This window comes from Burkholderia sola (genome assembly GCF_905400185.1).
Classification (GTDB): Bacteria; Pseudomonadota; Gammaproteobacteria; order Burkholderiales; family Burkholderiaceae; genus Burkholderia; species Burkholderia sola.
Genome location: NZ_FR989675.1, coordinates 1 through 56,205, shown reverse-complemented (window position 1 = coordinate 56,205; position 56,205 = coordinate 1). Strand labels below are relative to the sequence as shown.

50 protein-coding genes, 1 tRNA gene and 3 rRNA genes (1 of these 54 only partly in view) are annotated in these 56,205 nt (G+C 63.5%); 32 read left to right on the top strand and 22 right to left on the bottom strand.

What is annotated here, in order from left to right; translation table 11 throughout:
- The 5 genes in view from KR541_RS00270 to KR541_RS00250 are tightly spaced (at most 36 nt apart) and all read left to right on the top strand, a layout consistent with a single transcriptional unit that may run on beyond the window.
- Positions 1–109: the end of a PulJ/GspJ family protein gene (locus KR541_RS00270; protein WP_089488015.1), read on the top strand. 590 nt of this gene lie to the left of the window's left edge; only the last 109 of its 699 coding nucleotides appear in the window; the start codon falls outside the window, past its left edge; it ends in the stop codon at positions 107–109.
- Positions 110–111: 2 nt separating this feature from the next.
- Complete coding sequence (gene gspK / locus KR541_RS00265) at positions 112–1,221, top strand: type II secretion system minor pseudopilin GspK (RefSeq protein ID WP_089488071.1); 1,110 nt, start codon at positions 112–114, stop codon at positions 1,219–1,221.
- 26 nt (positions 1,222–1,247) lie between these two features.
- Positions 1,248–2,621, top strand: coding sequence for a type II secretion system protein GspL (gene gspL / locus KR541_RS00260; RefSeq protein WP_060733867.1), 1,374 nt, complete (start codon positions 1,248–1,250; stop codon positions 2,619–2,621).
- Positions 2,618–3,124 (top strand): type II secretion system protein GspM, encoded by a 507-nt coding sequence (gene gspM, locus KR541_RS00255; protein ID WP_050015768.1) that lies wholly within the window; start codon positions 2,618–2,620, stop codon positions 3,122–3,124. The genes gspL and gspM overlap by 4 nt, the downstream gene beginning before the upstream one ends.
- 36 nt (positions 3,125–3,160) lie before the next feature.
- A complete protein-coding gene (locus KR541_RS00250) occupies positions 3,161–3,949 on the top strand; it encodes a type II secretion system protein N (RefSeq protein ID WP_050015762.1) in 789 nt (262 codons plus the stop codon).
- Positions 3,950–3,974: 25 nt separating this feature from the next.
- Here KR541_RS00250 and KR541_RS00245 read toward each other — a convergent pair whose 3' ends face one another.
- Positions 3,975–5,540, bottom strand: coding sequence for an efflux transporter outer membrane subunit (locus tag KR541_RS00245; RefSeq protein ID WP_050015760.1), 1,566 nt, complete (start codon positions 5,538–5,540; stop codon positions 3,975–3,977).
- A 281-nt stretch (positions 5,541–5,821) separates the two neighbouring features.
- Positions 5,822–6,106 (bottom strand): multidrug ABC transporter ATPase, encoded by a 285-nt coding sequence (locus KR541_RS00240; RefSeq protein WP_089488069.1) that lies wholly within the window; start codon positions 6,104–6,106, stop codon positions 5,822–5,824.
- A gap of 175 nt (positions 6,107–6,281) precedes the next feature.
- On the opposite strand from KR541_RS00240, the gene KR541_RS00235 reads away from it, so the two are divergent.
- The 4 genes from KR541_RS00235 to KR541_RS00220 all read left to right on the top strand — a co-directional run bounded on the left by KR541_RS00235 (position 6,282) and on the right by KR541_RS00220 (position 9,246).
- Positions 6,282–6,770, top strand: coding sequence for a MarR family winged helix-turn-helix transcriptional regulator (locus KR541_RS00235; RefSeq protein ID WP_050015756.1), 489 nt, complete (start codon positions 6,282–6,284; stop codon positions 6,768–6,770).
- A 178-nt stretch (positions 6,771–6,948) separates the two neighbouring features.
- Positions 6,949–8,505 (top strand): DHA2 family efflux MFS transporter permease subunit, encoded by a 1,557-nt coding sequence (locus tag KR541_RS00230; RefSeq protein WP_050015755.1) that lies wholly within the window; start codon positions 6,949–6,951, stop codon positions 8,503–8,505.
- A gap of 109 nt (positions 8,506–8,614) precedes the next feature.
- Complete coding sequence (locus KR541_RS00225) at positions 8,615–8,863, top strand: type II toxin-antitoxin system Phd/YefM family antitoxin (RefSeq protein ID WP_089488013.1); 249 nt, start codon at positions 8,615–8,617, stop codon at positions 8,861–8,863.
- Positions 8,860–9,246: a type II toxin-antitoxin system VapC family toxin gene (locus KR541_RS00220; RefSeq protein ID WP_050015753.1), complete on the top strand. Its 387-nt coding sequence runs from the start codon at positions 8,860–8,862 to the stop codon at positions 9,244–9,246. The genes KR541_RS00225 and KR541_RS00220 overlap by 4 nt, the downstream gene beginning before the upstream one ends.
- An 18-nt stretch (positions 9,247–9,264) precedes the next feature.
- Here the strand turns inward: KR541_RS00220 and KR541_RS00215 are convergent, their stop codons facing one another.
- Positions 9,265–10,191, bottom strand: a complete 927-nt coding sequence (locus tag KR541_RS00215) for a LysR family transcriptional regulator (protein WP_089488012.1) — start codon at positions 10,189–10,191, stop codon at positions 9,265–9,267.
- A 142-nt stretch (positions 10,192–10,333) separates the two neighbouring features.
- Between KR541_RS00215 and KR541_RS00210 the strand changes: the two genes are divergently transcribed.
- From KR541_RS00210 to KR541_RS00160, 11 genes are all read left to right on the top strand, one after another.
- Positions 10,334–10,807: a CidA/LrgA family protein gene (locus KR541_RS00210; RefSeq protein ID WP_050015750.1), complete on the top strand. Its 474-nt coding sequence runs from the start codon at positions 10,334–10,336 to the stop codon at positions 10,805–10,807.
- Between the two features lie 13 nt (positions 10,808–10,820).
- A complete protein-coding gene (locus KR541_RS00205; protein WP_050015748.1) occupies positions 10,821–11,543 on the top strand; it encodes an LrgB family protein in 723 nt (240 codons plus the stop codon).
- 246 nt (positions 11,544–11,789) lie between these two features.
- The gene (gene fliL, locus KR541_RS00200) at positions 11,790–12,290 is read left to right on the top strand and encodes a flagellar basal body-associated protein FliL (protein WP_179233119.1); all 501 of its coding nucleotides are present in this window, start codon (positions 11,790–11,792) and stop codon (positions 12,288–12,290) included.
- Between the two features lie 22 nt (positions 12,291–12,312).
- Positions 12,313–13,311 (top strand): flagellar motor switch protein FliM, encoded by a 999-nt coding sequence (fliM, locus tag KR541_RS00195; protein WP_050015744.1) that lies wholly within the window; start codon positions 12,313–12,315, stop codon positions 13,309–13,311.
- The gene (gene fliN, locus KR541_RS00190; RefSeq protein ID WP_175977263.1) at positions 13,304–13,792 is read left to right on the top strand and encodes a flagellar motor switch protein FliN; all 489 of its coding nucleotides are present in this window, start codon (positions 13,304–13,306) and stop codon (positions 13,790–13,792) included. Before fliM ends, fliN begins: the two co-directional genes overlap by 8 nt.
- Positions 13,789–14,364, top strand: coding sequence for a flagellar biosynthetic protein FliO (fliO, locus tag KR541_RS00185; RefSeq protein WP_050015740.1), 576 nt, complete (start codon positions 13,789–13,791; stop codon positions 14,362–14,364). The genes fliN and fliO overlap by 4 nt, the downstream gene beginning before the upstream one ends.
- Positions 14,365–14,400: 36 nt before the next feature.
- On the top strand, positions 14,401–15,162 hold the full coding sequence (fliP, locus tag KR541_RS00180; RefSeq protein WP_124638057.1) for a flagellar type III secretion system pore protein FliP: 762 nt from the start codon (positions 14,401–14,403) through the stop codon (positions 15,160–15,162).
- A gap of 17 nt (positions 15,163–15,179) precedes the next feature.
- A complete protein-coding gene (gene fliQ, locus KR541_RS00175; RefSeq protein WP_006401718.1) occupies positions 15,180–15,452 on the top strand; it encodes a flagellar biosynthesis protein FliQ in 273 nt (90 codons plus the stop codon).
- Positions 15,453–15,480: 28 nt separating this feature from the next.
- Complete coding sequence (fliR, locus tag KR541_RS00170; RefSeq protein WP_050015736.1) at positions 15,481–16,263, top strand: flagellar biosynthetic protein FliR; 783 nt, start codon at positions 15,481–15,483, stop codon at positions 16,261–16,263.
- Between the two features lie 353 nt (positions 16,264–16,616).
- Positions 16,617–18,635, top strand: a complete 2,019-nt coding sequence (locus KR541_RS00165; protein WP_050015735.1) for a site-specific DNA-methyltransferase — start codon at positions 16,617–16,619, stop codon at positions 18,633–18,635.
- Positions 18,635–21,667 (top strand): type III restriction-modification system endonuclease, encoded by a 3,033-nt coding sequence (locus tag KR541_RS00160; protein WP_050015733.1) that lies wholly within the window; start codon positions 18,635–18,637, stop codon positions 21,665–21,667. Before KR541_RS00165 ends, KR541_RS00160 begins: the two co-directional genes overlap by 1 nt.
- Before the next feature lie 250 nt (positions 21,668–21,917).
- Here KR541_RS00160 and KR541_RS00155 read toward each other — a convergent pair whose 3' ends face one another.
- The 5 genes from KR541_RS00155 to egtB form a co-directional block, all read right to left on the bottom strand.
- On the bottom strand, positions 21,918–22,325 hold the full coding sequence (locus KR541_RS00155) for a hypothetical protein (protein WP_050015732.1): 408 nt from the start codon (positions 22,323–22,325) through the stop codon (positions 21,918–21,920).
- A 233-nt stretch (positions 22,326–22,558) separates the two neighbouring features.
- Positions 22,559–22,813, bottom strand: coding sequence for a hypothetical protein (locus tag KR541_RS00150; RefSeq protein WP_050015730.1), 255 nt, complete (start codon positions 22,811–22,813; stop codon positions 22,559–22,561).
- A gap of 37 nt (positions 22,814–22,850) precedes the next feature.
- The gene (locus KR541_RS00145; RefSeq protein ID WP_124631950.1) at positions 22,851–23,156 is read right to left on the bottom strand and encodes a hypothetical protein; all 306 of its coding nucleotides are present in this window, start codon (positions 23,154–23,156) and stop codon (positions 22,851–22,853) included.
- A 292-nt stretch (positions 23,157–23,448) separates the two neighbouring features.
- Positions 23,449–24,462 carry an L-histidine N(alpha)-methyltransferase gene (gene egtD, locus KR541_RS00140; protein WP_204383518.1) on the bottom strand — a complete coding sequence of 338 codons (1,014 nt, stop codon included), beginning with the start codon at positions 24,460–24,462 and terminating at the stop codon, positions 23,449–23,451.
- The gene (gene egtB / locus KR541_RS00135; RefSeq protein ID WP_089488000.1) at positions 24,446–25,672 is read right to left on the bottom strand and encodes an ergothioneine biosynthesis protein EgtB; all 1,227 of its coding nucleotides are present in this window, start codon (positions 25,670–25,672) and stop codon (positions 24,446–24,448) included. Before egtB ends, egtD begins: the two co-directional genes overlap by 17 nt.
- A gap of 579 nt (positions 25,673–26,251) precedes the next feature.
- Between egtB and KR541_RS00130 the strand changes: the two genes are divergently transcribed.
- Both KR541_RS00130 and KR541_RS00125 read left to right on the top strand, forming a co-directional pair.
- Positions 26,252–26,728 (top strand): carboxymuconolactone decarboxylase family protein, encoded by a 477-nt coding sequence (locus KR541_RS00130; RefSeq protein ID WP_011544480.1) that lies wholly within the window; start codon positions 26,252–26,254, stop codon positions 26,726–26,728.
- Entirely contained in the window at positions 26,728–27,609 is an 882-nt protein-coding gene (locus tag KR541_RS00125) for a sigma-70 family RNA polymerase sigma factor (RefSeq protein ID WP_089488067.1), read from the top strand. Before KR541_RS00130 ends, KR541_RS00125 begins: the two co-directional genes overlap by 1 nt.
- 90 nt (positions 27,610–27,699) lie before the next feature.
- On the opposite strand, the gene KR541_RS00120 is transcribed toward KR541_RS00125, so the two are convergent.
- Positions 27,700–28,215, bottom strand: a complete 516-nt coding sequence (locus KR541_RS00120; protein WP_050015720.1) for a DUF2628 domain-containing protein — start codon at positions 28,213–28,215, stop codon at positions 27,700–27,702.
- Positions 28,216–28,535: 320 nt separating this feature from the next.
- Positions 28,536–28,612: transfer RNA gene (locus KR541_RS00115), tRNA-Val, on the bottom strand.
- Positions 28,613–29,202: 590 nt separating this feature from the next.
- On the opposite strand from KR541_RS00115, the gene KR541_RS00110 reads away from it, so the two are divergent.
- From KR541_RS00110 to KR541_RS00100, 3 genes are all read left to right on the top strand, one after another.
- Positions 29,203–29,463 (top strand): hypothetical protein, encoded by a 261-nt coding sequence (locus KR541_RS00110; RefSeq protein ID WP_124631948.1) that lies wholly within the window; start codon positions 29,203–29,205, stop codon positions 29,461–29,463.
- A gap of 31 nt (positions 29,464–29,494) precedes the next feature.
- Complete coding sequence (locus KR541_RS00105) at positions 29,495–29,815, top strand: hypothetical protein (protein ID WP_089488066.1); 321 nt, start codon at positions 29,495–29,497, stop codon at positions 29,813–29,815.
- 133 nt (positions 29,816–29,948) lie between these two features.
- Positions 29,949–30,266 carry a hypothetical protein gene (locus KR541_RS00100; protein WP_124631947.1) on the top strand — a complete coding sequence of 106 codons (318 nt, stop codon included), beginning with the start codon at positions 29,949–29,951 and terminating at the stop codon, positions 30,264–30,266.
- 489 nt (positions 30,267–30,755) lie between these two features.
- Here KR541_RS00100 and KR541_RS00095 read toward each other — a convergent pair whose 3' ends face one another.
- Both KR541_RS00095 and KR541_RS00090 read right to left on the bottom strand, forming a co-directional pair.
- Entirely contained in the window at positions 30,756–31,514 is a 759-nt protein-coding gene (locus tag KR541_RS00095; protein WP_216089302.1) for an anti-sigma factor family protein, read from the bottom strand.
- Positions 31,511–32,032 carry a sigma-70 family RNA polymerase sigma factor gene (locus tag KR541_RS00090; protein WP_204383515.1) on the bottom strand — a complete coding sequence of 174 codons (522 nt, stop codon included), beginning with the start codon at positions 32,030–32,032 and terminating at the stop codon, positions 31,511–31,513. Before KR541_RS00090 ends, KR541_RS00095 begins: the two co-directional genes overlap by 4 nt.
- Positions 32,033–32,190: 158 nt before the next feature.
- On the opposite strand from KR541_RS00090, the gene KR541_RS00085 reads away from it, so the two are divergent.
- The 5 genes from KR541_RS00085 to rrf all read left to right on the top strand — a co-directional run bounded on the left by KR541_RS00085 (position 32,191) and on the right by rrf (position 39,455).
- Positions 32,191–33,276, top strand: coding sequence for a catalase family peroxidase (locus KR541_RS00085; RefSeq protein WP_216089301.1), 1,086 nt, complete (start codon positions 32,191–32,193; stop codon positions 33,274–33,276).
- Entirely contained in the window at positions 33,276–33,806 is a 531-nt protein-coding gene (locus tag KR541_RS00080) for a cytochrome b (RefSeq protein ID WP_172843425.1), read from the top strand. Before KR541_RS00085 ends, KR541_RS00080 begins: the two co-directional genes overlap by 1 nt.
- 572 nt (positions 33,807–34,378) lie before the next feature.
- A 16S ribosomal RNA gene (locus KR541_RS00075) occupies positions 34,379–35,911 on the top strand.
- Positions 35,912–36,308: 397 nt separating this feature from the next.
- A 23S ribosomal RNA gene (locus KR541_RS00070) occupies positions 36,309–39,189 on the top strand.
- 153 nt (positions 39,190–39,342) lie between these two features.
- Positions 39,343–39,455 (top strand): 5S ribosomal RNA (rrf, locus tag KR541_RS00065).
- Together the 16S, 23S and 5S rRNA genes form the textbook arrangement of a ribosomal RNA operon.
- 247 nt (positions 39,456–39,702) lie before the next feature.
- Here the strand turns inward: rrf and KR541_RS00060 are convergent.
- From KR541_RS00060 to KR541_RS00030, 7 genes are all read right to left on the bottom strand, one after another.
- Positions 39,703–39,948 carry a SymE family type I addiction module toxin gene (locus tag KR541_RS00060; protein ID WP_216089300.1) on the bottom strand — a complete coding sequence of 82 codons (246 nt, stop codon included), beginning with the start codon at positions 39,946–39,948 and terminating at the stop codon, positions 39,703–39,705.
- Between the two features lie 373 nt (positions 39,949–40,321).
- A complete protein-coding gene (locus tag KR541_RS00055) occupies positions 40,322–41,050 on the bottom strand; it encodes a M48 family metallopeptidase (RefSeq protein WP_216089299.1) in 729 nt (242 codons plus the stop codon).
- Complete coding sequence (locus KR541_RS00050) at positions 41,047–44,328, bottom strand: type I restriction endonuclease subunit R (RefSeq protein WP_216089298.1); 3,282 nt, start codon at positions 44,326–44,328, stop codon at positions 41,047–41,049. The genes KR541_RS00055 and KR541_RS00050 overlap by 4 nt, the downstream gene beginning before the upstream one ends.
- A complete protein-coding gene (locus KR541_RS00045) occupies positions 44,325–45,557 on the bottom strand; it encodes a restriction endonuclease subunit S (protein ID WP_216089297.1) in 1,233 nt (410 codons plus the stop codon). The genes KR541_RS00050 and KR541_RS00045 overlap by 4 nt, the downstream gene beginning before the upstream one ends.
- Complete coding sequence (locus tag KR541_RS00040) at positions 45,547–46,596, bottom strand: virulence RhuM family protein (protein WP_216089296.1); 1,050 nt, start codon at positions 46,594–46,596, stop codon at positions 45,547–45,549. The genes KR541_RS00045 and KR541_RS00040 overlap by 11 nt, the downstream gene beginning before the upstream one ends.
- Positions 46,589–48,100, bottom strand: coding sequence for a type I restriction-modification system subunit M (locus KR541_RS00035; RefSeq protein WP_216089295.1), 1,512 nt, complete (start codon positions 48,098–48,100; stop codon positions 46,589–46,591). Before KR541_RS00035 ends, KR541_RS00040 begins: the two co-directional genes overlap by 8 nt.
- Before the next feature lie 3 nt (positions 48,101–48,103).
- Entirely contained in the window at positions 48,104–48,691 is a 588-nt protein-coding gene (locus tag KR541_RS00030) for a restriction endonuclease subunit S (RefSeq protein ID WP_216089294.1), read from the bottom strand.
- 116 nt (positions 48,692–48,807) lie between these two features.
- On the opposite strand from KR541_RS00030, the gene KR541_RS00025 reads away from it, so the two are divergent.
- The gene (locus tag KR541_RS00025; RefSeq protein WP_216089293.1) at positions 48,808–49,110 is read left to right on the top strand and encodes a DUF3892 domain-containing protein; all 303 of its coding nucleotides are present in this window, start codon (positions 48,808–48,810) and stop codon (positions 49,108–49,110) included.
- Positions 49,111–49,182: 72 nt separating this feature from the next.
- A complete protein-coding gene (locus tag KR541_RS00020) occupies positions 49,183–50,268 on the top strand; it encodes a Shedu immune nuclease family protein (RefSeq protein WP_216089292.1) in 1,086 nt (361 codons plus the stop codon).
- 416 nt (positions 50,269–50,684) lie between these two features.
- Here KR541_RS00020 and gyrB read toward each other — a convergent pair whose 3' ends face one another.
- The 3 genes from gyrB to dnaA form a co-directional block, all read right to left on the bottom strand.
- On the bottom strand, positions 50,685–53,159 hold the full coding sequence (gene gyrB, locus KR541_RS00015; RefSeq protein WP_021163999.1) for a DNA topoisomerase (ATP-hydrolyzing) subunit B: 2,475 nt from the start codon (positions 53,157–53,159) through the stop codon (positions 50,685–50,687).
- 191 nt (positions 53,160–53,350) lie between these two features.
- The gene (gene dnaN, locus KR541_RS00010; protein WP_089487990.1) at positions 53,351–54,457 is read right to left on the bottom strand and encodes a DNA polymerase III subunit beta; all 1,107 of its coding nucleotides are present in this window, start codon (positions 54,455–54,457) and stop codon (positions 53,351–53,353) included.
- Positions 54,458–54,627: 170 nt separating this feature from the next.
- On the bottom strand, positions 54,628–56,205 hold a 1,578-nt coding region (dnaA, locus tag KR541_RS00005), incomplete at its 5' end, for a chromosomal replication initiator protein DnaA (RefSeq protein ID WP_216089291.1).

The window sequence follows — 56,205 nt, the reverse complement described above, 5'->3', positions numbered from 1 at the left end:
GCAGATCGGCAACGCGCCGCCGGCGCGCGCGGTGACCGGGCTGCAGGTCAGCATCGGCGCGACGTCGCTGCGCGTGCCGGTCACGCGCATCTTCCTCGTCGGGGAATGACGATGCGTGCGCGCCCTTCCCGTCGAATCCGGGCCCGCCGCCAGCGCGGCGCCGCGATCATCACCGCGCTGCTCGTGGTCGCGCTGTCGGCGATCCTCGTGTCGGGGATGCTGTGGCGCCAGCAGGTGCAGATTCGCCGCATCGAGAACCAGCGGGTAATCGCGCAGGCACAGTGGGTCGCGCGCGGCGCGCTCGACTGGACGCGGATGATCCTGCGCTCCGAAGGCGATACGGCGCCCGGCATCACGTATCTCGGCGGGATCTGGGGCGTGCCGATCGCGAAGACGAAGCTGTCGGATTTCCTCGGCCGCATCGGCGCGCCCAACGACACGGACGCCGAAGACACCTATCTGTCCGGCTCGATCGAGGATGCGCAGGCGAAGTTCAACCTGCGCAACCTCGTGTCGTCGCCGGCGCCCGGCGTGCTGCAGCTGAACGTCACGCAGATGCAGGCGTTCCAGCGCCTGCTGACGACGCTCGGCTACGACAGCGCATTCGCGAAGCGCATCGCGCTGCAGGTGCGTGCGGGGCTGCTGCATTCGGCCACGCGGTTCCAGATGCCGAACCTGCCCGGCGGCGGCGGGACCGCCGCGACCGCCGCGACCGCACCGGTGACGAGCGGCGACATGCAGGGCAGCGGCTTCACCGACGATCCGGGGATGGCCGGCGGCGACCGCGGGCCCGCGCCGCTGATGATGACGCGCGTCGAGAGCCTGCTCGACGTCGACGGCGTGACGCCGGAGATGGTCGCGCGGCTGCGCCCGTTCGTCACCGTGCTGCCGACCACGACGCCCGTGAACATGAACACCGCGCCGGCCGAAGTGATCGCCGCGCTGATACCTGGGATGAGCGTGTCGTCCGCGCAGGCGCTCGTGGCGCGCCGCGAGACGGTGTTTTTCCGCAACGTCGGCGACGTGCAGCTCGCGCTGCGCGGCGCCGGCGCGCCGCCGAACGTGACGATCGACTCGAGCCTCGTCGACGTCAATTCGAGCTATTTCATCGTGCATGGCCGGATCCAGCACGAACGCGCGGAGGTCGATCGCACCTCGCTCGTGTATCGTGATCCGACCACGCACTCGACGCGGGTCGTGCGCATCCGCGACCAGCTATAACGACGCCAATCGGGAGAGGAGCTCTTGTGAGCACGTTGATTGTTTCTTTGCCGCCGCGCGAGCCTGCCGTGCCGTTGCAGGAATGGCAGTGGCCCGAGCTGCCGTTCACGCTCGTCGACAAGGCCGGCCACGTGCAGCGCGCGGGCCGCGCCGCGCTCGCGCTGCTGCCGCGCGCGAACGCGACGGTGCTGATCGTCGCCGCGCGCGACGTGCTGCTGCTGGCCGCGACCGTGCCGCCGCTGAAGGGGCCGAAGCTGCGCCAGGCCCTGCCCAACATCGTCGAGGATCAGCTGATCCAGGATCCGCTCGGCTGCCATATCGCGCTCGATCCGGCCCCGCTGCCCGACGGGCGCCGCGTGCTGGCTGTCGTCGATCGCGCGTGGTTCCGCACGATCTGCGACGCGTTTACCGCGGCCGGCCACCGGCACCTGAGCGCGGTGCCCGCGACCCGCTGCCTGCCGGCGCCGCGCGCGTCGGCCGACGCCGCATCCGCCGTGCCGGCCGACGGCGAGCCCGCCGACGCCGCCGCGCTCGTCGCGGACGTCGCCGAGCCGGCTGCCCGCCCGGCGACGGTCGCCGCGGTGCTCGGGCTCGCGACGGCGGTCGAGCCGGTGCTCGTCGAAGCCGGCGCGCTGCCGGCCGCGGCCGGTGCACCGCGCCTCGAGCTGGCGGTCGCGCGCGGTGCGCTCGGCGAAGGCTTCGCGGCGCCCGCGTCGCGCGCCGCCGGCACGCTGGCCGCGCTCGCGGGCGGCGGCGACATCGAGCTGTACGAACTCGGTGAGCCGGGCGCGGAGCCGCGGCTCGCGTCGGTCGGCCGCACGGACGCGCCGCTGCTGCCGGGCGCCGCGCCGCTGTCGTTCGATACGTTCGCGCGCCGGGCGCTGACCGAGAAATTCGATCTGTGCCAATTCGAGTTCGAATCGCAGCCGTGGCGCTTCGACCGCGCGACGCTCAAGCGCCTGCGCGTGCCGATCGCGCTCGCCGCGGCGACGCTCGGCGTCGCGGTGATCGGGATGAACGTGCACTGGTGGAAGCTGTCGCGCGAGCGCGATGCGCTGTCCGCGCAGATCACCGAGACGCTGCTGTCTGCCTTTCCGAAGACGACCACCGTGCTCGACCCGCCCGCGCAGATGCAACGCCAGCTCGACCAGCTTCGGCTGGCTGCCGGCGAGCTGTCGCCGAATGATTTCCTCGCGCTGTCGAGCGGCCTGGCGCGCTCGATGGGTGCGCTGCCGCTGAATGGCATCGCGTCGCTCGACTATCACGACCGGCGGCTCGACGTCGGCTTCAAGCCGGAGGTCAAGGTCGATCCCGATTTCACGCAGCGCCTCGCGCGTAACGGACTGTCCGGCGAAGTCGACAGCAACACGGGCAAATGGACGATCCGGAGCCGCTCATGAAAACCGAACAACTGAACCAGACGCTGGCCCAGTTCTGGGGCGAGCGCTCGCCGCGCGAGAAGATGCTGCTCGGCTGGGGCGGCGCCGTGCTGGCCGTCGCGATCGCGTATTCGGTGCTGTGGTCGCCCGCGCAGGAAGGCCGTGCGCGAATCCAGCGCGCGCTGCCGACGATGCGTCACGAACTCGCGCAGATGACCGCGCAGGCGAACGAGGCGAAATCGCTGTCGGCTGCCGCGCAGGGCGTCGCGCCGACCGGCCTCGCGCTGAAGGATGCGCTGACCGCGTCGCTGTCCGATCACGGGCTGCAGGGCGCGCAGGTGCAGATCGTCGGCAATGGCGTGCAGATCCAGATGAAGAACGTGTCGTTCCCGGCATGGACCCAGTGGCTCGACGATGCGCGCCGGCAGTTCAAGGTGCAGGTCGGCGAAGCGCATGCCACGGCGCTGAAGGAAGACGGCCAGGTGGACCTGACGGCCGTGATGCAGCCTTCCGTCCAGAAATAGATGACCGCAGTGGATGACGCAAACGAAGGCCGGCCGATGCGGCCGTGGGCGAGACGGCTCGTCGCCGTGTTGCCATGGGTGCTGGCGGGCGGCGTGGCGACGGCGGTGACGCTCGTCGCGCTCGCGCCGGCCGCGTGGATCGCGCCGCAGTTCGCGCGGGCGACCGGCGGTCACGTGAATCTCGTCGATCCGGACGGGTCGCTGTGGCACGGCTCGGGCACGCTGATGCTCGCGCCGGGCGCCGACCAGAGCGCGGCGACGCTGCTGCCGGGACGGGTCGAATGGACCACGCGCTTCTGGCCGCTGCTGACCGGGCGCGTGCAGATGCGCCTGCGGCAGACGGAAGCGATGCCCGATGCGGTCACGCTCGATGCGACGTGGCGCGGCGCGGTGCTGTCGGCGGGCACGATGGCGGTGCCCGCGTCGCTGCTCGCGGGGCTCGGCACGCCGTTCAACACGCTCGACCTGCAGGGCGACGTGCGGCTCGGCTGGAGCGACTGGCGGCTCATCGGCAACAACGCGTTCGGCCAGTTGACGGTGACGATCGATTCGATGAGTTCGCGCGTGTCGCGCGTGAAGCCGCTCGGTTCGTACCGCGCGGTATTGCAGGCGAAGGGCGCGGGCGCCGATCTCGACCTGTCGACGACGCAGGGCCCGCTGTTTCTCGACGGGCACGGCAGCTTCGGCCCCGGCCAGGGATCGTTTCGCGGGACCGCGCATGCGGCGCCCGAGCAGCAGGCGAACCTCGCCGGGCTGCTGAATCTGCTCGGCCACCCGATCGGCAACAACCAGGTTTCGCTGATCTTCGGCGACGCGCAGCGCTGATTGCGCGCGTCGCCCGCTTCCCTGCCTACTTCTGCGCGAGCGGCGCAGCGACCGACGGTGCGGTAGCCGCGGGCGCGGCCGCACCGGACGCCGGCACCGGCGCCGCCATGTCGCCGTTCTCGCGGGCCATCGCCGACACGTCCCAGCCGCCGCCGAGCGCCTTCACGAGCCCGACCGACGACACCATCCGCTGCCCGGCGATCGTCGCGAGCTTCTGCTGCGCGGTGAACGCGGTGGTTTGCGCGTTCAGTACGTTCAGATACGCGACCGTGCCCGCCTTGTACTGGTTCGTGACGATCGCGAGCGCGTGCTCGGCGCTGTCGACGGCCTGCCGCTGCACGTCGATTTCCTGCGCGAGGATCCGCTGCGACGCAAGGTTGTCCTCGACGTCCTGAAACGCGGTCAGCACCGCGAGGCGATAGGCGGCGACGTCCTGGTCGTAGGTCGCGCGCGCGGCGTCGGTCTGCGCGGCGCGCAGCCCCGCGTCGAACAGCGTGGCCGCGAGCTGCGGGCCGACCGTCCAGAAGCGCGCCGGCAGCGTGAACAGCTGCGACCACACCGAGCTCTGGAAGCCGCCGGTGGCCGACAGCGTCAGCGTGGGGAAGAACGCGGCGATCGCGACGCCGATCTGCTCGTTCGCGGCCGCCGCGCGGCGCTCGGCCGCCGCGACGTCGGGCCGGCGCTCGAGGATCGTGGACGGCACGTCGACCGGCGTGATCGGCGGCTCGGCCGCGAGCGGGGTCGGCGGCAGCGAGAAGGTCGACGCGGGCTCGCCGATCAGCGTCGCGATCGCATGCTCGTACTGCGCGCGGGCGACGCCGTTGTCGATCTGCGCGGCCTGCGCGCTCTGCAGTTGCGTCTGCGCCTGGATCACGTCCGCGCGCGCGGCGACGCCCTGCGCGTACTGGTTCTGCGTGAGCTGCAGCGAGCGTTCGTACGACTTCACGGTGTCGTCGAGCAGCTGTTGCAGCGCATCGGACGTGCGCAACTGGAAATAGGTCTGCGCGAGCAGCGCCTGCTGCGACAGCCGCGCGTTCGCGAGATCGGCCGCGGCGGCCGCTTCGCCGGCGCGCTGCGCGCTGACGGTGCGGCTCACCTTGCCCCACAGGTCGGGTTCCCAGCTGGCGTCGAGGCCGACGCTGTAGCTGTTGTTGATCGACCCGGTCGACCCGCTGCCGAAATTCGACGACGAACCCGACGACAGCGACGTGCGCGGCGACCGCGCGCGCGAGCCCGATGCAGTCAGCCCGACGGTCGGGAAATACGCGGCGCGCGCCTCGGTGACGAGCGCGCGCGCCTGCCGGTAGGCGGCCGCCGATTGCGCGATGGTCTGGTTCGACGCGTTGAGCTTGCCGATCAGCGCATCGAGCTGCCGATCGTTGTAGACCGTCCACCAGGCGCCGCGGTCGGCACGATCGGCGGGCTGCGCGACTTTCCAGCCGGCCGGCGCTTCCTTGAAGGCGGCGGGGATCGACGTGTCGGGCCGGTGATAGTCGGGCCCGACGGCGCAGCCGGCGAGCAGCACGGCCGTCGCAATGGCGACGGCGGCGCTCAGCGGGCGAACGGCGCGCGGGAGGGGGGCGTACGGCATGGTGGTTTTCCTGTCTGGGCGTGACGGCCGGCGAGCGGCGTCGCGCGATGCGGTCGTCGTGCCGCTGGCGGACAAATGGTAACTGACGGCGGGAAAGCTGCGCAGCCCTAAGGGTACGGTGCACGGCGGCCCGGATGTGTTACCGGCGCGGCCGGCCGGTTTACCGGCCATTACGGCTCGCTTGCGGGAAAACGGACGTGCGACCGGGCATACGACGCCGGTCACGCGTGACGCGGCCGGCGATCAGGCGGGATGGTGTGGAGCGTGAGAGCGCTGCGACGTCAGTGGCAGCGCGCGGGCACCGGGACGGGCTCGGCGGCGGCCCGCCATGTCGACGGCTCGGTTGCGGCCGGCTGGCTCGTGCGGCGGGCGCCGCCCTTCGCGTTGCGCTGCCGGCGATGATCGAACCATGCGAACCCGAGCGCCGCGAGCGAGCCGCCAGGCACGACCAGCATCGTCACGTACAGCGCGATCTTCCAGCCGCGGTGCGGCCCGGAGAACACATGATGAGCGGTATCGGTCAGGTTGCGGCGCAGCGCGCCGGCGGCATTTTTCAGGAACAGCATCGCGAACATCCTCGGGGTGCCCGGCAGCGCGGGCCAATCGGTCAGAACATCGTCTCCGGCAGTGCAACATGCACGTCGTAACTGGTTGACTCAAATAATATTGACTAAGCAATCATTTTTCAAGATACTGGGCGCGTTCAAACCCGAAACGCACTATTGCTGCGCGCGCAATCGTATGACCGGCGGCCTCTACGATCCCGAGAACATCGCGCTGGAAACGAGCCTCGGCTATTACCTGTCGAAGGCGAAGCAGGCGCTCGTCGAGCGGATGGATCGCGCGCTCGAGCCGCTCGACCTCACCGCGCAGCAGATCGGCGTGATCCTGCTGCTGTCGCGCGGCTACGCGCGTACGCCGTTCGAGCTGTCGCGCAAGATGTCGTACGACAGCGGGTCGATGACGCGCATGCTCGATCGGCTCGAACGCAAGGGGCTGATCGCGCGTGCGCGCAGCGAGCAGGACCGCCGGATGATCGAGCTGACGCTGACCGAGCGCGGCATCGAAGCCGCCCGCGCGCTGCCGTCGCTGGTCGCGACCGTGCTGAACGCGCAGCTCGAAGGCTTCTCGGCCGACGAACTCGCGACGCTCATCGGCCTGCTGCAACGCTTCATCGCCAACGGGCCCGGTTCGACCGGCTGCCCGACGCCCGACGAACCTGACTGCTGATGCGTGCGGAGACCCCATGTCCAGGTTTAAACAGTCGCTTATTTCTCTGTCTGGGCAGAAGATGACGAGGCACGCGCTCCGCTTTTCCCCTTTTTCATTCCACCCGGCCGGGCCGCGCTGCGTCGCGCGCCCGTGCGTTGCGCCGGCGCGTTGCGCGCGCCGCGTCTAGGAGATCCCGATGTCCGCCACCACGGCATCCGCCCCCGCCGCCGAACCGGCGCCGCTGACCGGCGGCGCGCTCGCGCTGCTGACCGTCGGGCTCGCGCTCGGCACCTTCATGGAAGTGCTCGACACGTCGATCGCGAACGTCGCGGTGCCGACCATCTCGGGCAGCCTCGGCGTCGCGACGAGCGAAGGCACGTGGGTGATTTCGTCGTACTCGGTCGCATCCGCGATCGCGGTGCCGCTGACCGGCTGGCTCGCGCGGCGGGTCGGCGAGGTGCGGCTGTTCACGCTGTCGGTGCTCGCGTTCACGATTGCGTCCGCGCTGTGCGGCCTCGCGACCAACTTCGAGACGCTGATCGCGTTCCGGCTGCTGCAGGGCCTCGTGTCGGGGCCGATGGTGCCGCTGTCGCAAACGATCCTGATGCGCAGCTACCCGCCCGCGAAACGCGGGCTCGCGCTCGGGCTATGGGCGATGACGGTGATCGTCGCGCCGATCTTCGGCCCGTTGCTGGGCGGCTGGATCAGCGACAACTACACGTGGCCGTGGATCTTCTACATCAACCTGCCGATCGGCGTGTTCTCGGCGACCTGCGCGTACTTCCTGCTGCGCGGCCGCGAGACGAAGACGTCGAAGCAGCGGATCGACGCGATCGGCCTCGCGCTGCTCGTGATCGGCGTGTCGTGCCTGCAGATGATGCTCGACCTCGGCAAGGACCGCGACTGGTTCAACTCGTCGTTCATCGTCGCGCTCGCGCTGATCGCGGTCGTGTCGCTCGCGTTCATGCTCGTGTGGGAGGCGACCGAGAAGGAGCCGGTGGTCGACCTCACGCTCTTCAAGGACCGCAACTTCGCGCTCGGCGCGCTGATCATCTCGTTCGGCTTCATGGCGTTTTTCGGCTCGGTCGTGATCTTCCCGCTGTGGCTGCAGACGGTGATGGGCTACACGGCCGGCAAGGCCGGCCTCGCGACCGCGCCGGTCGGGCTGCTCGCGCTCGTGCTGTCGCCGTTGATCGGGCGCAACATGCACCGGCTCGACCTGCGGATGGTCGCGAGCTTCGCGTTCATCGTGTTCGCGGGCGTGTCGCTGTGGAACGCGACGTTTACGCTCGACGTGCCGTTCAACCACGTGATCCTGCCGCGGCTCGTGCAGGGCATCGGCGTCGCGTGCTTCTTCGTGCCGATGACGACGATCACGCTGTCGAGCATCTCCGACGAGCGGCTCGCGAGCGCGTCGGGGCTGTCGAACTTCCTGCGCACGCTGTCCGGCGCGATCGGCACCGCGGCCAGCTCGACGTTCTGGGAGAACGACGCGATCTACCATCATGCGCGGCTGTCGGAATCGGTGAGCGTCTACGCGCAGAACACGACCGACTACCAGGGCGCGCTCGCACAGCTCGGCATCGTCGGGCAGACGGCCAATGCGCAGCTGAACCAGCTCGTCACGCAGCAGGGCTTCATGATGGCGACCAACGACTTCTTCCACCTGTCGGCGGTGATGTTCATCGCGCTCGCGGCGCTCGTGTGGATCACGAAGCCGAAGAAGGGCGCGGGGCCGGCGATGGGGCATTGAGGGCGCAGGACTGGAGACGGTACTTTCGGGCTACGTGCTCGCCTTGCGTGGATTGTCGGATTGAACTAAGCCAATAATTTCAGTGAACTTAGTTCAATTGGGGGACGTGATGCATACCTATAACATGCATGACGCAAAAACGAATCTGTCGCGTCTGATCGACGAAGCCGTGCATGCCGGCGAACCGTTCGTAATCGCAAAAGCCGGCAAGCCGCTCGTCAAGGTGGTTCCGATCAATGCGCCGGAGCCGGTCCGGCCGAGCCGGATCGGTTTCATGAAGGGGCAGATCCGCGTCCCGGACGATTTCGACACAATGGGCGGCGACGAAATCGGCAAGCTGTTCGAGGGTGACGCATGAAGTTGCTGCTCGACACACACTTGCTTCTGTGGGCGGCAGCCGGTGCAGCCGAGCTGCCCGCCCGCGCCAGCACACTGATCGACGATCCCGCCTATACACCGCTTTTCAGCGTTGCGAGCCTCTGGGAGATCGTCATCAGGCGTGGATTGGATCGCGACGATTTCCAGGTGGACCCAAACGTGCTCCGCCGCAATCTTCTTGATGCCGGCTACGTGGAATTGCCGATCACGAGCGCGCATGCACTCGCGGTCGAACAACTGCCGTCGATCCATCGCGATCCGTTTGACCGTCTTCTGGTCGCCCAGGCGATCTCGGAGGGCGTCACGCTGCTCACGCACGACCAAACCGTCGCGCGCTATCCGGGCCCGATCACACACGTCTGATTGCGTCGGGCATCGGCCTCACTCCCGCGCCCGCAATCCTCCAAACGCCAGATCGTCGGCCGGCGCGAGCGGCAGCGTCGCCCGCGCGACGTCGAGCCACGCGCGCGCCGCGTGCGACAGGTAGCCCTTCTTCAGCCAGCCGAGCGCGATCGCCCACGTGATTTCCGGCTCGACGATCGGCCGGCACGTGAACTGGCTCGCGTCGAGCCGCCGGCAATACGGCTCGGGCAGCAGCGCGATGCCGACGCCCGCATGCACGAGCGCGGCCATGAAATCCCAGTGGCCGCTGCGGCTCACGATCGACGGCGTGAAACCGGCTTGCCGGCACGCATCCAGCACCGCGTCGTGCAGCGCGAGGCTTTCCGCATAGAACACGAACGATTCCCGCGCGAGATCGGCGAGCGGCACGGCCGCGTGGTCCTCCCAGCGCGACTCGCGGGGCGCGACGAGCCACAGCGGCGCGCGCACCATCGGCAGTCGCTCGAACGTGCCGGGATCGACCGGCTCCAGCAGCCCGCCGAGTTCCAGCTCGCCCGACATCAGCGCCGCCTCGATCATCCGCGCGCCCTGCTCGAACAGCTTCAGCTCGATGTTCGGGTAGCGCTGCTTGTACGCGGCGATGATCGGCGTGAACAGCGAACCGCCGAGCGGCGGGATGCCGATCGTCAGCTCGCCGCGTCCGAGCGTGCCGAGATCGTTCAGCTCCGACTGCAGCTGCGCCTGCGCGGCGAGCACGTCCTGGCCGCGCTGGAACACGATCCGCCCGGCGTCGGTCAGCACCATCTGCCGGCCGTCGCGCAGCAGCAGCGGCGAACCGATCTCGTCTTCCAGCGCCTTCACCATCTTGCTGATGGTCGGCTGCGTGACGAACAGCTTGTCGGCCGCCGCGGTGAAGCTCTGCTGGCGAACCACCTCGACGAAGTACCGCAGCGCGCGCAATTCCATCGATCACTCCCCAGATTGGTGCAGCTGAATTCAACGCGAATTCCGAATTGGAATGACAAGGATAGAGACAAGTCATTTTATTTATGGTTAGGGGAAACCCTATACTTGCTCCATTGACAGAAACATCTGTAGGGAGCCCGCCATGAACAAGCCGACCGCCACTGCCGCCGCCCGCCCCGCCGCTTCGGGCAGCCTCGCGCACACGGGCCGGATCGTGCTGCAGGCCACCGCGCTCGGCGTGTTGTGGATGGCGGTCGACTGGGCCGTGCGCAAGGTCGGGCTGCCGATTCCGTCCGGCGTGATCGGCCTCGCGGTGCTGCTCGTGCTGCTGTTCTCGGGCCGCGTCGCACCGGCGTGGGTGAAGGACGGCGCGAACTGGCTGCTGTCCGACATGCTGCTGTTCTTCGTGCCGGCCGCCGTCGCGGCCGTGCAGTACGGCGGGCTGTTCCGCGAGGACGGCTGGCGCATCGCGCTGGTGATGCTCGCCGGCACCGCGTTCGTGATGGTCGCGGTGGCCGTCGCCGTCGATCTCGCCGCGAAGCTCGAACGCCGGCTCGCCGTGCAGCGCGTGTTCGCCGAACGCCGCCGCGCGCGCCTGAGCGCCATCGCGCACTGAGCCGGAGCCTTCCATGCTCGCCGCGCTATCGAACCTGCCCGCCGACCGGGTGAATACCGCCATCTCCGTCGGCTGCTTCGTGCTGACGATCGTGCTGTATTTCGCGTCGAAGCGCCTCTATGCGTACAAGAAGACGCTGCTGTTCTCGCCGCTCGTGTTCGTGCCGGGCGTGCTGGTGCTGCTCGTGCTGCTGACCGGCATCCCGTATTCGGTCTATTTCCGCGACACGCGCTGGCTGATGTGGCTGCTCGGCCCGGCGACGATCGCGTTCGCGGTGCCGATCTACGACTATCGCGACCTGATCCGCCGCCACTGGCTGTCGCTGTCGGTCGGCGTCGCGGTCGGGATCGGCGCGGGCGTGTGCGGATCGCTGCTGCTCGCGAAGCTGCTGCACCTGTCGCCCGAGCTGCAACGCTCGCTGATGACGCGCTCGGTGTCGACGCCGTTCGCGCTCGCCGTGTCGGACAAGATCCACGCGCCGAAGGACCTCACGGCCCTGTTCGTGATCGCGACCGGCATCTGCGGGATGCTGCTCGGCGAACTGGTGCTCGCGCTCGTGCCGATGCGCACGCGGCTCGCGCGCGGCGCGCTGTTCGGCGCGGCCGCTCACGGGGTGGGCACCGCGAAGGCGCGCGAGATCGGCAGCGAGGAAGGCGTCGTGTCGAGCCTGACGATGATGATCGCGGGTGTCGCGATGGTGCTGATCGCGCCGCTGCTGTCGCTGCTGCCGATCTGACGATGGATGCGCGGGCGGGCACCGCTGCCCGCCGGCCGCACTCCTTGCCCGAAAGCCCGGTTCCCGCCGGCCGCACGCCGTCCCGCTCCCGCCCGATCGTTTCCCCCCGCCGTTCCTGCCCCGCATCGCGCCGACGCCCGGCCGACAATCGGCTGAGATAGCCGCAATTCCCCCCTCTTTTCCGCCCATCGGCCTCGGCCCGGATGCCGAACAATGCATGCTACGAGACATCACGCACGCATTCACATGGCCACGACTGCAACCCCGACCGCCGACAAGCCGGCTTCCTCCGGCAAGTTCAAGCGCATCGCGCTCATCGCCGTCATCGCGCTGGGCGCGGCTGCCGCCGCCGCCGGCGGCATGTACGTGTTCCTGGGCAAGGCAGGCGTCGGCCATCCGAGCGCGCCCGCCGAGCCGGCGCCGCTTGCCGCGCCGGTGTTCTTCGCGCTCGACCCGCTGACCGTGAACCTGCAGTCCGACGACGGCGCGCAGCACTACCTGCGCGTCGGCCTGTCGCTGAAGCTCACCGACCCGAAGGCGCAGGAGCAACTGACCGCGCGGATGCCGGAAATCCGCAGCCGGATCCTGCTCGCGCTGTCGAACAAGCATCCCGAGGAGCTCGCGACGCCGGACGGCAAACGTTCGCTCGCGAAGGAGCTGCGGGAGCTGATCGAGCAGCCGACCCAGCCGGGCAACCAGCGCGCGAAGGTCGACGACGTGCTGTTCACCGAGTTCGTCGTCCAGTAACGCGGCCGCAAAAGGAGCGCGTATGGGTCACCAGGAGTTCATGTCCCAGGAGGAGGTCGATGCCCTCCTCAAGGGCGTCACGGGCGAAACCGATTCGGTCGACGAGCAGCGCGACACATCGGGCGTCCGCCCCTACAACATCGCGACGCAGGAGCGGATCGTCCGCGGCCGGATGCCCGGCCTCGAGATCATCAACGACCGCTTCGCGCGCCTGCTGCGGATCGGCATCTTCAACTTCATGCGGCGCACGGCGGAAATCTCCGTCAGCCAGGTGAAGGTGCAGAAGTACAGCGAATTCACCCGCAACCTGCCGATCCCGACGAACCTGAACCTGGTGCACGTGAAGCCGCTGCGCGGCACGTCGCTGTTCGTGTTCGACCCGAACCTCGTGTTCTTCGTCGTCGACAACCTGTTCGGCGGCGACGGGCGCTTCCACACGCGCGTCGAGGGCCGCGATTTCACGGCCACCGAGCAGCGGATCATCGGCAAGCTGCTGAACCTCGTGTTCGAGCACTACACGACCGCGTGGAAGAGCGTGCGGCCGCTGCAGTTCGAATTCGTGCGCTCGGAGATGCACACGCAGTTCGCGAACGTCGCGACGCCGAACGAGATCGTGATCGTCACGCAGTTCTCGATCGAGTTCGGGCCGACGGGCGGCACGCTGCACATCTGCATGCCGTACTCGATGGTCGAGCCGATCCGCGACGTGCTCAGCTCGCCGATCCAGGGCGAGGCGCTCGAAGTCGACCGCCGCTGGGTGCGCGTGCTGTCGCAGCAGGTGCAGGCCGCCGAGGTCGAGCTGACCGCGAATCTCGCCGAGATCTCGGCGACGTTCGAGAAGATCCTGAACCTGCGCGCGGGCGACGTGCTGCCGCTGGAGATCGAGGACACGATCACCGCGAAGGTCGACGGCGTGCCGGTGATGGAATGCGGCTACGGAATTTTCAATGGTCAATATGCGTTGCGCGTGCAGAAGATGATCGGCGCGAGCGATTCGATGAAGGAAGGTGGATATGAGTGAGCTGAACCAGACGCCCGACGACGACATGCAGGCGATGGCCGATGCGGCCCTCGCGGCGTCGGCCGCCGACGCGAAGGCGCCGGCCGCGGCCGACGAAGAGCAGGGCCTCGACGACTGGGCGGCCGCGCTCGCCGAGCAGAACGAGCAGCCGGTGCAGGTGGGCGCCACGGGCGCCGGCGTGTTCCAGCCGCTGTCGAAGGCCGCGGCGAGCTCGACGCACAACGACATCGAGATGATCCTCGACATCCCGGTCAAGATGACGGTGGAGCTCGGCCGCACGAAGATCGCGATCCGCAACCTGCTGCAGCTCGCGCAGGGCTCGGTCGTCGAGCTCGACGGCATGGCCGGCGAGCCGATGGACGTGCTCGTGAACGGCTGCCTGATCGCACAGGGCGAAGTCGTGGTCGTCAACGACAAGTTCGGTATTCGCCTCACCGACATCATCACGCCCGCCGAACGCATCCGGAAGCTGAATCGATGAACGTCGTGAAGCCCGGCTGGCGCGTGTGCCGCGCGATCGCAGCGGCGGCGCTGGCCGCCGCCGCGTCGCTCGCGTGCGCGCCGGCCGGCGCCGCCGACATGAACGCGGTCAACCACGCCGGTTCGATCGCGTCGAGCGTGACGGTCGGCTCGGCCGTGCCGTCGCTCGGCATCGGCGCGGTGCTGCAGACGCTCGTCGGGCTCGCGGTCGTGATCGGCCTCGTATTCGCGTGCGCATGGCTCGCGCGCCGCTTCGGCTTCCAGCCCGCGCGACGCGGCGGCCCGCTGAAGGTCGTGTCGAGCGTCGGGCTCGGCGCGAAGGAAAGCGCGACGATCGTCGAGATCGGCGACACCTGGCTCGTGCTCGGCGTCGCGCCGGGCAACGTGCGGCTGCTGCATACGCTGCCGGCCGGTTCGGTGGCGGCCACCGCGACCGCGGGGTCGACCTCGGCCGACGCGCCCGCCGGCGGCAACCCGTCCGACGGCACCCTGCCCGGCACGTTCGGCGCGCGGTTTCGCGACGCGCTCGCGGGCGAAGCCGCGAAACGCCTCGGGCGCGGCAAGGACCGCTGACATGGCGCCGCGCCCTCTTTCCGTCTCCGCACTCCGATGAAACACGCATTCCTGCATCACGCGGCGCGTGTCGTGCCCGTGCTGATCCTCTGTCTCGCGCCCGCGCTTGCGTGCGCGCAGGCGAACGGCCTGCCCGCGTTCAATGCGAGCCCGGGCCCGCACGGCGGCACCACCTATTCGCTGAGCGTGCAGACGATGCTGCTGCTCACGATGCTGTCGTTCCTGCCGGCGATGCTGCTGATGATGACGAGCTTCACGCGCATCATCATCGTGCTGTCGCTGCTGCGCCAGGCGCTCGGCACCGCGACGACGCCGCCGAACCAGGTGCTCGTCGGCCTCGCGATGTTCCTGACCTTCTTCGTGATGTCGCCGGTGCTCGACCGCGCGTACAACGACGGCTACAAGCCGTTCTCCGACGGCTCGATGCCGATGGAGCAGGCCGTGCAGCGCGGCGTTGCGCCGTTCAAGACCTTCATGCTGAAGCAGACCCGCGAGACCGATCTCGCGCTGTTCGCGAAGATCTCGAAGGCCGCGCCGATGCAGGGCCCCGAGGACGTGCCGCTGTCGCTGCTGGTGCCCGCGTTCGTCACGAGCGAACTGAAAACCGGCTTCCAGATCGGCTTCACGGTGTTCATCCCGTTCCTGATCATCGACATGGTCGTCGCGAGCGTGCTGATGTCGATGGGGATGATGATGGTGTCGCCGTCCACCGTGTCGCTGCCGTTCAAGCTGATGCTGTTCGTGCTCGTCGACGGCTGGCAACTGCTGATCGGCTCGCTCGCGCAGAGCTTCAGTTAAGCGGAGGAACACGCGCGATGACGCCCGAACAAGTGATGACGCTGGCGCACCAGGCGATGATGGTCGGCCTGCTGCTCGCGGCCCCGCTGCTGCTGGTCGCGCTCGCGGTCGGCCTCGTCGTGAGCCTGTTCCAGGCCGCGACGCAGATCAACGAAGCAACGCTGTCGTTCATCCCGAAGCTGCTCGCGGTCGCCGCAACGCTCGTGATAGCCGGCCCGTGGATGCTGACGACGATGCTCGACTACCTGCGGCAGACGCTGCTGCACGTCGCGACGCTCGGTGCCGGCTGAGCCGCGCGCCCGGCCCGCTTTTTCCGCAATGTTCTCGGTCACCTACGCGCAGCTCAATGGCTGGCTCACGGCTTTTCTGTGGCCATTCGTGCGGATGCTCGCGCTCGTCGCGACGGCGCCCATGGTCGGCCACGCGGCGGTGCCGGTGCGCGTGAAGATCGGCGTGGCCGCATTCATGGCGCTGGTCGTCGCGCCGACGCTCGGCGCGATGCCGGACGTCACCGTGTTCTCCGCGCAGGGCATCTGGATCCTCGTCACGCAGTTCCTGATCGGCGTCGCGATGGGTTTCACGATGCAGCTCGTGTTCGCGGCCGTCGAAGCGGCCGGCGACTTCATCGGGCTGTCGATGGGGCTCGGCTTCGCGACCTTCTTCGATCCGCATTCGAACGGCGCGACGCCCGCGATGGGTCGGTTCCTGAACGCGGTCGCGATGCTCGCGTTCCTCGCCGTGGACGGCCACCTGCAGGTATTCGCCGCGCTCGCCGCGTCGTTCCAGTCGCTGCCGGTGTCGGCCGAGCTGCTGCACGCGCCGGGCTGGCGCACGCTCGCCGCGTTCGGCGCGACCGTGTTCGAGATGGGGCTGCTGCTGTCGCTGCCGGTCGTCGTGGCGCTGCTGATCGCGAACCTCGCGCTCGGCATCCTGAACCGCGCGGCGCCGCAGATCGGCATGTACCAGATCGGCTTTCCCGTCACGCTGATCGTCGGGCTGTTGCTCGTGCAACTGATGATCCCGAACCTCGTGCCGTTCGTGTCGCACCTGTTCGACATGGGGGTCGATGCGATGGGGCGGGTGTTGATCGGGTGGCGGTAGGCGCCCTGTCGACGCACATAGATCCTCTTCTGCCTCATTCGGGCCGCACTTTCCTTCCGCGATTCTCCCTGCTGGCACCCCGGCATTTGATTCCGACCGTGCCCCTTTTTTCGTCCTTTCCACCGCGGCGCCGACCGCCCGCGGCGCGCCCACCGCCCGCCCCGTGCGACAACCGGCCCGAACCCGCTTCCAGCCCGTCCGGCGGGCGATCGCGGCCGATACAAGCACGTTCGTCGCACATCGGTGCTTGACCTGCGCCGACCGACTCGCTAGCGTTTCGGGTTTGCCCGGGCGGCCATTGCCGCCGGTGCCGTGAGCGCGCCCGACGTCCTGGCGCGCGCGGCCGGGCTCCGATGGAAAAGACGATGCAGAAACTCGATGCGGCCAGCCCGCAGGCGATGTCGACGGATTTCACCGCCGACAACGTCGCGCGCCTGAAGGCGCTGTTCCCCGAACTCGTGACCGAAGGCCCGGACGGCGCGTCGGTCGACGTCGACGTGCTGAAAGCGCTGGTCGGCGAGCGCACGGTCGGCGACGCCGACGAGCGCTACGGCTTTCACTGGCACGGCAAGCGCGCCGCTCGCCAGGCCGCGCTCACGCCGTCGACGGGCACGCTGCGGCCCTGCCCCGACGACAGCGTCGCGTGGGACGACACGCGCCATCTGGTGATCGAGGGCGACAACCTCGACGTGATGAAGCTGCTGCACAAGAGTTACGCAGGCAAGGTGAAGCTCGTCTACATCGATCCGCCGTACAACACCGGCAGCGATTTCGTCTATCCGGACGACTTCAGCGACAGCATCCGCCACTACCTGGCGATGACGGGCCAGACCGAAGCCGGCGTGAAGCGCAGCACCAACACCGAGGCGAACGGCCGGTTCCACACCGACTGGCTGAACATGATGTATCCGCGCCTGAAGCTCGCGCACGCGCTGCTGTCCGACGAAGGGCTGATCGCGGTGCACATCGACGAGCACGAAGTGCATGCGCTCGTGCTGATGCTGCGCGAGATCTTCGGCGAGGAAAACGAGCTCGGCGTGGCCGTGTGGGACAAGCGCAACCCGAAGGGCGACGCGCGCGGCGTCGCGTACCAGCACGAATCGCTGGTGCTGTTCGCGCGCAACGCCGAGACGCTGCTCGAACAGGCGCCGCTCAAGCGCCCGAAGCGCAATGCGCAGCGCATGCTCGACGCCGCGCACGACGCGGTGTACCGCAGCGGCAACCCGAAGGACGCGCAGAAGGCGTACCGCGCGTGGATGAAGGCGCAGACCAACCTGTCCGGCGGCGAGGTGATGTACGACCGGCTGTCGGCGGAAGGCCGCGTGTACCGCCTCGTGTCGATGGCCTGGCCGAACAAGAAGAAGGCCCCGGACGAATATTTCACGCCGCTGATCCACCCGGTCACCGGCAAGCCGTGCGCGATGCCGGCGCGCGGCTGGCGCAACCCGCCCGCGACGATGCAGGCGCTGCTCGAGCGCGGCCAGATCGAATTCGGCCCGGACGAAACCACGCAGCCGCAGCGGATCTACTACCTCGACGAGAACATGTACGAGAACGTGCCGTCGGTGCTGCCGTTCGCGGGCTCCGACGACGCGCTGTTGAAAACGCTCGGCATCCCGTTCGACCTGCCGAAGCCGGTCGACTTCGCGGCCGCCGTGATCGGCTGGTGCACGCGCGGCGACGACATCGTGCTCGACTGCTTCGCCGGCTCCGGCTCGACCGGCCACGCGGTGATGCAGGTGAACGCGACCGACGGCGGCGCGCGCCGCTATATCCTCGTGCAGCTGCCCGAGGCGCTCGACCGACGCGACAAGACGCAAGCCGCGGCCGCCGATTTCTGCGCGAAGCTGAAGAAGCCGCTGACGCTCGCCGAAATCACGAAGGAGCGCCTGCGCCGCGCCGCGCAGCAGGTCGCGCGCGACTATCCGGAAAGCTATGGCGACCTCGGTTTCCGCGTATACCGGCTCGACACGACCAACGTGATCGAGTGGGACCCGCGCCGCGACGATTTCGACCATGCGCTCTTCGCGTCCGTCGAACACGTGAAGACCGGCCGCACCGAGGACGATCTGCTCGCCGAGCTGACGCTGAAGCTCGGCCTCGACCTCTGCACGCCGGTCGAGCATCACCAGGTGGCCGGCAAGACGGTGCACCTGATCGGCCGCGCGATCGTCGCGTGCTTCGATGCGCGCATTTCGCGCGACGACGCGGGCCCGCTCGCCGACGGCATCGTCGACCTGCTGGATGCGACCGGCGCGTCGCGCGACGTCACGTGCCTGTTCCGCGACAGCGGCTTCGTCGACGACGTCGCAAAGCTCAATCTCGCCGCGCTGCTCGAACAGCACGGCGTGAAGCGCGTGCGGAGCCTGTGATGCGGCTGCATTTCGAAGCGGATCTCGACTACCAGCGCGAGGCGATCGACGCCGTCTGCGACCTGTTTCGCGGGCAGGAATCGTATCGCGGCGACTTCAGCGTGCTCGCGAACGCCGCGCCCGGCACGACGGCCGCCGCGCAAGGCTCGCTCGGCTTCGCGGTGTCCGAGCAAGGCGTCGGTAACCGGCTGTCGCTGACCGACGACGCGCTCGCACGCAATCTCGCCGACGTGCAGTTGCGCGGCGGGCTGCCGCCGTCCGGCCTGCCCGGCTCGCGCGACTTCACCGTCGAGATGGAGACCGGCACCGGCAAGACCTACGTGTACCTGCGCACGATCTTCGAGCTGAACCGCCGCTACGGCTTCACGAAATTCGTGATCGTCGTGCCGTCGATCGCGATCAAGGAAGGCGTGCACAAGACGCTGTCGATCACCGAGGATCACTTCCGTGCGTTGTACGCGGGCGTGCCGTACGACTACTTCCTGTACGACTCCGCGAAGCTCGGCCAGGTGCGCCACTTCGCGGCGAGCGCGGCGATCCAGATCATGGTGATGACGGTCGCCGCGATCAACAAGAAAGAGATCAACAACCTCTACAAGGACAGCGAGAAGACCGGCGGCGAGAAGCCGATCGACCTGATCCGTGCGACGCGGCCGATCGTGATCGTCGACGAACCGCAAAGCGTCGACGGCGGCCTCGAAGGGCGCGGGCGCGAAGCGCTCGCCGCGATGGCGCCGCTCTGCACGCTGCGCTATTCGGCCACGCACGTCGACCGCCACCACATGGTGTACCGGCTCGATGCGGTCGACGCGTACGAGCGCAAGCTCGTCAAGCAGATCGAGATCGCGTCGGCGATCGTCGAGGATGCGCACAACAAGCCGTACGTGCGGCTCGTCGGCGTGTCGAACCGGCGCGGCGCGATCAGCGCGCGCGTCGAGCTCGACGTCGCGACCGCGGCCGGCGTGAAGCGCCAGATCGTGTCGGCCACCGACGGCGACGATCTCGAGCGCCTGACCAAGCGCGCGCTGTACGCGGGGCTGCGGATCGGCGAAGTGCATGCGGTCAAGGGCGCCGAATACGTCGAGCTGCGCCACCCGGAAGGCGAGGCGTTCCTGTCGCTCGGCGAGGCGTTCGGCGACATCGACACGCTCGCCGTGCAGCGCGAGATGATCCGCCGCACGATCCGCGAGCATCTCGACAAGGAGCTGCGCCTCGCCGAGCGCGGCGTGAAGGTGCTGTCGCTGTTCTTCGTCGATTCGGTCGAACGCTATCGCCGCTACGACGAGAACGGCGTGCCCGTGAAGGGCGACTACGCGCTGATCTTCGAAGAGGAATATGCGCGTGCGGCGCGCGTGCCGGCCTACCGTGCGCTGTTCGACGGCGTGGACGTCGCGCTCGAAGTCGAGCGTGCGCACAACGGCTACTTCTCGATCGACCGCAAGGGCGGCTGGACCGACACGAGCGAAAGCAGCGCGGCGGCCCGCGAGAATGCGGAACGCGCGTACGGCCTGATCATGCGCGAGAAGGAAGCGCTGCTGTCGTTCGACACACCGCTGAAGTTCATCTTCTCGCACTCGGCGCTGAAGGAAGGCTGGGACAACCCGAACGTGTTCCAGATCTGCACGCTGCGCGACATCCAGACCGAACGCGAGCGCCGTCAGACGCTCGGCCGCGGGCTGCGCCTCGCGGTCGACCAGGACGGCGAGCGCGTGCGCGACCCGGGCGTCAACACGCTCACAGTGATCGCGACCGAGCGCTACGAGTCGTTCGCGGAGAATCTGCAGAAGGAAATCGAGGCCGATACGGGCATCCGGTTCGGGATCGTCGAGGAACACCAGTTCGCGGCGCTGCCGGTGCAGGAAGACGACGGCCCCGCGCATGCGCTCGGCATCGAGCTGTCGCGCGTGCTGTGGAATCACCTGCACGAGCAGGGCTACGTCGACGCGCAGGGCAAGGTGCTCGACCGGCTGAAGGATGCGCTGCGCCAGAGCGCGCTCGTGCTACCGGACGCGTTCGAGCGGCTGCGTGCACCGATCGTCGCGACGCTGCGCAAGCTGTCGGGCCGCTTCGCGGTGCGCAATGCCGACGAGCGCCGCGCGATCGCGTTGCGGCGCGATGCGTCGGGCAAGGCCGTCGTGTTCGGCGAGGATTTCCGCGCGCTGTGGGACCGCATCCGCCATCGCACCGTGTACCGCGTCGAGTTCGACAACGCGAAGCTCGTGCGCGACTGCACGGCCGCGCTGCGCGACGCACCGGACATCGCGCGTGCGCGGCTGCAGTGGCGCAAGGCCGAAATCGACATCGGCAAGGCCGGCATCGAGGCGATCGAGGTGGCCGGCGCCGGCACGGTGCTGCTCGACGAAGGCGAATTGCCGCTGCCCGACCTGCTCACCGAGTTACAGGACCGCACGCAGCTCACGCGCCGTTCGCTCGCGACGATTCTTGCCGACAGCGGCCGGCTCGACGATTTCCGCGTGAATCCGCAGCAGTTCATCGCGGTCGCGGCCGACGCGATCAACCGCTGCAAGCGGCTCGCGCTCGTCGCCAGCATCGCGTACCGCAAGCTTGGCGAGCGCCACGTGCATGCGCTCGAATCGTTCGAGAGCGAAGCGCTGACCGGCTACCTGCGCAACCTGCGGCCGGACGCGCGCAAGTCGATCCATGAAGCGGTCGTGTGCGAGACGGACGCCGAGCGCGCGTTCGCCGATGCGCTCGAAGCGCACGACGGCGTGAAGCTGTACGCGAAGCTGCCGGCGTGGTTCCGCGTGCAGACGCCGCTCGGCAGCTATCACCCGGACTGGGCCGTGCTCGCGGAACAGGACGGCGGCGAGCGGCTGTACTTCGTCGTCGATACGCCGAATGCGGACGGCCACGTGCCGAGCGAGCACGAGCGCGCGAAGCTCGCGTGCGGCGAAGCGCATTTCCGCGCGCTGGTCGAGGGTGACGGCGCGGCGCGCTTCGTGCGCGTCGGGCAGGCGGATGCGCTGTTCGAACCGGCCGCGATTGCGCCACCGGCGGGCGGCGGGCGGTAACACGAAGGGCGGCGACGAGCCGCCCTTTTTTCATGGGCCGGCGGTGTCCTTCTTCCCCCGTCGAATCCGTCCGTCAAGCGCGTGAAAGCGGTTCGTATGATGGCGGGCCGGGCGGCCCGGTTACGGCTGGTTGCAAATCGGGTCGGTTCGACGTTTCGGCGCGACGGTCGCCTCAGCCGCTTGTGTCGCTTGTGCCGCCGCAATGAAAAAAAGGCGCCGAAGCGCCCTTCTCCGGCCTGCGTGCGCCGGCTTACAGCGTCCGGCCGAACGCGTTGCGGTGCGTGTGAGGCGTGGACGTCTTGCCGTGCGTGGTATGGCTGTGCGTATGCCCGCGGCCCGGCTGCGTGCCCGCGCGATCGGCGATCGTGTCGGAACGGTCGGCCGCGCGCGCGAGGCCCTTGTCGCGGTCGCCCGCACTGAAGCCGTTCGAGTTGCTCAGCGCCTGGCCGCTCATGTGACCGGCCGACATGCCGCCCGCGTTGCCACCCATCCCGCCCATGCCGCCTGCGCCGTGACCGCCGCCATTGCCACCGCCGCCATTGCCACCGCCGCCATTGCCACCGCCGCCACCATTGCCGCCGGCTGCCGCGTTCGCGGAGACGGCACCCAGTGCGAGCAGCGCGGCTGCCAGCACGGACAGATATCGTTGGGTTTTCATTGTTTGCTCCCTGGAGCGTGTTTGAATGATTGCATTCTAGGAACGCGCGGTTTCCGCGCGACTCGACGTTGTAAATGATCGTAACGACACGCATCGCGCGCATTCGTCCGATCAATTTGCCGTATGCCGGCTGCGTGCGCGGAATGCGCGGCCGGCCGTCGCCGAACAAGGAAGTTGCAAGGCGGAAGCGGCGCGTGCCGTTCCGCCGGTCGATGAAGATGCTGCCTCGGCGCTTACTGCGCCGGCAGCATCCGTTGCGCCGCCGCCTTGCGCTGCGCGGCCTGCTCCTGCTCGTGCTGCTTCGCGACGTGATGGCCGACGATACAGCCGCCGACTGCGCCGACCACCGCGTGGTGCCCCGCATAGTGGCCGGCCACCCCGCCGACCACCGCGCCCTTCATGCAGCCCGCCGCGTGCGCGCTGCCGATCGTTGCGAGCGCAACGACAGCGGCGGCGGCACACAGCCTGATGTATCGCACGGGCATCATGTTTTCATCCTCCTCTTGCGACGATCAGATGGGCCGCTTAATCCCAGCGGCCGCCACGCCAGCCGCCGCGCTCGCGCCACTCGTGCTCGCGCCATTCATGGCGGCGCCATTCGCGTTCGCGCCATTCGCGCTGACGCCAGCCGTCGCCGCGCCAACCGTAGTCGCGATAGCCGACCGGCGCGTACATCACCGGCGGCGGCGGCGCCACATAGACGGGCGCCGGCGCCGTGTAGACGCCCGGCACGCCGATGCCGACCGACAGGTCGACGTGGGCCGACGCGACGCCCGAAGCTGCCAGCGCCGCTACACCGAGAACTGCACCGAGAATAAGTTTCTTGCTCATTTCGCGACTCCCTGCACGTGTCGTGCGTCATGTGACTACGGTTCGGAGTCTAGGCACCGGACGCTGACACAGGTGAAACGGGTATGCGAGACAGGTAACGGACGTTTACGGGTGCCCGCAAAGCCTTATGGAGCAAGGGAAAGGCGACGTTCCGGACACCGTTGCAGCGATGCACCGGGTCGGTAAAAAGGGAATTTTCAGCACGAAACCGGCGATCGGATCGAACCCGCCGGTGTGCACGGGAAGCGAACCGCCCTTACCCCGCGGCGCGGGCGGCTCGCAACGGCGCGCGTTACGCGCGGATATCGTCGACGCTGCGCAGCCAGTGCACGCTGAACAGGTTGTCCGCATCGGTCCACACGGTATCGGGTGCGAACCCGGCGCGGCGCGCGATCGCGTGGAAGCCGTCGATCGTGAACTTGTGCGAGTTCTCCGTGTGGATGCGCTCGCCGGCTTCGAAGCGGAACACGTGGCCGCGCACGTGCACGGTCTGCGCGACGTCGCTGACCAGATGCATCTCGATGCGCTGGCGCTCGCGGTCGTAGAACGCGCAATGCGAGAACGCGTCGACGTCGAAATCCGCGCCGAGCTCCGCGTTTGCGCGCACCAGCAGGTTCAGGTTGAACTGCGCGGTCACGCCCTGCGCGTCGTTGTACGCGTGATGCAGCGTGCGCTCGTCCTTCACGAGGTCGGCCCCCACCAGCAGGCCGCCGCCGCGCAGCAGCCGTGCGGCGTCACGCAGGAACGTGTCGGCCTCTTCCGGCGAGAAGTTGCCGATCGTCGAGCCGGGAAAGAAGCCGATGCGTCGCCGCGGCGTTTCGGTCAGCCTGGCCAGTTGCTCGGCCTTCGTGTAGTCGGCAGCGAGCGGCGCGACGTCGAGCCACGGATAGGCCGCACGCAGCCGCGCGGCCGCACCGTGCAGGTAATCGGCGGAGATGTCGACCGGCACGTAGCGCGCCGGCGCGTTCGCGTAGTTGTCCGCGAACGCGTCGAGCAGCACGCGGATCTTCTCGAGCGAACCCGCGCCGAATTCGACGATGTCCGCATGCGGGCCGACGCGCCGCACGATCTCGGCCGCGCGATCGCGCAGGATGCCGAGCTCGGTGCGCGTCGGGTAGTACTCCGGCAGTTCGCAGATGCGGTCGAACAGCGCGGAGCCGGCCGCATCGTAGAAGTATTTCGGCGGGATGCTGCGCGGCGTGCGCGACAGTCCGTCGATCAGGTCGCGCTCGAACGCGCTCGGCCGCGAATCGCGGGCGGGTTGCAGGCCACCGCTCGTGGCCGTCAGGTCAGACGTCTCGCGCAAGTCGCACCCCCGTGAATTGCCAGCGTGCCGCCGGCGGAAAGAAATTGCGGTACGTCGGCCGTTCGTGCCCGGGCGGCGTCGCGATGCTGCTGCCGCGCAGGACCTGCTGGCCGACCATGAACTTGCCGTTGTATTCGGCCGCGACCCCGGCGAGCGGCCGAAAGCCCGGATAGGGCTCGTAGGACGAACGCGTCCACTGCCAGACGTGCCCGAGCATTTGCCGGATCCCGTCGGCCGCGAACGCGGTTTCCCATTCGAATTCGGTCGGCAGCCGCGCGCCGGCCCATTCTGCATACGCGGCGGCCTCGTAGAAGCTCACGTGACACACTGGCGCGTCGGGCGCGAGCGGTTCGACGCCGTGCAGGCCGAAGGTGCGCCGCACGCGCGTGGCGGCTGCATCGTCGTCGTCCGGGATCCAGTACGCGGGCCCTTGCCACCCTTCCCGCTGCACCGTGGCCCAGCCGTCGGACAGCCAGAACTCGGGGCGCGTATAGCCGCCGTCGGCGACGAACGCCGCGAATTCCGCATTCGTCACCAGGCGGTTCGCGATCTCGTACGGCCGCACGAGTGCGGTGTGGCGCGGCCGTTCGTTGTCGAACGAGAACGTATCGCCGTCGTGCCCGATCTCGACGAGCCCGCCCGGCTGAGGCAGCCAGCGCAGCGGGCCGGCATCGCCCGCGGCGAGCGCGTGTTCCGCCTCGGCGCCGGTACGCGGCCGGAACGCCGGCTTCAACGGGTTGCACGAGAACGCATGCAGCATGTCGGTGACGATCAGTTCCTGATGCTGCTGCTCGTGATGCAGGCCGAGCACGAGCTCCGGCGCGATCGCGTCGAGCAGCGCCGCATCGGCGCCGGCCAGCGCGCGCAGCATCGCGTCGTCGACGTATTGCCGGTATGCATGCACGTCGTCGAGCGACGGACGCGTGAGCAGCCCGCGCTGCGGCCGCGGATGGCGCGGGCCGAGCGCTTCGTAATAGGAATTGAAGAGGAACTGGAACGCGTCGTCGAACGGCGCGTAGCCAGGCACGCGGCGCATCAGCACGACGGTTTCGAAGAACCAGGTCGTATGCGCGAGATGCCATTTCGTCGGACTCGCGTCGGGCATCGACTGCACGGCCTGGTCTTCGGGGGACAGCGTCGCGGTTAACGCGACGCTATGGGCGCGCACGTCCTGGTAACGGCGCTGAAGTTGTGATGCAAGAAGGCTCATCGGTTTACCGTTCACGTCGCGATTCGCTGCGTTGCGTTGCCGGAAAAGGGAAAGCCTTGCGCTGGGATGCGCGCGGCTGACGGGCGATTTGCTGCTGCGTCGTCGGGCAGCCGGCGCGCGCGCCGGGCCGCGAATGCGGCTTCACTTCATCTGCCCGTGCAGAACAGTATGGTCCAGAAATGTGAACGTCGCGAATCGGATTTCGGATGAAACGAAGACGAAAGAAAAATGAAAGCATACGTGAGGTGGGCGTCGCGCGTTTCAGGAACGGCCGATGCCTGTCGTGACGGGGTTCGGCCGACGGAGGCAACCCGCGTGCCCGCGGCTGCGCCCTACTGACGTCCGGTGACAACCGCTCGGCATGCGTGAAAGGTCGATGGCGCGCGTGCGCCCGAGGCGCGGCGTCAGGCAGCCGATTCGTCAGTCGATATCGCGACCTTCCGGGTGCCCGGCTCTACGGCTCCACCCTTTGCGTGCCGTCGCTTTCTTCTTCGGCCGCAAAAATTTTTGCATCGATGTCACACGCGCGGGGTGCTCGCTCGTCATATCGGCGGAACCCACACGAAAGGAGAAGGAACCATGACTGCGAAACTCAATCCGTTTGCCGCCGCCCCCGCGTTGATGAAGAGCTGGATGACCGTGTCGGTCGCCGCTGCCGGGAGCCTCGAGCCGACGCTGATCGAGCTGGTCAAGATCCGCGCGTCGCAGATCAACGCGTGCGCGAACTGCCTTAACATGCACACCGTCGAGGCGCGCGAGCAAGGCGAGACCGAGCAGCGCATCTACCTGCTGTCCGCGTGGCGCGAAGCGCCCTGCTACACCGACCGCGAGCGCGCGGCGCTCGGCTGGACCGAGGCGCTCACGCGGCTGTCGGAGGGCCACGCGGCGCACGAAGCCGCCTATGCGGCGCTGAACGACCATTTCAGCGAGGAGGAACAGGTGAAACTCACGGTGATGATCAACGTGATCAACGGTTGGAACCGGCTCGCCGTCGGTTTCGGGCTATGGGTCGACCCGGCCGACGCGAAGGCCGCCGCCGCGAAGATGGTGGCCTGATGCCGAGCCTCGACCCGGTCGGCAGCCACGCCGACGAACGGGCCGACGCGGCGGCGAGCTTCGATCCGCTGCGTCGCACGCTGATCCGCGTCGCGTACCGAATGCTCGGTTCCGTCGCGGATGCCGAGGACATGGTGCAGGAGGCGTTCATCCGCTGGATGGACGTCGACCGTACCGAGGTGCGCGTGCCCGAGGCGTTCCTGCGCCGCATGGTGATGCGCATGTGCCTCGACCAGTTGAAGTCCGCGCGGCACCAGCGCGAGACCTATATCGGCCCGTGGCTGCCCGAGCCGGTCGTCGAGGAAGACGAACCGGACGACGTCACGCTGCCGCTGCTGCTCGCGCTCGAACGGCTGTCGCCGCTCGAACGCGCGGCGTTCCTGCTGCACGACGTGTTCGGCCTCGAATTCGACGAAGTGGCCACGACGATCCAGCGCGACCCGGCCGCCTGCCGGCAGCTCGCCGCGCGGGCCCGCACGCACGTGCGCGAGGCGCGACCGCGTTTTCATGTCGAAAAGCAGCGCGGGATCGAACTGGCCGAAGCGTTCTTCGCGGCGTCACGCAGCGGCGACATGCGTGCGCTCGGCGCGCTGCTCGCCGAGGACGTGAGCCTGCATTCGGACGGCGGCGGCAAGCGGCCCGCGGCCGGCAAGCCGGTGTTCGGCTTCGAGCGGGTGATGCGGGTGCACGCATACCTGGCCGAGCTGTTCGCGACGCATGCGTCGAAGCTCGTGCGGGCCGGGTTCATCAACGGGCTGCCGGGTTTCGTCACGCTGGAAGCCGACGGCGAGCTGCAGACGACGGCACTCGAGATCGACGACGGAAAGATCGTCGCGATTTATGTCGTGCGGAATCCTGACAAATTGAAGCATCTGCATTGAGCGCGGCGCGAGCATGCGCCGTATGCGATGTGCCCGCCGGCGCCGCCCTCTTCTTTTTGCCCTGCGTTTTCCAATCGCCGGATATCGCGATCAGTACGTCGCGCCTCCGACGTTGCCGATCATGTACAACAGCACGCCGAGCAGCGGCGTCGCGACGGCGAAACCCGCCGCCGCCAGCCAGTTCGTGCCGCCTTGCGCCTCGAGCAGCGCGAGAAACGATTCGCGAGACGTCGCGTGCGGGCGCAGTTTTTCGATCTGGCGTTCGACGTATCGCTTGTAGAGGCTGTTCCCGCACCAGCCGAGCGAGACCGCGATCCCGATGGTGATCGGGTCGAGCGTGCTCGATTCGAAGTATGTCGGGAAGTACAGCAACTCGAGCAGCGTGATGCCGAGCGTGGCGGCAAGCACGGCGGCCGCCTGCCAGTACATGCATCGGTACGCCATCCAGGCCGGGCCCAGGAAGCACGCGGCCCAGTTCCACGATTGCCGGCTCTTGCGCGAGTCGGCGATCGCCCATTTTCGTTCGTACCAGGCGGCCTTCTTGCCGACGTAAGCGGCGATTTCGTCGTTGCTTGCCGATGATGCGGCGGTCGTGGCCTCGGACATGATCGTGTGCTCTCAGTCGCGCGGATCGCGCGTCGTTGTTTTGATGTGGTGGAAGTCGGATGACGGGCGAAGCCGCCGCGTCGATGCGCACACGATTCTACGCGCCGTGCAGCGGCAGTTGTGTGGCGGATCGGATGGTTCGTGACGATGCGATGCCGGGCCGTGTATCGCGCAACACATCGGGGCTTCATGCGTTGTTTTGCGTTGTTTCGGACCGGAAAAGAAAAACGCCACGCGAGGTTGCCGCGTGGCGTTTGTATGTTGGCGAGCCGCGTTGCCTGTAGGCAAGTTGTGCTGCCGGACCCCTTCATTTTGTTCGTTGGTAGGCTCGATTGGATTCGAACCAACGACCCCCACCATGTCAAGGTGGTGCTCTAACCAACTGAGCTACGAGCCTAAGAAGCCGCGAATTATAGAGAGGGTTTTGGGGCAGCACAAGCCCCTTCGTGAAAATTTTTTGAAAGGGGCCGCGCATGCGTGCCGACGATCGATGTCGTGCAGCGATGCTGCGGACGCGGGCTTCGTCTCCACGCATCACAGCAAAACGCGTCGATGTGCTGTGGTGTTATCCACATTGCCCTCTGGATAACCGTCCGGGAAGTCTCTGGATTCACAGTGGAACGATTGAGGATATGTCGGCGCGGCTGTGAATCGACGAAAAGTTGTTCTGTGCTGCCGGACGCTGTTCACGTCGCGCACCCAGGGTTATGCATTTCGGTTCGCGTTGAAAATTCAGTGCGTTACGGAGGTTATCCACTGTGGGGCACAGAGCTTGTTAACTATCACTACGTATATATACGAACCCTGTTAACACCTTTGGATAAGCACAGTCCGTTGACTGTGATCCGCTCAGGATATGCACTGCGTGCAGCGAGCTGACAAACGAAACGGAACGCTGTGAAGCGCGTCGATCGGTGCGCGAGTCTTCATGTCTGTAGAATCGCCGGCATCCAGAATGCAAACGCCCGACGAACGGGTTCGCGGCCAATGACCCATGCTTCGTCGACCCATCTCCAGGCGCTCGATATCGACACCGTCGTACGCCGGATGCAGCACCATCCGGGCGACATCGTGTTGGAGCGACGCGTATCGATACCGGAAGCCGAGGTCCTGTGTTGCCGCTACAACGGCGAGCGATTCAACGTGAAGTTCGATCTCGACTACGAGGTGTCTGTTGATCGTGTCGGCATGCTGTCCGGCGAGGACGTCGCGAAGATCGTTGGATGGCTCACGAAGGAGGCAAGGTGATCACAGCGGGTGACACTGGACGATGCGCGCGATGAAGGCGCCCGTCGACGAGATGCTGGCGACGGACATTGCCGGCCACATTGCGGTCGTCGTGACCGACATGGCGGCTGCGGTCGAGGGGCTGATCCGGTTGGGCTTCGCTCGCCAATCCGATCGGTGGGAACGCGCGATCGCAGACGATACCGATCGCCAGGCGCTCGTCGCCGCGCTTATCGATCTCGATGCGTTGTTTCCCGCAGGCCGCGACTGGAGCCCGCAGGCACTCGTCGAGTATTACCGGGAGATCGGCGTCGTTCGAAGCGGGTACCGTTCGGTTGCATGGCGCGGGCCGACGCAATTCGTCATCGGATGACGTCGAACGACATGACGAAACCGAAGTAGGACCCGGGCGACACCCGTGCTTCAGGAACCATGACACGGGATGGAACATCCGCCTGCGCGGGCGATTGTTATCGGAAGACAGGCGGTGAAATTCGGAGAAGACGATGAGCACATCGAATTTCGGCACGATCGACCGGTGTTCGGTCACGCTCAACACCGCGACGCTGCTCGGCCTGAAAACTGCCTACGAAGACTTTGCCGCGACCGGGCAGGACCTGCGCAGCTTCGAGATCTGTATCACGGATAAAAGGGCATCCACGGTGGATCCCGGACCAGACGATGATGTCATCACCATCACGTTCGTGGCGAAGCTGATTCCGGGCATGCGCGGGCTGGGCAACGCAAACCGGCTCGGAAAGTCGATCCACTACGTCATCGCGCCGGAAACCGGCGAGATTCTCGGGATAGTCGGGACGAAGTGACCGGAAGCGCGAGCGGCGGTGTGTGGATAACCGGCGCACGATCCAGTTGAAACCCTGTGCACCGGACCGGTGAGCATTCCGGTTTCGATGGTCCTGTCGGTCTGAATGCCCGACCTGACAAGGCTTTGCCGACAATGAAAGAGGGCAGCGAACAAATCGCGCGACGTCCGGAAGTCGAATGCCTTGTGGATATCGACGCCCAAAACAACCCGAAACGCTGTGCACGTCAAAGGTGAGCGAACCGACCGAAGGCGACCTGCGGGACCAGCAGGAGATATGTGGATATCCGGTTCCGCGGCGACTCGAAACCCTGTGATTTTAAAGGTGAGGGCGCCGGCGCGGTGTCGATGTGAATAACTGCCGAGGAAAGTCAGTCGAAACGCTGTGCATTCGAGCGGTGAGCATGCGCCCGTTCAAGCCCGCCAAGCCGCCCCACAAAAGGCGCTGACGGCCACGACCAACCGCCAGCCGGGCGCGCATCCTACCGCTTCAAGTCTGCTGATCGAGCGCCTGCACGACTGCTTTCTCGCCAAGACTCCCCGCCGGTCCCACCACCGCATAGTTGAGCCCGTTCACCGATCCATACCGCGCGAGCAGCGCGCCATCCACGCGTTGCCCGTTCGGCAGCAGCCGATGTCCCGATTCCGCCGGCCGGAGATAGAAGCTCAGCGTCCGTCCCGCCTCATCCTCATAGAGCACCATCGCAGCAGTCGCCCCGCTGTCCGTCGTGAACAACCGCCCACCGACCGGCCTGAACCCCGCCGCGCTCAAATCCGGCAGCTTCGCCGATGCGCCCACGCCTTTGGTGAGCCATCCCTGCAAATCGCCCGCACCGGTCGGCCGGTAATCGACCTTGGCCGTCCGATCGACCACCATCATCTGGTAAGCCTTGACCGCATCGCTCATCGGCGCGATAGGCGGCGCCGCGTTCCACCCGCGAGCCTGCCAGCCGCCGAACGTCCCGAGCCCAACACAGAATACGAACGAAGCCGCCATCGCGAACCGCATCCGGAAGCGCTCGGCCCGCCGGCCGCGAATCGCCGCCGGATCCAGCGCGGGGTTCTCGGCCGGCATTCGCACGCTCTCCAGCGCGGCCCGCAACCGCTGCGCGTCCTGTTGCCATTGCTTCACCTGTTCCGCGCGCGCCGGATGCAGCGCGAGATAGCGCTCGACCGCGGCGCGCGCATCGTCGTCGAGCTGGCCGTCGACATAGGCCTGAAGGTCATGTTCGTTCGGAGGCGTGTTCATTTTTTCATCAACCGCAAGGAAGGAGCGGGAAGTTCACCGTCGCTGAGTTGGCGCAGCGCCTGGCGCGCGCGGGAGAGCCGCGACATCACGGTGCCGATCGGCACGTCGAGCAGGTCGGCGACCTCCTGATAGGTGAAGCCCTCGACCGCGACGAGCAGCAGCAGGCTGCGCTGTTCGTCCGAGAGCCGGCCGAACGCTTCGAGCGTCGCGCGCGCCGCGAATTCGCGTTCGGCGGACGGCCAGTGCGCTTCGTCGTCGTTGCCGATGCGGCCGAGCAGCCACGCGTAGCGCTTCGCGCTGCGTTTGCCATCGAGAAATTGCCGGTACAGGATCGTGAAGAGCCAGCTGCGCAGCGATGCGTCGTCGCGACGGCTCGTCCAGCGCGACAACGCGCGCTCGAGCGTCGACTGGACGAGATCGTCGGCTGCATGGACGTCGCGCGCCAGCCAGAGCGCGAAGCGTCGCAGCCTGGGGATGAGTTCGCGCAATGCTTCGTCGTCGAGGGCGGTGGAGGGCATGGCTGGGCCGGTTGCCGAAAGGGTCGTGGATGCCGCGTAGGACGCCGGCCGGCATCGGTTATTCCCTCCAGCATACGAAAAAATTCTTCGTGGAATAAAGCGGCGTGGGCGGCGTCCTACACGCGTTCGACAATGATCTGACGATCGGGAGTGCATTCATGAAGCAATCTTCTTCTTCGCCGCAGCGCGAGCCTGGGCGCGGGTGGTGGCGCTGGGCCGTGATCGGCGGCGCGGTGGCCGGCGTGGCCGCGGCGTTCGGGTATGCCGGCGGATGGCTCGCGCCGGCGCGTCTGACCCCGCACCGGCTCGTCGACGCGCTGCAGACCAACAGCGGCATCCATCCCGGCTACCGGCGCAATCACGCGAAGGGCGTGTGCGTGACCGGCTATTTCGAAGGCAACGGCGCCGCGAGCGCGTATTCGGTCGCGCCGTTCTTCAAGGCGGTGCGCACGCCGGTGGTCGGGCGCTTCGCGTTGCCGGGCGGGAATCCTTATGCGCCGGACAGCAGCGTGCCGATCCGCAGCCTCGCGCTGAAGCTCACCGCGCCGGACGGCGAGCAATGGCGGATCGGGATGAACGCGATGCCGGTGTTTCCGGTGGCGACGCCGCAGGCGTTCTACGAGCAGACGCTCGCGACCCGGCCCGATCCGAAGACGGGCAAGCCCGATCCGGCGAAGGTGAAGGCGTTCTTCGGCGCGCATCCGGAAGCCGGCGCGTTCCTGCAATGGGTGAAGGGTGCGAAGCCGAGCGCGAGCTACGTCACCGAAAGCTATTACGGGCTGAACGCGTTCTACTTCGTCGATGCGGCCGGCAAGCGCCAGGCGGTGCGGTGGCGCGTCGTGCCGGAGCAGACGGCGGGCGCCGGCGACGTCGCGACGGCCGCGGATCCGAACGTGCTGCAACAGGACGTGACGCAGCGCATCGCGGCCGGCCCGCAGAAGTGGAAGTTGCTGGTCACGCTGGCGGAGCCCGGCGACCCGGTGGACGACGCGACGAAGGTCTGGCCCGCGCAGCGCACGACGATCGATGCGGGCACGCTCGTGCTCGATCGCGTGGAGGCGCAGGACAGCGGCCCGTGCCGCGACGTGAATTACGACCCGACCGTGCTGCCGCAGGGGATTCAGGTGTCGGGCGATCCGTTGCTGGCGGCGCGTTCGGCCGCGTATGCGGATTCGTATCTGCGGCGCACGAGTGAAGAGGCCGGCGTGGCAGGCGTGGCGCGAGTGAGTGGGGAGGGACGGTGATGAAGGCTTCGACGACGTTTAGTTTGCCGGCGCGGGTGCTGCACTGGGTGATGGCCGCGATGATTCTCGCGATGCTGTTCATCGGAGTGGGGATGGTGGCATCGGTTTCCGGGCGGCACGAGATCCTGGTGGCGATTCACAAGCCGCTGGGCGTGGCCGTGCTGGTGCTGGTGTGCGTGCGGATCGTGGTGCGGATGCTGTCGAAGCCGCCGGCGTTGCCCGACGATCTGCCGTGGTGGCAGAAGGTGGCCGCGCACGGGTCGCATCTCGTGCTGTATGCGCTGATGGTGGCGATGCCGCTGATCGGCTGGGCGATGCTGTCCGCGGGCGGGTATCCGGTGACGTTGGGTGGCGGCGTGCAACTGCCGGCGCTAGTGTCGGCCGATCCGGTGACGTTCGCGTGGCTTCGGGTCGCGCATCGCGTGCTGGCCTATCTCTTCTTCCTGACGTTCCTCGCGCACTTTGCGGCGGCGCTGTATCACGGGCTGATTCGGCGGGACGGCGTGGTGAGGGCGATGGTCGGGCGGTAATTGACGGAAGGTTGCGTTCGATACGGTGGGGCTGTTCAAGGGCGACCTGCGCCTGCCGTGTCGTCTTATATATGAGCACTGGGAAGTGCTCGGCGGTCCCCGCCATAGTACGTCAAAAATATTTCACAAAAGGGGTTGCGGAGACCGGGGCGGATGCATAGAATCACGCCTCTTTCGCGCTAACGGAAACGCGCGCGGGGGAAGAAGAGGGAAGCGGTGCTGTTGAAGTCGGTTTTATCGATTCCAGTGCACGCGAAATTAAACCGCAGTCGTCGCAACGAAGTAGTTAAAAAAGTTGTTGACGGATTTAAAAAAACGGTTGATAATCTCGCTTCTCTGCTGCTGAAAACGCAGCGCTGCCGGGAAACACGAAGTTCCTCGCAGAATGCTCTTTAAAAATTAACAGCCGATAAGTGTGGGCGCTTGATGAAAGCGAGCTGATCCTCGGATCAGATAGCGAAAGTATCAAGAGTCTCACACTAAAGTAAGTCAGGTTTATGAAGTGATTCATATTCCTGTCAGCTTTGAGTGAGCGACCGGTTCTTAACCGAACCGAAAACAGTAACAGGTTTGAACTGAAGAGTTTGATCCTGGCTCAGATTGAACGCTGGCGGCATGCCTTACACATGCAAGTCGAACGGCAGCACGGGTGCTTGCACCTGGTGGCGAGTGGCGAACGGGTGAGTAATACATCGGAACATGTCCTGTAGTGGGGGATAGCCCGGCGAAAGCCGGATTAATACCGCATACGATCTACGGATGAAAGCGGGGGACCTTCGGGCCTCGCGCTATAGGGTTGGCCGATGGCTGATTAGCTAGTTGGTGGGGTAAAGGCCTACCAAGGCGACGATCAGTAGCTGGTCTGAGAGGACGACCAGCCACACTGGGACTGAGACACGGCCCAGACTCCTACGGGAGGCAGCAGTGGGGAATTTTGGACAATGGGCGAAAGCCTGATCCAGCAATGCCGCGTGTGTGAAGAAGGCCTTCGGGTTGTAAAGCACTTTTGTCCGGAAAGAAATCCTTGGCTCTAATACAGTCGGGGGATGACGGTACCGGAAGAATAAGCACCGGCTAACTACGTGCCAGCAGCCGCGGTAATACGTAGGGTGCGAGCGTTAATCGGAATTACTGGGCGTAAAGCGTGCGCAGGCGGTTTGCTAAGACCGATGTGAAATCCCCGGGCTCAACCTGGGAACTGCATTGGTGACTGGCAGGCTAGAGTATGGCAGAGGGGGGTAGAATTCCACGTGTAGCAGTGAAATGCGTAGAGATGTGGAGGAATACCGATGGCGAAGGCAGCCCCCTGGGCCAATACTGACGCTCATGCACGAAAGCGTGGGGAGCAAACAGGATTAGATACCCTGGTAGTCCACGCCCTAAACGATGTCAACTAGTTGTTGGGGATTCATTTCCTTAGTAACGTAGCTAACGCGTGAAGTTGACCGCCTGGGGAGTACGGTCGCAAGATTAAAACTCAAAGGAATTGACGGGGACCCGCACAAGCGGTGGATGATGTGGATTAATTCGATGCAACGCGAAAAACCTTACCTACCCTTGACATGGTCGGAATCCTGCCGAGAGGTGGGAGTGCTCGAAAGAGAACCGGCGCACAGGTGCTGCATGGCTGTCGTCAGCTCGTGTCGTGAGATGTTGGGTTAAGTCCCGCAACGAGCGCAACCCTTGTCCTTAGTTGCTACGCAAGAGCACTCTAAGGAGACTGCCGGTGACAAACCGGAGGAAGGTGGGGATGACGTCAAGTCCTCATGGCCCTTATGGGTAGGGCTTCACACGTCATACAATGGTCGGAACAGAGGGTTGCCAACCCGCGAGGGGGAGCTAATCCCAGAAAACCGATCGTAGTCCGGATTGCACTCTGCAACTCGAGTGCATGAAGCTGGAATCGCTAGTAATCGCGGATCAGCATGCCGCGGTGAATACGTTCCCGGGTCTTGTACACACCGCCCGTCACACCATGGGAGTGGGTTTTACCAGAAGTGGCTAGTCTAACCGCAAGGAGGACGGTCACCACGGTAGGATTCATGACTGGGGTGAAGTCGTAACAAGGTAGCCGTATCGGAAGGTGCGGCTGGATCACCTCCTTTCCAGAGCTTCTCGCAAAGTTGAGCGCTCACGCTTATCGGCTGTTGATAAAGACAGAAAAGACTGTCTGTTAGCGGTTTAATCGGTTATAATGCCGGCCGCTTTCGATAATCATCAATGACAAACATTCGAATGAAGTTTGGTTCGAGTTTTTCTCATTGGCGATTGAGCCAGTCAGAGCGGTACGTAGTACGTATCGGCTGTCGTTCTTTAACAATCTGGAAGAAGTAAGTAATTTGGATAGCGGAAGCGTCTCGAGATGGACGTGGAAGTTATCCGGGTTGTGATTGTATCGATGTATCTCAAGATGATTCGAACTCCATGTTCGACTTAAATTGGAATACGGCACAACGCGAGAACTCAACCTGTAGCGGCTGTCGAGAGACAGACTCGTTATAGGGTCAAGCGAACAAGTGCATGTGGTGGATGCCTTGGCGATCACAGGCGATGAAGGACGCGGTAGCCTGCGAAAAGCTACGGGGAGCTGGCAAACGAGCTTTGATCCGTAGATGTCCGAATGGGGAAACCCGGCCCTTTTGGGTCATCCTGGACTGAATACATAGGTCCAGTGAAGCGAACGCGGTGAACTGAAACATCTAAGTAACCGCAGGAAAAGAAATCAACCGAGATTCCCAAAGTAGTGGCGAGCGAAATGGGATGAGCCTTGCACTCTTTATTTGTATTGTTAGCCGAACGCTCTGGAAAGTGCGGCCATAGCAGGTGATAGCCCTGTAGGCGAAAACAGTATGAAAGAACTAGGTGTGCGACAAGTAGGGCGGGACACGTGAAATCCTGTCTGAAGATGGGGGGACCATCCTCCAAGGCTAAATACTCGTGATCGACCGATAGTGAACCAGTACCGTGAGGGAAAGGCGAAAAGAACCCCGGGAGGGGAGTGAAATAGATCCTGAAACCGCATGCATACAAACAGTCGGAGCCTCGCAAGGGGTGACGGCGTACCTTTTGTATAATGGGTCAGCGACTTACGTTCAGTAGCAAGCTTAACCGTATAGGGCAGGCGTAGCGAAAGCGAGTCCGAATAGGGCGTTCAGTTGCTGGGCGTAGACCCGAAACCAGGTGATCTATCCATGGCCAGGATGAAGGTGCGGTAACACGTACTGGAGGTCCGAACCCACTAACGTTGAAAAGTTAGGGGATGAGCTGTGGATAGGGGTGAAAGGCTAAACAAACCTGGAAATAGCTGGTTCTCTCCGAAAACTATTTAGGTAGTGCCTCGTGTCTCACCTTCGGGGGTAGAGCACTGTCATGGTTGGGGGGTCTATTGCAGATTACCCCGCCATAGCAAACTCCGAATACCGAAGAGTGCAATCACGGGAGACAGACATCGGGTGCTAACGTCCGGTGTCAAGAGGGAAACAACCCAGACCGCCAGCTAAGGTCCCCAAATATAGCTAAGTGGGAAACGAAGTGGGAAGGCTAAAACAGTCAGGAGGTTGGCTTAGAAGCAGCCACCCTTTAAAGAAAGCGTAATAGCTCACTGATCGAGTCGTCCTGCGCGGAAGATGTAACGGGGCTAAGCTATATACCGAAGCTGCGGATGCGAGCTTGCTCGCATGGTAGGAGAGCGTTCCGTAAGCCTGCGAAGGTGCCTTGTAAAGGGTGCTGGAGGTATCGGAAGTGCGAATGCTGACATGAGTAGCGATAAAGGGGGTGAAAGGCCCCCTCGCCGTAAGCCCAAGGTTTCCTACGCAACGTTCATCGGCGTAGGGTGAGTCGGCCCCTAAGGCGAGGCAGAAATGCGTAGCTGATGGGAAGCAGGTCAATATTCCTGCACCATTGTTAGATGCGATGGGGGGACGGATCGCGGAAGGTTGTCCGGGTGTTGGAAGTCCCGGTCGCTGCATTGGAGAAGGCGCTTAGGCAAATCCGGGCGCGCAATTCAAGGGTGTGGCGCGAGCTCCTTAGGGAGCGAAGCAATTGGAAGTGGTTCCAAGAAAAGCCTCTAAGCTTCAGTCTAACGATGACCGTACCGCAAACCGACACAGGTGGGCGAGATGAGTATTCTAAGGCGCTTGAGAGAACTCGGGAGAAGGAACTCGGCAAATTGGTACCGTAACTTCGGGATAAGGTACGCCCTTGTAGCTTGACTGGCCTGCGCCAGGAGGGTGAAGGGGTTGCAATAAACTGGTGGCTGCGACTGTTTAATAAAAACACAGCACTCTGCAAACACGAAAGTGGACGTATAGGGTGTGACGCCTGCCCGGTGCCGGAAGATTAAATGATGGGGTGCAAGCTCTTGATTGAAGTCCCGGTAAACGGCGGCCGTAACTATAACGGTCCTAAGGTAGCGAAATTCCTTGTCGGGTAAGTTCCGACCTGCACGAATGGCGTAACGATGGCCACACTGTCTCCTCCCGAGACTCAGCGAAGTTGAAGTGTTTGTGATGATGCAATCTACCCGCGGCTAGACGGAAAGACCCCATGAACCTTTACTGTAGCTTTGCATTGGACTTTGAACCGATCTGTGTAGGATAGGTGGGAGGCTATGAAACCGGAACGCTAGTTTCGGTGGAGCCGTCCTTGAAATACCACCCTGGTTTGTTTGAGGTTCTAACCTTGGCCCGTGATCCGGGTCGGGGACAGTGCATGGTAGGCAGTTTGACTGGGGCGGTCTCCTCCCAAAGCGTAACGGAGGAGTACGAAGGTACGCTAGGTACGGTCGGAAATCGTGCTGATAGTGCAATGGCATAAGCGTGCTTAACTGCGAGACCGACAAGTCGAGCAGGTGCGAAAGCAGGTCATAGTGATCCGGTGGTTCTGTATGGAAGGGCCATCGCTCAACGGATAAAAGGTACTCTGGGGATAACAGGCTGATACCGCCCAAGAGTTCATATCGACGGCGGTGTTTGGCACCTCGATGTCGGCTCATCTCATCCTGGGGCTGTAGCCGGTCCCAAGGGTATGGCTGTTCGCCATTTAAAGAGGTACGTGAGCTGGGTTTAAAACGTCGTGAGACAGTTTGGTCCCTATCTGCCGTGGGCGTTGGATATTTGAAGGGGGCTGCTCCTAGTACGAGAGGACCGGAGTGGACGAACCTCTGGTGTACCGGTTGTCACGCCAGTGGCATCGCCGGGTAGCTATGTTCGGAAGAGATAACCGCTGAAAGCATCTAAGCGGGAAACTCGCCTTAAGATGAGATATCCCTGGGGACTAGATCCCCTTGAAGGGTCGTTCGAGACCAGGACGTTGATAGGTCAGGTGTGTAAGCGCAGTAATGCGTTCAGCTAACTGATACTAATTGCCCGTAAGGCTTGATCCTATAACAAGTCTGCCTTGTAGATCGGCGCCGTGCACAAGCACTGGCCGCGATCCAAAGCGACAAGTTGGATTCTCGTGTGTGATACACACAACCTAATTACTGCTTCTTCCAAGATTGGTTCTGTTGGCCACGCCAGCAGAACAACCCCCTTTGCCTGATGACCATAGCGAGTCGGTCCCACCCCTTCCCATCCCGAACAGGACCGTGAAACGACTCTACGCCGATGATAGTGCGGATTCCCGTGTGAAAGTAGGTAATCGTCAGGCTCCCTAAGCCAAGAACCCCCGCCCGACAAGGCGGGGGTTTTTGCATTGGCGCGGCGGAAATGTGTGGTGTGCCCGGCGTAGATCACACCTCGTGCCGAATAGCTACACGGCAGCGGACCTGAGTGACTGGCTCACTGCTGTCTCAGAACGATCGTCGCTTGTCACAGTTACTAACGGTATGGAGCATCGGGTACCGAGCTTCCAGACGGATAGTGACTTGCGACGCCGACCATCGGCAGTGCGGCGATCAAATCGGCGTGATGATGAGTCGCTTGTCCTCGACGGTAATCCGGACGCGTTCTCCAGCCTCGAATCCCGCGTCCTCAAGCCATACTCCAGCCAATTTGATCCACGGGTAATACGTCGTGTTCAGTTTCCGGTGTGCTCTGATAGCACGGAGGACACGCGACAAGGAATGATGGCGCGCTGACTCTTGAACAGTGACGAAGCGTTCCGTTACGGGGGTACGTGACTTATGATTGGCCTTAGCCATTTCCGACTCCTGAGGTGAGTTGGTTGTGGTCAGCGGGTCGTATGGGTGGCAGCCCATGCGGCCCGCGCTTTTTGCGGTGATACCGGGTCAGTCTACGCGAAGAAGAACGCCTTATGAGGCCAATACGCGCGAACTGGCTGAACGGTATAGGGACCATTAGCCACTTGGAACTTCGTTTTGCTAAGCGAAGCGACTAGCGACGAAACCGTGGGTGATGATCCGAATGAAGGATGCTCGATATCGAGAGCGGATGAAGAACAAATATGTGGCGGACCGGACCGGGTGTGTCATTAATAGCGACAGGATCCGGCATCCGTGCCACAAAAAATAAAAACAGCTACAACCGCTCGCGTTGAGGCTCTCTGGCAGCCCATTACCGATTGAGTAAGAGCTCGGCCAAGTCGTCAAGCTCCGCCTTTCGAGCCTCCCAATCCGGCAAGGCTCGGGCCAGATGCCTGTAGAAGCGTTCGCTATGGTTGTGCTCCCGGAGGTGGCACAGTTCATGAACCACGACGTACTCGATGCACGGCCTAGGCGCCTTGATCAGATGTGGATTGAGCAAGATTTCGCCCTTCGGCGAGCAACTGCCCCACTGGGTTCGCATTGACAGCAAACGCATTGGCGGTAATACACGGCGGAGACCCGTTCGTGGTGCCATCTCTGAGAGAACCTTGGCATAGATGTCCGCCGCACGTTGCCTGTACCAATCTTCCAGCAATTTGCGGACAGTCAACGCGTCTGGCCTCACTACCGTGATCTCGAGTCGGCCGCGCCACAGGCGCACACCCGGCTCCGCACCTTCAACTGGCAAGACCTTCAGCATGTGGCGCCGACCGAGATAGAAGTGCGTTTCGCCACTCACGTACTCACGGGGAAGGACGTGAATCCTTCGTGACTTCACTGCTTGCAGTTGCTGCCACACCCAAGCCGCACGTTGCCTTACCGCTTGCTTGACCTGTGGCAACGTTGCACCCTCAGGCGCATCGACGTGAACCGAACCATCTGGCGTGACGTGGATAGATACGCGTCTTGCCGGGCGCGGCAGATGCCTCAGGGAAAAGCGTATCTGCTGATCTCCGTAGGCCACGGCGTATTGCGTCACGTCATGCTCCGAGCCAAGCCAACTCGGGTGACTTGAATCACCTGATCGATGGCTTCCTTGGCTATGTCGAGCCCCATCAATCCGAAGAGCTTCGGGAGCAATGCCTTGCGGATGGCTGCCTCAATGTTCTGTGGATTCAGTGAATGCTCGGCCACGGCTTGCTGCACCACGGCATCGATTTCTTTGGCCTGCCCAATCCATACTGCTTGATCTGTATGTGCGAACGCATCTTTGCCAAGCACCAATCGGCAGATACCAAAGTACGCGCGAACGTGCTTGTTATCACTCAGCTCCGCTGGCAGACCGTCGATGTCTCGTGCTTCCACTTGTTCTTCGAACTTCTTGAACAAGGCGTACTGCTTCAACGGGTGATCGAACATAGCCTCAGCCTCGGCGATGGCCTGCTTCAGCAAATCAGCAAACACTTTCTGCGCATAGGGATCGTCGGCCAGATCCTGCTCGATCGTCTTCTTGAGACGCGTGCGGATCATGTCCGTCTCGTTGCGTGTCTTTTCTTCGCTCCATTGCTCGGCGGCCTCAGGCTGCCCAAGCTGATGAACCAGGTAAACCCCCTCGGGCTCGCGAATCTGGCTGCCGATCACTTGCTTGTCCACCAGGCGGCGGATCTGCTCCTCATAGACGCTGTAGTCAACCGTCTCCAATGCATCCTGGCGAGCGATCGTGCGCAGGCCGATGAAGAAGCGCAGGTCTTCCTTGTATCGATGGACATCCGCCTCGGAGAAGCTGTGGTCCTCAAAAAAACTTCGTGAAGACAAGGCGGTTTGAAGGCAAAGGCCGAACGCGGTCAGTGCTCTGTAGAAGTCGTCACGAACCTTCTGGCGCGTGTCGTAGGTCTGGCCGTCCTCATCCTCCGCATAGCGCGGCATCAGCAGCTGCCTGTACTGCTCCAGATCCTGCTTGTTCTGCACCTCGGCAAAGATCGCCCACAGCTCATCGTGCAGGCCAGGTAAGCGCTTGTACTCGGTGCTCATCTGCTGATACAGACCTTCGATGTCTGCCAGCTCGTAGCCGCCTTGCGTGCGACTCTCCAAATCTTGGTAGGCACGTACGGCCGTGTCCAGCTCTTTCAAGATGCCACGGTAGTCCACCAGCACGCCGTAACGCTTTGCCTCGTGCAGGCGGTTCACACGTGCCACCGCTTGAATGAGGTTGTGCTCCTTCAAGGGCTTGTCGATGTAAAGCACCGTGTTGCGCGGCTCATCAAAGCCGGTCAGCAACCGATCCACCACGATCAACAGATCCGGTTCGCCGTCACCACCAAAGTCCTGCAAGACTTGTTGTTCATAGCCATCGGCGTTCTTGCCTACGTGGGTGTTCCACCACTTCTGAACTTCGGGCAGCTTGCTCTCGTCGACCTCGGTGTTACCTTCGCGACTGTCCGGGGCAGAAATGATGACGGCGCTGGATACTAACCCCGAGTCGTCGAGGTACTGCTTGTAGTGGATGGCTTCCAGCTTGCTGGCCGTGGCCACTTGCCCTTTGAGGCCCAAGCCGAGCTTCTTTATGTTCTCGTTGAAATGTTGGGCGATGTCCCAGGCAATGAGTTCAATCCGGTTCACGGCGCCGTACACGGCTTGTTTGCTAGCGAACTTGCGCTTGAGGTCTGCCGCCTGCTCGGGGCTGAGGCCCGCCGTGATACGGTCAAACCAGCGGTTGACAGCCTCTTCGTTGATCGTCAACTCTGGCACGCGCTCTTCGTACAGCAGAGGTGTCACCGTGCCATCTTCCACGGCACGCTGCATGGTGTAGGCATGCACGATGGGGCCGAACTTGTTGGCCGTCTTACCTTTCTTCAGCAAGGGCGTTCCGGTGAAAGCCACGTAGGCTGCGCGCGGCAGAGCCTTGCGCATGCGCTCGTGGGTTTCACCGCCGTGGCTGCGGTGACCCTCGTCCACCAGCACGATCACGTCTGCCGATGGGTTGTAGCACTCGGGCAGCTTGGAGGCGGTTGCGAACTTGTGGATCAGGGTGAAGATGATGCGCTCGGAGCCTTGGCCGATGCGCTTGGCCAGCTCGCGGCCCGAGCTCACCTTGGCTTTCTCACCGTCCTTCTTAGTGGCCACGGCTGAACCGAAGGCGCCGCTGTTCATGAAGTTGCGTGCTAGTTGGTCTTCCAGGTCCAGACGGTCGGTTACTACAATCACGCGACAGGTCTGAGTGTTCTGGTGCAACACCAGCGCCTTGGTCAGGAAGATCATGGTGAAGCTCTTGCCCGAGCCTGTGGTGTGCCACACCACACCGCCTTCTCGCCCCCCATCTGGCGTGCGCTGGTTGACGCGCTCCAGCAGGGCCCGAATGCCGAAAAACTGCTGGTAGCGAGCCACCACCTTGCCCACCTTGCGATCAAACAAGACGAACAGGCGCAGGTACTCCAGCAAGCGCTGCGGATGCAGCATGGCCGCCAGCAAGCGATCTTGATCGGTCGGGAGAAGCGGCTGTGCCCAAAGTTCACGGAAATAGGTTTGAAGCTTGGCCGGCTTGTCTGCCAGCAACGTGGCCTCTGCTTCAGTACTGAGCGGCCGATTCTTCCACTCGCTCAGCTGTGCGTCGCCAAACTGCTCTTCACGCCAGCGTGCCCAGAATTTCAAGGGCGTGCCGGTGGTGCCATAGCGCCCCTCGGTGTGGCTCACGGCCAGCAGTAACTGGGCGTAGGCAAAGAGCTGAGGGATCTCGTCAGGCCGCTGGTTGCGCAACTGCTGGCTGATGCCTTCGTCGACCATGGCTTGCCCTGCGTGGGTGGCGTCAGGACGCTTGGCCTCGATCACCACCAAAGGCAAGCCGTTCACATAGGCCACCACATCGGGTGCGCGGTAGTGTGTGCCGTGGGTGGACAACACCTCCAACTCTTCGGTCACGTCCCAGCGGTTGGCAGCAGCATCGTTCCAGTCCACGAGGGCAATGGTCGGCTGGTGCCTCTTTCCATCGGACATGAACTCGGTGACGGTCACACCCAGCGTGAGTATTTGGTAGACACGCTCGTTGGCTGACAACAGGCCCTCGGGCAGGTTCACCGTCTGCACTTGACGCAGGATCTGATCGATGCCGCTGGGCGAGAGCGGGAACCATTCGCCCTTGTAGTCGAAGCGGCGGGTTTGCAGCACTTCGATCAGGCGCGTTTTGAGGATGACCTCGCGCGTGCTGCCGCGCAAGGCCAGTGCCTGGGCTGTGGTCAGGAAACTCCAGCCCAAGTTGATGAGCAGGTGAAGCGCTGGAATGTGGGCGCTGTATTGCTCGCGAGTTTGAGGGGGGGCGCTCATGCGGCCTCCGGTTCTGCCATCGAGTTGGCCACGCGAACGCGCCGTTTGCCTGTCAACAAGTCAGCCAAAAGGACACGCTTTTGCAACCGCAGCGCATCTAAATCTTCTTGTAGCAACCGTGCTTGTTCTGACGCAGCCATCAGTACATCTGCAATGTATTCCTGACGTGCCAGAGGTGGCACCGGAACAGTGACATTCATGAAATCTGCTGGGCGGATGTTCAGAAGGCCGTTGTTTCTCACTCCTGTATTGACCAAGGCGCCTAACTGATCATGAAGGTAATCAGCTTCAAACAGAAACTTGAAGTAGTCTGGATGACAGCGCTCGTCGAGCTGGAAGCAAACGTAGACATGAGGCACTAAGCCCGTGTCGTAGTTCTCCAATGGAAAGACACAACCAAACTCATAGAGTTTGGAATTGCCCTTGTTGTAAGCAAACTCTCCGCGTTTCAACAAAATGTAGTCGTTCAAGCTCTTGCCAGCCATGAAGCGGCTGTACTTCTGGTTTTGCTGTACAAAACCTGACCCAGAAGAAATCATCAGAATGGGATGCTCATCTCCATCGCTGTCCCGTTTCACCCGCTCGGAAATATCAGACAGGCAATATTTGTCTACTTGCGCTTCGCTTTGAAACAGCAAGTGCTGTATGAGTGCCTGCTTCTGCTTGCGGCTGTTGGTAAGGAGCTTTTCTGTCGTAGTAATAGCAGCGTCCCACGTGTAAATCACCCGCGCAATGCGACACTGCTCTTCATATGAAGGAAGAATGACTGGGAAGCTTTTGAGCTGAGTAGAGTTCAGCGATGAAAGACCCGTTGATCCTTTGGCACAAGATAGGAAGTAACCGCGGCCGTATGGGGATTGAACCTGCAACTCTAAGAATTCAGGTAGCAACGGTCCATTCGTATGTGTTCGCACAGCAAACACATGGTTCTGGTGAACAGCTTCTGGGATTTGGCCGCGCCATAAGCAACCGCGCCCGAGGTTTTCGGGATTTCCATTGCCTTCGATCAGCAGCAGGTCGCCTGATTGCAAGGTGTATCGCGGCATTTGACTAGCTGGTACGTCAATCTCTTGAACGTCCGACAAGTCCAGGGCTCCGTCTTGAACGTTTGCGACCCTGAGGTACGGACGTTTCAGAGTCGCTCCCTCTCGGCGCGCATTTTTGGACAACCCCGTGCGGACTTCTGCAACGGTGTGCAGAGGGACCTGTTTCCATCCCTTAGGCAGCATTTTTCCCTCCCTTGCCGCTCTTGCGTCGACTACTCAGTTGCTTCTCGACCTGTTCTAGCTCTCGCATCTCTGCGCGATCAGCCTCCAGCGCTTCTGCATAGCGGCGTGCCACATCGAACTGCTCATAGCGTTCGTGCGCAATCGTCGTCATGGCCTGATGGCTCATGCGGCCCGGGCCCTGTAATACGGCCTGCTCGTTGAAGGCCATGAAGCTGTCCACATAGGCTTGCCAGTCGGTCATGCGCAGGTCTTTGCGCTGCATGGCGCGCAGCTCGGCAAAGTCCAGGAACATGCTAACGATGCGGTTGAGCTGGTCCAGCTCTTCGGCGTTCAGGTAGTTCTTGGCCACGGTCACGTCACTCTTGCGCACACGGCCGCCCTTCCAGGAAGTGAGCGCCATGTTGGGCCGGGTGGGGTCAGCTCGCTGCACGATCAACTCAGCGGCCGTGTGGCCCGTCACAGCGAAGAACATCTTGTTCTGCACCTCGGCGAAGAAAAGGCCTGTGGCCTGGCCATCGTCCGCGTAGTCCACCGACAGCGCAAACAGGTCACGCACCTTTTGGTAGAAGCGCTTTTCCGACGAGCGTATGTCGCGGATGCGCTGGAGCAGCTCGTCGAAGTAATCCCAGCGGTCGCCGCCCTTCAGGCGCTCGTCGTCCATGACGAAGCCTTTGATCAGGTACTCCTTGAGGTGGGTCGTGGCCCACTGGCGGAATTGGGTGCCGCGTGGCGACTTCACCCGGTAACCGACGGCCAAGATCATGTCGAGGTTGTAGAGCTTGACCGTTCGACGGACCTGGCGGCTGCCCTCAGTTCGAACTATTAAGTCATCTTTAACAGTTCGAACTTCGCTCAACTCTCCCTCATCAAGCACGTTTTTGATGTGAATGTTGATGTTCGGGATGGAAGTCTGGAAGAGTTCGGCGAGCTCGGCCTGGCTGAGCCAGACGGTGCCGTCCTCGGCGCGTAGGAAGAACTGCGCCGAGCCATCCTCGGTGGCGTAGAACACCAGCTCGGCGCGTGGTGTCGGCTCATTCATAGCCCAGCTCCTTCAAGTAGCCGGCCATCTTTTCCTCCAATAGGGCCAGCTCTGCTTTGAGCTTCAGGCGCTCTTCGCGCACGGCTTTCAGGTCGATGGCCTCGGCCTCTTCGAACGTGTCCACGTAGCGCGGGATGTTGAGGTTGAACTCGTTCTCGGCAATCTCAGCCGGGCTGGCCAGATAGGCGTACCTCTCGACGCTTTGCCTTGCGCGCACGGTTTGTTCGATGCGGTCCAGGTCCTGCGGGCGCAGTACGTTCTGGTTCTTGCCGTCTTGGTAGTCGCGGCTGGCATCGATGAAGAGCACCTTGTCATCGGCCTTCTTTTTGCGCAGCACCAGGATGGCGGCAGGAATTCCCGTGCCATAGAACAGCTTCTCGGGCAGACCGATGACTACATCGAGCAGGTTCTCTTCGATCAGCTTTTGACGGATCTTGCCTTCGGCAGCGCCGCGGAAGAGAACCCCATGCGGCACCACCACGGCCATGCGGCCCGTGCCGGGCTTCATGGTTTCGACCATGTGCAGGATGAAGGCGTAGTCTGCCTTGGTGCGGGGAGGTACGCCACGGCGAAAACGCTTGTAGGGATCATCTGAGGCCGCCTCATGGCCCCACTTTTCCAACGAAAACGGGGGGTTGGCAACGACGATGTCAAAGTGCTTGAGCAAGCCCTTGCCATCGAGCAGCTTGGGGTTGCGCAGCGTGTCGCCCCATTCGATGCGGTGGTTGTCCTCTGCATGCAGGAACATGTTCATCTTGGCCAGCGCCCAGGTGCCGCCGATGGCCTCTTGCCCGAAAAGCGCGTACTTTCGGCTACCAGCCCGGGCACGGATGAGCTGACCACACTTCATCAGCAGGGAGCCTGAGCCGCAGGTCGGGTCACAGATTTCGTCCCCTTCCCGCGGCGCCATCAGGCGGGCCATGAGTTGGGACACTTCCGGTGGCGTATAGAACTCGCCGGCCTTCTTGCCGCTGGTGGAGGCGAAGTTCTTGATCAGGAACTCATAGGCGTTGCCGATCACGTCGAGGGTGCCCACTCGGCTCTCACGAAGATCGAGCTCGGGCTTGGCAAAGTCCTCCAGCAGGTGCCGCAGGATGTCGTTCTTCTGCGCCTCGTCCCCCAACTTGGTCGAGTTGAAGCTGATGTCTTGGAATACGTCTCGCAGCTTGGCCAGGTTGGCTTCTTCGATGGCATGCAAGGCCTTGTCGATACGCTCGCCATTGCCGGGCTGATGACGGGCTTCGTGTAAGGCGTAGAAATTCGCGCTGCGAGGCAGGACAAAGCGTTCGTTCTTCAGCAGCTCTTCAATCAGCGCCGGGTGGTCACCGTGTTCAGCCTTGTAGCGGTCATAGTGGTCCTGCCAGACATCGGAGATGTACTTCAGAAAGAGCATGGTCAGGACGTAGTCCTTGTAGATGCTCGGGTCCACCGTGCCACGGAACGTGTCGCAGGCGTTCCAGACGGCGGCGTTGATCGAGTCTTGCTGAATGGGCGTAGCGCTCATGGGTCAGTTGGCGTGGGATTCGTCGGAAAAGAGGGCAAGCGCCAGCGCGTCGAGCTGCCGCTGTCGGTTGCGGATCAGGGTATGAAATTGTCGTTCCTCGTGCGTCGCCGCTTCGGCCAACGACACAACAAGGTGTTGCTGCTCAAGCGGCGGCAGGGCCAAAGGTAACGCTTCGAGCACAGGACGGCGGATGCTCAGCTGGTCGGAGCCTTCTGCGTAGCTGGTCAGGTAGCGCTGAGCCGGGGCCCGGTTGATTTGCCAGGCCAAGAACTCAGGCAGCAGCGTCGGCGACTTGATGCGAATCAAGAAGAAAGTTGGGGAACACACTGTTGGCTTGGGCACGTCCCGCAAGCAAACGGCGTAGTTACGTGCGCCACGGGCGACAAACACGACATCGCCCGGCTCCAGCCATTGCACGGGTTTGCCGGTGTCGACCTCGGTGCGAACGAGTCCGTCCCAAGCCACTTCGCCGCTGGGGCTGAGATCGCGCATCTGCAATGCAAACGCATTGCCAGACTCCACGAAGGGCACGCTACCCCGGAAAGGGTGCCCTGCTTGTACGTCAGCCAGACTCTTGAGGATCCAGTTCATTGTGCATAAATCCAATTGATGCTGCATTTTGCTTGCGCGTGACCCGGAAAGCAATTACATTGCACTTTGAGTTGCATCATCTAGATTGATGCACAATCATTGAAAGGGGATCCAAAGTGAACGACTACGAAGTGAACTGCGTGAACAAGCCGAACCGCAACAGCCGGCACGAGCACATCACGCACATCGGGCACACCGGCAACAAGTGGCGCCTCACCCGTGAGGCGGCTATCACCCGTATCGAGTCCAAGACCGAAGCGTTCTACACGGTGGACAAAGCCACCGGAAAGCGCATCTACATCGGCGTTGTACGTGAAGCGGGCAAGGTGCCTTACTTGCGCACCTACGCGGATGGCAAATGGAACGACAACCTTCTGGCGCAAAACGAGTGTGGCGCAGCGTGCAAGTTCATTGGCTGATTGCAAATAGCCAACTCGACTGAAATCGAGTTTTATTTTCGATATTTAAAATATTTGCATTGGTGGAAAGAAATGAAAGTAAGTGACTTCGTACACCGTTATCCTACAACCGTTGGCACTCGCAGAGATGGAATATGTCGAGTAAGACTGTTTGTGGCAGATCCATCTATGGTCATTGCGTTGTTAACTGATATTGGAGACATAAATTCTGGGGCTTCCGTGACCAATTCCATTGAGAGTGTATGTCGATCTTTAATCGGAAGAGGGCTTGTCCCTGCCGATTGTCAATTCATCGAGCATTACCACGAAAACTCGTTTCGCGGCAGTACATTTGATTTGGTAACCCTAGGAAAGGACGATGCGCCGAGCTGGAAACCAATTGCGCCATCGGAGGTCGAGATACTTCTTAAATGTGATTCGGATGAGTTGAATTCAAAAATTGAAAACAACAAACAATTGTTGCAAGAGGCTGATCGCATCAGGTTTGAGATTGATCCGCACATTGATTCACCTTGGCCGGAGAATCACGAAAAAACATTGCGCAGAAATCAAATTGAACTCCACATGATTTCCAAGCGCAATCTGGCGGAGCTTGTGAAAAATGGGGCAACAGAGCAAGAGCTTCAAACTCTATTGAAACAAGATCTTTCAATATTTGGAGAGATTTACGCAGACCCAAAGGAAGAATACATTTGCTTTTCAGAGTTTCCGCTGGAGAATGGTCGTGTAGACTTCGTCATCTTCTCTGGAAGATCCAGAATGGATATCACCTTCATTGAGATAAAGGGTGCTGATTTTTACCTACTAAATCAAGGGCATTACAATAAATTTTCTGGAAAAATTGAAGAGGCCACTGATCAAATCAGAGTCCGACTTAGGCATGCAATTGAGGATATCAAAGGCTTTAGACGGAGGGCTCATCAAATTAGAATGCAAGTTGAGAATGGTGGGTCAGCGCACAATTCACTTATGGGGCCAGAGGGTCGACTGGAAGTGGACCCCGATAAAGACATAAATATCAGATGCGTTGTTATCGGCGGAAGAACAAAAGATGACGTCGAAGAGAGTAAGAAACGTCACGATTTTGAACGGAGCACTCATCCGTCAATTCGAATTGAATCGTGGGACACTTGGCTTCGAAAACTTAGGCGTGAGTAAAAGTTTCAATGGCGGTGCCAACAGCGGTTGAAGGAAGCTTAGAATGCATCCGCGATCGCCGGATTCCTCAAGCAGCAAGGTTGACACACAAAATCGCATTCAAGCTCCTTAGCCATTCGCTGGAGCTACTTGATGTTTTGACCGCCGTGCTTCGCTCACCGACCTTTCACGCCAGCAACAGAGTTTGGACCGAATGGCAGCTTGCCGATACCCACGGTCAGCAGGCTTGCCGTCTACGATCGGTTCATGCTGCTGCTCAAGACCCCCTTCGATTAAGTTTGGTCCAAAGTCACGGACCAAAACTATCTAAAATGAAAGAAAATGGCCCGGTTTTTCCGGGCCATTTCATGTTATGTGGCACAAATTTTTCACTAACTTGGCACGGACTTCACTTTTTGTGGCGCCCGACACAAAAATCAAACGTCAATATTCCCCGCCCGCAACGCATTCGACTCAATAAACGCCCGCCGCGGCTCCACATCATCCCCCATGAGGGTAGTAAAGATCCCATCCGCCGCAATCGCGTCTTCGATCTGCACGCGCAGCAGTCGCCGCACTGCCGGGTCCATCGTCGTTTCCCACAGCTGCTCGGGGTTCATCTCGCCGAGCCCCTTATAGCGCTGCTTCGAGACATTGCGTTCAGCATCCGCCAGCAGCCACTTCATCGCGCTCTTGAAGTCCGCCACGGCCATGCTGCGCTCACCGCGCTTGATGACCGCACCTTCCCCGATGAGCCCCTTGAACGTATTCGCGGTGGTCACGAGCTGCTGATAATCCGCCGTGTGCTGGAATTCCTGGTCGATGACCGAAACTCGCACGTTGCCATGATGCGTCCGCTCGACGTGCAGCGCCCGCTGTTCGCGAACCGCGTCATACGAAGGCACAACCCGCACTTCGTTCTTCAGCGCTTCGTCATGCAACGCAGCATGCAGCGCCTTAGCCGAAGCCTCGGTCGAAGCCTCATTGGAGAGATCGATCACCACCCCGTCCATGACCGCTTCCAGCGCGGCCGGGTCATACAACCGGCTCAACCGCTCGATCACGCTCTGCGACAGCAGATACGACCGCGCCAGCTCCCCAAGCGCATCACCCGAAATCGCCGCCGCATTCTCACCCGGCACCAGCTCCGACCCTTGCAGCGCCAACCGCAGCATATGCGCGTTGAGCTCCACGTCATCCTTCAGATACCGCTCGTCCTTGCCCGCCTTGATCTTGTAAAGCGGCGGCTGCGCGATATACACGTACCCGCGCTCGATCATGTCCGGCATCTGGCGATAGAGGAACGTGAGCAGCAGCGTCCGGATGTGCGCACCGTCCACGTCCGCGTCGGTCATGATGATGATGCGGTGATAGCGCAGCTTGTCGAGGTTGTAGTCTTCCTTGCCGATCCCGCACCCAAGCGCGGTCACGAGCGTGACGATCTGTTCCGACGACAGCAGCTTGTCGTAGCGCGCCTTCTCGACGTTCAGCACCTTGCCGCGCAGCGGCAGGATCGCCTGGAACTTCCGGTCACGCCCTTGCTTCGCCGAGCCACCTGCCGAGTCACCCTCGACGATGTAGATTTCGCACTTCGCCGGGTCTTTCTCCTGGCAGTCCGCGAGCTTGCCCGGCAGGCCGACGCCGTCGAGCACGCCCTTGCGGCGCGTCATCTCGCGAGCCTTCCGCGCCGCATCACGCGCCCGAGCAGCCTCAACGATCTTCCCGCAGATGATCTTCGCGTCGATCGGCGTTTCCAGCAGGAACTCTTCGAGCGCCTTCGCCACAACTTCTTCAACCGGCGCACGAACCTCGGACGAAACCAGCTTGTCCTTCGTCTGCGAGCTGAACTTCGGCTCCGGCACCTTCACGGAGAGCACGCACGACAGCCCTTCGCGCATGTCGTCGCCGGTCGTCTCGACCTTCGCCTTCTTCGCGATTTCGTTGTCGGTGATGTACTTGTTGATGACGCGCGTCATCGCGGCCCGCAGGCCGGTCAGGTGCGTGCCGCCGTCGCGCTGCGGAATGTTGTTCGTGAAGCACAGCACGTTTTCGTTGTAGCTGTCGTTCCACTGCATCGCGACTTCGACGCCCACGCCATCCTTCTCGCCGTTGGCGAAGAACACGGTCGGGTGCAGGTTGGTCTTCGTCTTGTTGATGTACTCGACGAAGCCCTTCACGCCGCCGGCGAATGCGAAATCGTCTTCCTTGCCCGAACGCAGATCGGTGAGGCGAATCCGCACACCGTTGTTCAGGAACGAGAGCTCACGCATCCGCTTCGCGAGGATGTCGTAGTGATACTCGACCGTGCCGAAAATGGTCGGATCGGCCATGAAGTGCACTTCGGTGCCGCGGTTCTCGGTGTCGCCGGTCACGAGCATCGGCGACACTTCCACGCCGTCCACCACCTCGAGCACGCGATCCTGCGCAACACCGCGATGGAACTCCATGAACCGCTTCTTGCCGTCGCGGCGCACGGTGAGGCGCAGCCAGCTCGACAGCGCGTTCACGCACGACACGCCCACGCCGTGCAGGCCGCCGGACACCTTGTAGCTGTTCTGGTCGAACTTGCCGCCGGCGTGCAGCTCCGTCATCACGATTTCAGCAGCGCTGCGCTTCGGCTCGTGCTTGTCGTTCATCTTCACGTCGGTCGGAATCCCGCGGCCGTTGTCGGTCACGGAAATCGAGTTGTCGGCGTGAATCGTCACGTGGATGTCGTTGCAGTACCCGGCCAGCGCTTCGTCGATCGAGTTGTCGAGCACCTCGAACACGAGGTGGTGCAGACCGGTGCCGTCCGACGTGTCGCCGATGTACATCCCGGGGCGCTTGCGCACCGCTTCCAGACCTTCGAGGATCTGGATCGACGAGGCGCCGTAGCTGCTGTTATCGGGTTGCGAATTGTGCTGTTCACTCATGGATATCTTCCGGTTCTGCGGGGCCACTCTCGTGGCGGCGCGGTGCGTTTCAGCGAGAAATCGCCGGGCCGCTCCAGTTTCCTGGCCCGCCCCAAGTGCCGAAAAGGCACCAAAAGGGCGGGTTGTCGGTTCGCCATAAAAACGCCAAAGGGGCTTGCCGCCCCCTGGTGTGTGTCGCGATGTCGAGCGCGTCAGATGCGCATCGGCATCACGACATACTTGAACTCGTCGTTCTCGGGCACGGTGATCAGCGCGCTCGAGCTGGCGTCGCCGAGGCTCACCTGCACGGTGTCGACCTTCAGGTTCGCGAGCACGTCGAGCAGATACGTGACGTTGAAGCCGATGTCGACGGTATCGCCCTGGTAGGCGATTTCCAGTTCTTCCTGCGCCTCTTCCTGATCGGCGTTGGTCGACATGATCTTCAGCTGGCCCGGCGCGATGATGCAGCGCACGCCCTTGAACTTGTCCGAGGTGAGGATGGCCGCGCGCTGCAGCGAACGCTGCAGCTCTTCACGGCCGATCTCGAACGAATTCTTGTGCGCCTTCGGGATCACGCGCTGGAAGTCGGGGAACTTGCCCTCGACGAGTTTCGACACGAGCTCGACCTGGCCGAACGTGAACTTGGCCTGGGTTTGCGCGATGTCGATGGTGACGGTGTCGTCGATGTCTTCGAGCAGGCGTTGCAGCTCGAGAATCGTCTTGCGCGGCACGATGACTTCCTGGCGGCCGAACGTGCCGCCTTCGAGCTTCATCGACGAGAACGCGAGGCGGTGGCCGTCGGTGGCCACGGCCATCAGCTGGTCGCCGTCGACGACGAGCAGCATGCCGTTCAGGTAGTAGCGGATGTCCTGCTGCGCCATCGCGAAGTGCACCATGCCGAGCAACTGGCGGAACGACTTCTGCGGGACGGTGAGCGTGGCGCCGAAATCCTTCGCCTGCGCGACGGTCGGGAACTCGTCGGCCGCCAGCGTCTGCAGTGCGAAACGGCTCTTGCCCGATTGAACGGTGAGGCGCTTGTCGGCGAGCGACAGCGTGACCTGGCCGTCAGGCATCGCGCGCAGGATGTCGAGCAGCTTGCGCGCCGCGACGGTGGTCGCGACCTGGTCGCCGCCGACGCCGAAATCGGCGCGCGTGGTGATCTGCAGCTCCAGGTCGGTCGACAGGAATGAAACGTCCGGGCCGTTCTTGGTGATCAGCAGGTTGGCGAGGATCGGCAACGTATGGCGGCGTTCGACGATGCCGCTGACCGTTTGCAGCGGCCTGAGGAGGGTGTCTCGTTCGGTCTTGACCAGTTGCATAGAGTTCCTTCGTTGAGTAACGGCCTGCAGCGCAGCAGCCTCGCAGCGCCCCGCCGGCCGGGCTCTTGGCCCGCCACCACCGGGGCGGTCAAACCAGTATTGTGCCTCAAAACCGAACCGCCCCCCTTAAATTGGGGCGGAGGCCGAATTATCAAGCGCGGCGCGCGCGCTCAGCCCTTCAGCGTCTGTTCCAGCACGTGCAGCTCGTGGTTGAGCTGCGCGTCCTTGCTGCGCTCGTCGGCGATCTTGCGCACCGCGTGCAGCACGGTGGTGTGATCGCGCCCGCCGAACAGCTCGCCGATTTCCGGCAGGCTCTTCTGCGTGAGTTCCTTCGCCAGGTACATCGCAATCTGCCGCGGCCGCGCGATGTTCGCGGGGCGCTTCTTCGAATACATATCCGCGACCTTGATGTTGTAGAAGTCGGCGACGGTCTTCTGGATGTTCTCGACCGAAATCTGCCGGTTCTGCACGGTCAGCAGGTCCTTCAGCGCTTCCTTGGTCAGCTCGATCGAGATCTCGCGGCCGTGGAACTTCGAATACGCGAGGATCTTGCGCAGCGCGCCTTCGAGCTCGCGCACGTTCGAGCGCAGATGCTTCGCGACGAAGAACGCGACGTCTTCCGACAGGTTCACGCCCTCCGACTGCGCCTTGCGCATCAGGATCGCGACGCGCATTTCGAGCTCGGGCGGCTCGATCGCGACGGTGAGGCCCGAGTCGAAGCGCGAGATCAGGCGATCGTCGATGCCCGAGATTTCCTTCGGATACGTGTCGCTGGTGATGATCACCTGCGCCTTGTTCGCGACCAGCGCTTCGAACGCGTAGAAGAATTCCTCTTGCGTGCGCGACTTGCCGGAGAAGAACTGGATATCGTCGATCAGCAGCAGGTCGAGCGAATGGTAGTAGCGCTTGAAGTCGTCGAACGCCTTGCGCTGGTACGCCTTCACCACGTCCGATACGTATTGCTCGGCGTGGATGTAGCGGATTCGCGCGCCGGCCTTGTCGAGCAGCAGTTGGTTGCCGATCGCGTGGATCAGGTGGGTCTTGCCGAGGCCGACGCCGCCGTACAGGAACAGCGGGTTGTACGAGATGCCCGGGTTGTCCGCGACCTGGATCGCGGCGGCGCGCGCGAGCTGGTTCGCCTTGCCGGTCACGAAGTTGTCGAACGTGAGCACGGGGTTCAGCTTCGAACGTTCGTACATCGAATCGGCTTCGCCGCCGTTCGCGGGTGCGGCACCGGGGCCCGGGCGCCACGTGCGGCGGCCGGCTGCCGCTTCGTGTGCGGGCAGGCTCGGCAGGTCGATGTCGGCGTCGTCGGCGTTCAGGTGGTGCGCGGCGGCGGCCGATTGCGTCATCGGCACGTCGGCCGGCGCGGCGGGCGCAGCGGAAGCATTCGCGGTCAGGTTGGCGGCGATCGCGGCGACCGTCGCCGCCGGGCCGCTCGGGGCCAGCGGCGCACGCGGGGCGGCCGGCGCGACGCCCGCGGGGGCGCTGCGCATGCCGGCCTTCGGATCGAGGACGAACTGGACTTCGATCGGCGTGTTCCAGAATTCACGGGCCAGATCGCTGATCCGGCCCGAAAACTGGCTCTTGACCCAGTCCAGCTTGAAGCGGTTCGGCGCGGCGATGGACAGCGTGTTCGCCGACGCATCGAAGGCCACCGGGGCCAAGGGTTTGATCCACGTCACGTACTGCTGGGGCGTCAATTCGCGCTCCAGCAGTGCGGAACAGTGTTGCCAGAAATCGTTCAT

What these genes read in the sequence shown, in the direction of transcription:
- KR541_RS00220 (WP_050015753.1), top strand. Translation starts at nt 8,860, where the DNA reads ATGAAGTTGCTGCTCGACACACACTTGCTTCTGTGGGCGGCAGCCGGT.
- KR541_RS00145 (WP_124631950.1), bottom strand. Translation starts at nt 23,156, where the DNA reads ATGAGCAAGAAACTTATTCTCGGTGCAGTTCTCGGTGTAGCGGCGCTG.
- KR541_RS00160 (WP_050015733.1), top strand. Translation starts at nt 18,635, where the DNA reads ATGCGGCTGCATTTCGAAGCGGATCTCGACTACCAGCGCGAGGCGATC.
- KR541_RS00165 (WP_050015735.1), top strand. Translation starts at nt 16,617, where the DNA reads ATGGAAAAGACGATGCAGAAACTCGATGCGGCCAGCCCGCAGGCGATG.
- egtB (WP_089488000.1), bottom strand. Translation starts at nt 25,672, where the DNA reads ATGAGCCTTCTTGCATCACAACTTCAGCGCCGTTACCAGGACGTGCGC.
- KR541_RS00020 (WP_216089292.1), top strand. Translation starts at nt 49,183, where the DNA reads ATGAAAGTAAGTGACTTCGTACACCGTTATCCTACAACCGTTGGCACT.
- KR541_RS00240 (WP_089488069.1), bottom strand. Translation starts at nt 6,106, where the DNA reads ATGCTGTTCCTGAAAAATGCCGCCGGCGCGCTGCGCCGCAACCTGACC.
- KR541_RS00120 (WP_050015720.1), bottom strand. Translation starts at nt 28,215, where the DNA reads ATGTCCGAGGCCACGACCGCCGCATCATCGGCAAGCAACGACGAAATC.
- KR541_RS00060 (WP_216089300.1), bottom strand. Translation starts at nt 39,948, where the DNA reads ATGGCTAAGGCCAATCATAAGTCACGTACCCCCGTAACGGAACGCTTC.
- KR541_RS00205 (WP_050015748.1), top strand. Translation starts at nt 10,821, where the DNA reads ATGCTCGCCGCGCTATCGAACCTGCCCGCCGACCGGGTGAATACCGCC.
- fliO (WP_050015740.1), top strand. Translation starts at nt 13,789, where the DNA reads ATGAACGTCGTGAAGCCCGGCTGGCGCGTGTGCCGCGCGATCGCAGCG.
- fliM (WP_050015744.1), top strand. Translation starts at nt 12,313, where the DNA reads ATGGGTCACCAGGAGTTCATGTCCCAGGAGGAGGTCGATGCCCTCCTC.
- KR541_RS00100 (WP_124631947.1), top strand. Translation starts at nt 29,949, where the DNA reads ATGAGCACATCGAATTTCGGCACGATCGACCGGTGTTCGGTCACGCTC.
- KR541_RS00045 (WP_216089297.1), bottom strand. Translation starts at nt 45,557, where the DNA reads ATGCTGCCTAAGGGATGGAAACAGGTCCCTCTGCACACCGTTGCAGAA.
- KR541_RS00105 (WP_089488066.1), top strand. Translation starts at nt 29,495, where the DNA reads ATGAAGGCGCCCGTCGACGAGATGCTGGCGACGGACATTGCCGGCCAC.
- KR541_RS00040 (WP_216089296.1), bottom strand. Translation starts at nt 46,596, where the DNA reads ATGAATGAGCCGACACCACGCGCCGAGCTGGTGTTCTACGCCACCGAG.
- fliL (WP_179233119.1), top strand. Translation starts at nt 11,790, where the DNA reads ATGGCCACGACTGCAACCCCGACCGCCGACAAGCCGGCTTCCTCCGGC.
- KR541_RS00050 (WP_216089298.1), bottom strand. Translation starts at nt 44,328, where the DNA reads ATGAGCGCCCCCCCTCAAACTCGCGAGCAATACAGCGCCCACATTCCA.
- KR541_RS00245 (WP_050015760.1), bottom strand. Translation starts at nt 5,540, where the DNA reads ATGCCGTACGCCCCCCTCCCGCGCGCCGTTCGCCCGCTGAGCGCCGCC.
- KR541_RS00235 (WP_050015756.1), top strand. Translation starts at nt 6,282, where the DNA reads ATGACCGGCGGCCTCTACGATCCCGAGAACATCGCGCTGGAAACGAGC.
- KR541_RS00035 (WP_216089295.1), bottom strand. Translation starts at nt 48,100, where the DNA reads ATGAGCGCTACGCCCATTCAGCAAGACTCGATCAACGCCGCCGTCTGG.
- fliN (WP_175977263.1), top strand. Translation starts at nt 13,304, where the DNA reads ATGAGTGAGCTGAACCAGACGCCCGACGACGACATGCAGGCGATGGCC.
- KR541_RS00080 (WP_172843425.1), top strand. Translation starts at nt 33,276, where the DNA reads ATGAAGGCTTCGACGACGTTTAGTTTGCCGGCGCGGGTGCTGCACTGG.
- KR541_RS00085 (WP_216089301.1), top strand. Translation starts at nt 32,191, where the DNA reads ATGAAGCAATCTTCTTCTTCGCCGCAGCGCGAGCCTGGGCGCGGGTGG.
- fliP (WP_124638057.1), top strand. Translation starts at nt 14,401, where the DNA reads ATGAAACACGCATTCCTGCATCACGCGGCGCGTGTCGTGCCCGTGCTG.
- KR541_RS00030 (WP_216089294.1), bottom strand. Translation starts at nt 48,691, where the DNA reads ATGAACTGGATCCTCAAGAGTCTGGCTGACGTACAAGCAGGGCACCCT.
- KR541_RS00110 (WP_124631948.1), top strand. Translation starts at nt 29,203, where the DNA reads ATGACCCATGCTTCGTCGACCCATCTCCAGGCGCTCGATATCGACACC.
- KR541_RS00125 (WP_089488067.1), top strand. Translation starts at nt 26,728, where the DNA reads ATGCCGAGCCTCGACCCGGTCGGCAGCCACGCCGACGAACGGGCCGAC.
- KR541_RS00250 (WP_050015762.1), top strand. Translation starts at nt 3,161, where the DNA reads ATGCGGCCGTGGGCGAGACGGCTCGTCGCCGTGTTGCCATGGGTGCTG.
- KR541_RS00230 (WP_050015755.1), top strand. Translation starts at nt 6,949, where the DNA reads ATGTCCGCCACCACGGCATCCGCCCCCGCCGCCGAACCGGCGCCGCTG.
- KR541_RS00095 (WP_216089302.1), bottom strand. Translation starts at nt 31,514, where the DNA reads ATGAACACGCCTCCGAACGAACATGACCTTCAGGCCTATGTCGACGGC.
- KR541_RS00215 (WP_089488012.1), bottom strand. Translation starts at nt 10,191, where the DNA reads ATGGAATTGCGCGCGCTGCGGTACTTCGTCGAGGTGGTTCGCCAGCAG.
- dnaN (WP_089487990.1), bottom strand. Translation starts at nt 54,457, where the DNA reads ATGCAACTGGTCAAGACCGAACGAGACACCCTCCTCAGGCCGCTGCAA.
- gspM (WP_050015768.1), top strand. Translation starts at nt 2,618, where the DNA reads ATGAAAACCGAACAACTGAACCAGACGCTGGCCCAGTTCTGGGGCGAG.
- KR541_RS00155 (WP_050015732.1), bottom strand. Translation starts at nt 22,325, where the DNA reads ATGAAAACCCAACGATATCTGTCCGTGCTGGCAGCCGCGCTGCTCGCA.
- fliR (WP_050015736.1), top strand. Translation starts at nt 15,481, where the DNA reads ATGTTCTCGGTCACCTACGCGCAGCTCAATGGCTGGCTCACGGCTTTT.
- KR541_RS00150 (WP_050015730.1), bottom strand. Translation starts at nt 22,813, where the DNA reads ATGATGCCCGTGCGATACATCAGGCTGTGTGCCGCCGCCGCTGTCGTT.
- KR541_RS00090 (WP_204383515.1), bottom strand. Translation starts at nt 32,032, where the DNA reads ATGCCCTCCACCGCCCTCGACGACGAAGCATTGCGCGAACTCATCCCC.
- gyrB (WP_021163999.1), bottom strand. Translation starts at nt 53,159, where the DNA reads ATGAGTGAACAGCACAATTCGCAACCCGATAACAGCAGCTACGGCGCC.
- gspK (WP_089488071.1), top strand. Translation starts at nt 112, where the DNA reads ATGCGTGCGCGCCCTTCCCGTCGAATCCGGGCCCGCCGCCAGCGCGGC.
- KR541_RS00225 (WP_089488013.1), top strand. Translation starts at nt 8,615, where the DNA reads ATGCATACCTATAACATGCATGACGCAAAAACGAATCTGTCGCGTCTG.
- KR541_RS00130 (WP_011544480.1), top strand. Translation starts at nt 26,252, where the DNA reads ATGACTGCGAAACTCAATCCGTTTGCCGCCGCCCCCGCGTTGATGAAG.
- fliQ (WP_006401718.1), top strand. Translation starts at nt 15,180, where the DNA reads ATGACGCCCGAACAAGTGATGACGCTGGCGCACCAGGCGATGATGGTC.
- KR541_RS00210 (WP_050015750.1), top strand. Translation starts at nt 10,334, where the DNA reads ATGAACAAGCCGACCGCCACTGCCGCCGCCCGCCCCGCCGCTTCGGGC.